At 72.0% G+C, this 55,131-nt stretch carries 58 protein-coding genes (1 of these 58 only partly in view); 34 read left to right on the top strand and 24 right to left on the bottom strand.

From position 1 onward, the window contains the following. The 8 genes from E7Z53_RS04350 to E7Z53_RS04315 all read left to right on the top strand — a co-directional run. Positions 1-1,293 carry the 3' portion of a sodium/glutamate symporter gene (locus E7Z53_RS04350; RefSeq protein ID WP_126350468.1) on the top strand. 150 nt of this gene lie to the left of the window's left edge, so only the last 1,293 of its 1,443 coding nucleotides appear in the window; the start codon falls outside the window, past its left edge; its stop codon occupies positions 1,291-1,293. A gap of 6 nt (positions 1,294-1,299) precedes the next feature. After that, positions 1,300-2,058, top strand: coding sequence for a dienelactone hydrolase family protein (locus E7Z53_RS04345; RefSeq protein ID WP_095649913.1), 759 nt, complete (start codon positions 1,300-1,302; stop codon positions 2,056-2,058). Between the two features lie 271 nt (positions 2,059-2,329). Further along, positions 2,330-2,551 carry a hypothetical protein gene (locus E7Z53_RS04340; RefSeq protein WP_035925329.1) on the top strand — a complete coding sequence of 74 codons (222 nt, stop codon included), beginning with the start codon at positions 2,330-2,332 and terminating at the stop codon, positions 2,549-2,551. A gap of 103 nt (positions 2,552-2,654) precedes the next feature. Then, the gene (locus E7Z53_RS04335) at positions 2,655-3,527 is read left to right on the top strand and encodes an N-acetylglucosamine kinase (RefSeq protein ID WP_095649914.1); all 873 of its coding nucleotides are present in this window, start codon (positions 2,655-2,657) and stop codon (positions 3,525-3,527) included. Between the two features lie 34 nt (positions 3,528-3,561). Further along, positions 3,562-4,476, top strand: coding sequence for an EamA family transporter (locus tag E7Z53_RS04330; protein WP_095649915.1), 915 nt, complete (start codon positions 3,562-3,564; stop codon positions 4,474-4,476). 45 nt (positions 4,477-4,521) lie between these two features. After that, complete coding sequence (locus tag E7Z53_RS04325; protein ID WP_017834015.1) at positions 4,522-4,728, top strand: hypothetical protein; 207 nt, start codon at positions 4,522-4,524, stop codon at positions 4,726-4,728. A 55-nt stretch (positions 4,729-4,783) separates the two neighbouring features. Then, on the top strand, positions 4,784-5,923 hold the full coding sequence (locus E7Z53_RS04320; RefSeq protein WP_126350470.1) for an NAD(P)/FAD-dependent oxidoreductase: 1,140 nt from the start codon (positions 4,784-4,786) through the stop codon (positions 5,921-5,923). Between the two features lie 137 nt (positions 5,924-6,060). Continuing rightward, a complete protein-coding gene (locus E7Z53_RS04315; protein ID WP_109221851.1) occupies positions 6,061-6,846 on the top strand; it encodes a VOC family protein in 786 nt (261 codons plus the stop codon). A gap of 18 nt (positions 6,847-6,864) precedes the next feature. Here E7Z53_RS04315 and E7Z53_RS04310 read toward each other — a convergent pair whose 3' ends face one another. After that, positions 6,865-7,698, bottom strand: a complete 834-nt coding sequence (locus tag E7Z53_RS04310; protein WP_176337274.1) for a hypothetical protein — start codon at positions 7,696-7,698, stop codon at positions 6,865-6,867. Beyond that, positions 7,695-8,489 (bottom strand): ferritin-like domain-containing protein, encoded by a 795-nt coding sequence (locus tag E7Z53_RS04305; RefSeq protein ID WP_115163143.1) that lies wholly within the window; start codon positions 8,487-8,489, stop codon positions 7,695-7,697. The genes E7Z53_RS04310 and E7Z53_RS04305 overlap by 4 nt, the downstream gene beginning before the upstream one ends. A gap of 65 nt (positions 8,490-8,554) precedes the next feature. Here E7Z53_RS04305 and E7Z53_RS04300 point away from each other — a divergent pair, with 65 nt between their 5' ends. Continuing rightward, positions 8,555-8,764, top strand: a complete 210-nt coding sequence (locus tag E7Z53_RS04300) for a hypothetical protein (RefSeq protein ID WP_176337273.1) — start codon at positions 8,555-8,557, stop codon at positions 8,762-8,764. 83 nt (positions 8,765-8,847) lie between these two features. Here the strand turns inward: E7Z53_RS04300 and E7Z53_RS04295 are convergent, their stop codons facing one another. The 4 genes from E7Z53_RS04295 to rhaI are packed head-to-tail and all read right to left on the bottom strand — an operon-like array spanning position 8,848 to position 16,155. Beyond that, positions 8,848-11,373: a glycoside hydrolase family 3 protein gene (locus E7Z53_RS04295; protein ID WP_176337272.1), complete on the bottom strand. Its 2,526-nt coding sequence runs from the start codon at positions 11,371-11,373 to the stop codon at positions 8,848-8,850. Between the two features lie 50 nt (positions 11,374-11,423). Then, positions 11,424-12,896: a rhamnulokinase gene (locus tag E7Z53_RS04290; protein WP_017834022.1), complete on the bottom strand. Its 1,473-nt coding sequence runs from the start codon at positions 12,894-12,896 to the stop codon at positions 11,424-11,426. 5 nt (positions 12,897-12,901) lie between these two features. After that, complete coding sequence (locus tag E7Z53_RS04285) at positions 12,902-14,947, bottom strand: bifunctional rhamnulose-1-phosphate aldolase/short-chain dehydrogenase (protein WP_017834023.1); 2,046 nt, start codon at positions 14,945-14,947, stop codon at positions 12,902-12,904. A gap of 41 nt (positions 14,948-14,988) precedes the next feature. Beyond that, positions 14,989-16,155 carry an L-rhamnose isomerase gene (gene rhaI, locus E7Z53_RS04280; protein WP_176337271.1) on the bottom strand — a complete coding sequence of 389 codons (1,167 nt, stop codon included), beginning with the start codon at positions 16,153-16,155 and terminating at the stop codon, positions 14,989-14,991. Positions 16,156-16,488: 333 nt separating this feature from the next. On the opposite strand from rhaI, the gene E7Z53_RS04275 reads away from it, so the two are divergent. The 3 genes from E7Z53_RS04275 (at position 16,489) to E7Z53_RS04265 (ending at position 19,445) form a co-directional block, all read left to right on the top strand. Next, complete coding sequence (locus E7Z53_RS04275; protein ID WP_176337270.1) at positions 16,489-16,857, top strand: L-rhamnose mutarotase; 369 nt, start codon at positions 16,489-16,491, stop codon at positions 16,855-16,857. Between the two features lie 95 nt (positions 16,858-16,952). Further along, positions 16,953-18,251, top strand: coding sequence for an MFS transporter (locus E7Z53_RS04270; protein WP_017834026.1), 1,299 nt, complete (start codon positions 16,953-16,955; stop codon positions 18,249-18,251). Between the two features lie 168 nt (positions 18,252-18,419). Beyond that, a complete protein-coding gene (locus E7Z53_RS04265; protein ID WP_369597955.1) occupies positions 18,420-19,445 on the top strand; it encodes a LacI family DNA-binding transcriptional regulator in 1,026 nt (341 codons plus the stop codon). 49 nt (positions 19,446-19,494) lie between these two features. Here E7Z53_RS04265 and E7Z53_RS04260 read toward each other — a convergent pair whose 3' ends face one another. Continuing rightward, positions 19,495-20,178: a maleylpyruvate isomerase family mycothiol-dependent enzyme gene (locus tag E7Z53_RS04260; RefSeq protein ID WP_217905464.1), complete on the bottom strand. Its 684-nt coding sequence runs from the start codon at positions 20,176-20,178 to the stop codon at positions 19,495-19,497. Between the two features lie 102 nt (positions 20,179-20,280). Here E7Z53_RS04260 and E7Z53_RS04255 point away from each other — a divergent pair, with 102 nt between their 5' ends. Then, complete coding sequence (locus E7Z53_RS04255; protein ID WP_109221860.1) at positions 20,281-20,733, top strand: MarR family winged helix-turn-helix transcriptional regulator; 453 nt, start codon at positions 20,281-20,283, stop codon at positions 20,731-20,733. A 3-nt stretch (positions 20,734-20,736) separates the two neighbouring features. Here E7Z53_RS04255 and E7Z53_RS04250 read toward each other — a convergent pair whose 3' ends face one another. The 4 genes from E7Z53_RS04250 to E7Z53_RS04235 form a co-directional block, all read right to left on the bottom strand. Further along, positions 20,737-20,919 (bottom strand): PspC domain-containing protein, encoded by a 183-nt coding sequence (locus E7Z53_RS04250; protein ID WP_176337269.1) that lies wholly within the window; start codon positions 20,917-20,919, stop codon positions 20,737-20,739. A gap of 83 nt (positions 20,920-21,002) precedes the next feature. Then, on the bottom strand, positions 21,003-21,488 hold the full coding sequence (locus E7Z53_RS04245; RefSeq protein WP_017834031.1) for a pyridoxamine 5'-phosphate oxidase family protein: 486 nt from the start codon (positions 21,486-21,488) through the stop codon (positions 21,003-21,005). Positions 21,489-21,649: 161 nt separating this feature from the next. Further along, entirely contained in the window at positions 21,650-22,240 is a 591-nt protein-coding gene (locus tag E7Z53_RS04240; protein WP_176337268.1) for a hypothetical protein, read from the bottom strand. Beyond that, complete coding sequence (locus E7Z53_RS04235; RefSeq protein WP_176337267.1) at positions 22,237-23,256, bottom strand: arsenic resistance protein; 1,020 nt, start codon at positions 23,254-23,256, stop codon at positions 22,237-22,239. Before E7Z53_RS04235 ends, E7Z53_RS04240 begins: the two co-directional genes overlap by 4 nt. Before the next feature lie 77 nt (positions 23,257-23,333). Here E7Z53_RS04235 and E7Z53_RS04230 point away from each other — a divergent pair, with 77 nt between their 5' ends. Continuing rightward, on the top strand, positions 23,334-24,509 hold the full coding sequence (locus E7Z53_RS04230) for a PP2C family protein-serine/threonine phosphatase (RefSeq protein WP_176337266.1): 1,176 nt from the start codon (positions 23,334-23,336) through the stop codon (positions 24,507-24,509). Between the two features lie 33 nt (positions 24,510-24,542). On the opposite strand, the gene E7Z53_RS04225 is transcribed toward E7Z53_RS04230, so the two are convergent. Together E7Z53_RS04225 and E7Z53_RS04220 are read right to left on the bottom strand one after the other, a co-directional pair. After that, positions 24,543-24,854: a hypothetical protein gene (locus tag E7Z53_RS04225; RefSeq protein ID WP_035925281.1), complete on the bottom strand. Its 312-nt coding sequence runs from the start codon at positions 24,852-24,854 to the stop codon at positions 24,543-24,545. Positions 24,855-25,193: 339 nt separating this feature from the next. Continuing rightward, on the bottom strand, positions 25,194-25,679 hold the full coding sequence (locus E7Z53_RS04220; RefSeq protein WP_035925279.1) for an Lrp/AsnC family transcriptional regulator: 486 nt from the start codon (positions 25,677-25,679) through the stop codon (positions 25,194-25,196). A gap of 164 nt (positions 25,680-25,843) precedes the next feature. On the opposite strand from E7Z53_RS04220, the gene E7Z53_RS04215 reads away from it, so the two are divergent. The 7 genes from E7Z53_RS04215 (at position 25,844) to E7Z53_RS19955 (ending at position 33,229) form a co-directional block, all read left to right on the top strand. Next, complete coding sequence (locus tag E7Z53_RS04215) at positions 25,844-27,103, top strand: MFS transporter (protein ID WP_109244241.1); 1,260 nt, start codon at positions 25,844-25,846, stop codon at positions 27,101-27,103. A 145-nt stretch (positions 27,104-27,248) separates the two neighbouring features. Beyond that, positions 27,249-27,881, top strand: a complete 633-nt coding sequence (locus E7Z53_RS04210) for a dihydrofolate reductase family protein (protein ID WP_035925273.1) — start codon at positions 27,249-27,251, stop codon at positions 27,879-27,881. 391 nt (positions 27,882-28,272) lie between these two features. After that, positions 28,273-29,181: an SPFH domain-containing protein gene (locus E7Z53_RS04205; RefSeq protein WP_035925270.1), complete on the top strand. Its 909-nt coding sequence runs from the start codon at positions 28,273-28,275 to the stop codon at positions 29,179-29,181. Between the two features lie 79 nt (positions 29,182-29,260). After that, positions 29,261-30,382 (top strand): zinc-binding dehydrogenase, encoded by a 1,122-nt coding sequence (locus E7Z53_RS04200; RefSeq protein ID WP_255219437.1) that lies wholly within the window; start codon positions 29,261-29,263, stop codon positions 30,380-30,382. A 37-nt stretch (positions 30,383-30,419) separates the two neighbouring features. Then, positions 30,420-31,601, top strand: a complete 1,182-nt coding sequence (locus tag E7Z53_RS04195; protein ID WP_109221868.1) for an SGNH/GDSL hydrolase family protein — start codon at positions 30,420-30,422, stop codon at positions 31,599-31,601. A 690-nt stretch (positions 31,602-32,291) separates the two neighbouring features. Next, positions 32,292-32,846, top strand: coding sequence for a serine hydrolase domain-containing protein (locus E7Z53_RS19960; protein WP_369597954.1), 555 nt, complete (start codon positions 32,292-32,294; stop codon positions 32,844-32,846). Positions 32,847-32,854: 8 nt separating this feature from the next. Beyond that, positions 32,855-33,229, top strand: a complete 375-nt coding sequence (locus E7Z53_RS19955) for a serine hydrolase (protein ID WP_217905462.1) — start codon at positions 32,855-32,857, stop codon at positions 33,227-33,229. On the opposite strand, the gene E7Z53_RS20710 is transcribed toward E7Z53_RS19955, so the two are convergent. Beyond that, complete coding sequence (locus E7Z53_RS20710; RefSeq protein ID WP_176337265.1) at positions 33,230-33,796, bottom strand: LssY C-terminal domain-containing protein; 567 nt, start codon at positions 33,794-33,796, stop codon at positions 33,230-33,232. 97 nt (positions 33,797-33,893) lie between these two features. Next, positions 33,894-34,862, bottom strand: coding sequence for a GlxA family transcriptional regulator (locus E7Z53_RS04180; protein WP_109221871.1), 969 nt, complete (start codon positions 34,860-34,862; stop codon positions 33,894-33,896). Positions 34,863-35,021: 159 nt separating this feature from the next. On the opposite strand from E7Z53_RS04180, the gene E7Z53_RS04175 reads away from it, so the two are divergent. Continuing rightward, the gene (locus E7Z53_RS04175) at positions 35,022-35,663 is read left to right on the top strand and encodes an isochorismatase family protein (RefSeq protein ID WP_176337264.1); all 642 of its coding nucleotides are present in this window, start codon (positions 35,022-35,024) and stop codon (positions 35,661-35,663) included. Between the two features lie 75 nt (positions 35,664-35,738). On the opposite strand, the gene E7Z53_RS04170 is transcribed toward E7Z53_RS04175, so the two are convergent. The 6 genes from E7Z53_RS04170 to E7Z53_RS04145 all read right to left on the bottom strand — a co-directional run bounded on the left by E7Z53_RS04170 (position 35,739) and on the right by E7Z53_RS04145 (position 41,763). After that, positions 35,739-36,308: a DapH/DapD/GlmU-related protein gene (locus tag E7Z53_RS04170; protein ID WP_109269186.1), complete on the bottom strand. Its 570-nt coding sequence runs from the start codon at positions 36,306-36,308 to the stop codon at positions 35,739-35,741. A gap of 60 nt (positions 36,309-36,368) precedes the next feature. Beyond that, positions 36,369-37,412, bottom strand: a complete 1,044-nt coding sequence (locus tag E7Z53_RS04165) for an NAD(P)-dependent alcohol dehydrogenase (RefSeq protein WP_217905460.1) — start codon at positions 37,410-37,412, stop codon at positions 36,369-36,371. A 544-nt stretch (positions 37,413-37,956) separates the two neighbouring features. Beyond that, the gene (locus E7Z53_RS04160) at positions 37,957-38,892 is read right to left on the bottom strand and encodes an AI-2E family transporter (protein ID WP_369597953.1); all 936 of its coding nucleotides are present in this window, start codon (positions 38,890-38,892) and stop codon (positions 37,957-37,959) included. Then, entirely contained in the window at positions 38,852-39,121 is a 270-nt protein-coding gene (locus tag E7Z53_RS20705) for a hypothetical protein (protein WP_440941478.1), read from the bottom strand. Before E7Z53_RS20705 ends, E7Z53_RS04160 begins: the two co-directional genes overlap by 41 nt. Positions 39,122-39,177: 56 nt before the next feature. Then, positions 39,178-40,635, bottom strand: a complete 1,458-nt coding sequence (locus E7Z53_RS04150) for an L-lactate permease (protein ID WP_369597960.1) — start codon at positions 40,633-40,635, stop codon at positions 39,178-39,180. A 387-nt stretch (positions 40,636-41,022) separates the two neighbouring features. Next, on the bottom strand, positions 41,023-41,763 hold the full coding sequence (locus E7Z53_RS04145) for an IclR family transcriptional regulator (RefSeq protein ID WP_176337424.1): 741 nt from the start codon (positions 41,761-41,763) through the stop codon (positions 41,023-41,025). Between the two features lie 319 nt (positions 41,764-42,082). Between E7Z53_RS04145 and E7Z53_RS04140 the strand changes: the two genes are divergently transcribed. From E7Z53_RS04140 to E7Z53_RS04105, 8 genes are all read left to right on the top strand, one after another. Continuing rightward, the gene (locus tag E7Z53_RS04140) at positions 42,083-42,529 is read left to right on the top strand and encodes a tripartite tricarboxylate transporter TctB family protein (protein ID WP_369597952.1); all 447 of its coding nucleotides are present in this window, start codon (positions 42,083-42,085) and stop codon (positions 42,527-42,529) included. Positions 42,530-42,531: 2 nt separating this feature from the next. Then, on the top strand, positions 42,532-43,977 hold the full coding sequence (locus tag E7Z53_RS04135) for a tripartite tricarboxylate transporter permease (protein WP_176337260.1): 1,446 nt from the start codon (positions 42,532-42,534) through the stop codon (positions 43,975-43,977). 87 nt (positions 43,978-44,064) lie between these two features. Further along, positions 44,065-45,063 carry a tripartite tricarboxylate transporter substrate binding protein gene (locus E7Z53_RS04130; RefSeq protein ID WP_176337259.1) on the top strand — a complete coding sequence of 333 codons (999 nt, stop codon included), beginning with the start codon at positions 44,065-44,067 and terminating at the stop codon, positions 45,061-45,063. Between the two features lie 61 nt (positions 45,064-45,124). Beyond that, positions 45,125-45,766, top strand: a complete 642-nt coding sequence (locus E7Z53_RS04125; protein WP_176337258.1) for a methyltransferase — start codon at positions 45,125-45,127, stop codon at positions 45,764-45,766. Positions 45,767-45,797: 31 nt separating this feature from the next. After that, on the top strand, positions 45,798-46,592 hold the full coding sequence (locus E7Z53_RS04120; RefSeq protein WP_176337257.1) for an NAD(P)-dependent oxidoreductase: 795 nt from the start codon (positions 45,798-45,800) through the stop codon (positions 46,590-46,592). Positions 46,593-46,704: 112 nt separating this feature from the next. Further along, positions 46,705-48,045 (top strand): TRAP transporter large permease subunit, encoded by a 1,341-nt coding sequence (locus tag E7Z53_RS04115; protein ID WP_176337256.1) that lies wholly within the window; start codon positions 46,705-46,707, stop codon positions 48,043-48,045. Positions 48,046-48,064: 19 nt separating this feature from the next. Then, positions 48,065-48,313: a hypothetical protein gene (locus E7Z53_RS04110; RefSeq protein WP_176337255.1), complete on the top strand. Its 249-nt coding sequence runs from the start codon at positions 48,065-48,067 to the stop codon at positions 48,311-48,313. Beyond that, a complete protein-coding gene (locus E7Z53_RS04105; RefSeq protein ID WP_176337254.1) occupies positions 48,310-49,299 on the top strand; it encodes a cyclase family protein in 990 nt (329 codons plus the stop codon). The genes E7Z53_RS04110 and E7Z53_RS04105 overlap by 4 nt, the downstream gene beginning before the upstream one ends. 179 nt (positions 49,300-49,478) lie before the next feature. Here E7Z53_RS04105 and E7Z53_RS04100 read toward each other — a convergent pair whose 3' ends face one another. Both E7Z53_RS04100 and E7Z53_RS04095 read right to left on the bottom strand, forming a co-directional pair. Further along, a complete protein-coding gene (locus tag E7Z53_RS04100) occupies positions 49,479-49,649 on the bottom strand; it encodes a PLDc N-terminal domain-containing protein (RefSeq protein WP_176337253.1) in 171 nt (56 codons plus the stop codon). Between the two features lie 338 nt (positions 49,650-49,987). After that, entirely contained in the window at positions 49,988-50,398 is a 411-nt protein-coding gene (locus tag E7Z53_RS04095) for a hypothetical protein (protein ID WP_176337252.1), read from the bottom strand. A gap of 606 nt (positions 50,399-51,004) precedes the next feature. Here E7Z53_RS04095 and E7Z53_RS04090 point away from each other — a divergent pair. Further along, positions 51,005-51,460: a hypothetical protein gene (locus E7Z53_RS04090; RefSeq protein WP_176337251.1), complete on the top strand. Its 456-nt coding sequence runs from the start codon at positions 51,005-51,007 to the stop codon at positions 51,458-51,460. An 88-nt stretch (positions 51,461-51,548) separates the two neighbouring features. After that, positions 51,549-51,962 carry a hypothetical protein gene (locus E7Z53_RS04085; protein WP_176337250.1) on the top strand — a complete coding sequence of 138 codons (414 nt, stop codon included), beginning with the start codon at positions 51,549-51,551 and terminating at the stop codon, positions 51,960-51,962. Positions 51,963-52,792: 830 nt separating this feature from the next. Here E7Z53_RS04085 and E7Z53_RS04080 read toward each other — a convergent pair. After that, complete coding sequence (locus E7Z53_RS04080; protein WP_176337249.1) at positions 52,793-53,257, bottom strand: MarR family winged helix-turn-helix transcriptional regulator; 465 nt, start codon at positions 53,255-53,257, stop codon at positions 52,793-52,795. Between the two features lie 367 nt (positions 53,258-53,624). Between E7Z53_RS04080 and E7Z53_RS04075 the strand changes: the two genes are divergently transcribed. Both E7Z53_RS04075 and E7Z53_RS04070 read left to right on the top strand, forming a co-directional pair. Next, positions 53,625-54,257: an NAD(P)-dependent oxidoreductase gene (locus tag E7Z53_RS04075; RefSeq protein WP_176337248.1), complete on the top strand. Its 633-nt coding sequence runs from the start codon at positions 53,625-53,627 to the stop codon at positions 54,255-54,257. Between the two features lie 668 nt (positions 54,258-54,925). After that, the gene (locus E7Z53_RS04070; protein WP_176337247.1) at positions 54,926-55,087 is read left to right on the top strand and encodes a hypothetical protein; all 162 of its coding nucleotides are present in this window, start codon (positions 54,926-54,928) and stop codon (positions 55,085-55,087) included. The last annotated feature ends 44 nt before the right edge of the window (positions 55,088-55,131 follow it).

Below are 55,131 nucleotides of genomic sequence, written 5' to 3'. Positions count from 1 at the left end.
CAGGTCCTGGGCCGGGTCGGGGAGGCCGCCGGGGTCGGCTGGCTCGCGGACGGGGGCGTGTTCACCCCGGAGATCCTCGAGGTCTGGGCCGCCCTGCCCAGCCTGCTCATCAGCGTGGTCTTCGCGACGCTCTTCCTCGGGGCGTCCATCCCCGGTCCGCGGCGCGTCGCCCGGCTCGCCGGCCCGCAGCTGTCGGTGGGTCTCGCCTTCGGCTCCGGCCAGTACGTCGTCGGCCTGCTGCTGGTGATCGCGGTCCTCGGTCCCCTGTTCGGGATCTCCCCCATGGCCGGGGCCCTCATCGAGATCGGCTTCGAGGGCGGCCACGGCACCGCGGCCGGGATGCGCCCCGTGATGGAGGAGCTCGGCTTCGAGGAGGGCGCGGACCTGGCCCTGGGCATGGCCACGATCGGTCTGGTGGGCGGCATCGTCATCGGGATCGCCGTCATCAACTGGGGTGTGCGCACCGGCCGCACCAAGGTGCTCAAGGGCAACGTGGAGCAGTCCGTCGAGGAGCAGAAGGGCCTCTACCGCCGGGACGAGAACATCCCCGCGGCCATGATGACCTCCCGGCCGGCCTCGATCGAGCCGCTGACCCTGCACGTGGCCGTGGTGGGCATCGCGATCCTCATCGGCTACCTCATCCTCACGGCCCTGCAGTGGGTCGAGCAGGCCCTCTGGGCGGACACCGTGGAGCTGCTCGCGTTCGTGCCCCTGTTCCCGCTCGCCATGCTGGGCGGCGTGGTGGTGCAGCTGGTGATGGACTGGCGGGGCATCGGCCACCTGCTGGACCACCAGATGATGCTGCGCATCCAGGGGCTCGCCCTCGACTTCCTGATCCTCGCCGCGATCGCGACCCTGTCCCTCACCGCGATCGCCGCGAACTGGGAGGTCTTCCTGGTCCTGTCCGTCGCCGGCGTCGTCTTCTGCACCGGCTTCCTGCTCCTCTTCGTGCCCAAGGTCATCCCCGACTACTGGCTCGAGCGCGGCATCGCGGACTTCGGCCAGTCCATGGGCGTCACCGCCACCGGCCTCATCCTGATGCGCATCGCCGACCCGCACGACGAGAGCCCGGCGATGGAGGCCTTCGGCTACAAGCAGCTGTTCTTCGAGCCGTTCTTCGGCGGCGGGCTGATCACCGCCGCCTCGGTGCCGCTGATCTACCAGTTCGGCCCGTGGCCGCTGCTCGTCGTGATGTCGGTGCTGTTCGTGGTGGCGCTGGTCGGCGGCATGTCCTACCGCAAGCGGCTCGTGGCGGCCGGCTCCGCCGACGCCGTGCACGCCCGGCAGGCCTGACGGGCCATGAGCGACGTCCTCGTGGCCACCGGTCACGGGCAGATGCCCGTCCACGTGGCGGTGCCCGACGGCCCGGGGCCCTGGCCCGGGGTGGTGCTCGTGCACGACTTCACCGGGATGAGCCAGGACCTGCGCCACCAGGCGGACTGGCTGGCGGGCGAGGGGTTCCTCGCCGTGGCCCCGGACCTCTTCTACTGGGGCGGCCGGCTCCGCTGCCTGCGCACGATCATGAAGGACATCGGCGCCCGCCGGGGACGCACGTTCGACGACGTCGAGGCGGCGCGGTCCTGGCTCGCCGCGCGCCCCGACTGCACGGGCCGGATCGGGGTCGTCGGCTTCTGCATGGGCGGCGGCTACGCGCTCGCCCTCGCCGTGGAGCACGGGTTCTCGGCCGCGAGCACGAACTACGGCGGGTGCCCCGAGGGCGCCGAGCAGTGGCTCCCGGACGCCTGCCCCATCGTGGGCAGCTACGGCGGGGCGGACACCACTCCCCTGGGCGCCGACGCCGGCCGCCGCCTGGAGGGCATCCTCACCGAGACCGAGGTGGCGCACGACATCAGGATCTACCCCGGGGTGGGTCACGGCTTCATGAACGACCACGACCCCGAGGACCTCTCGCCGATGCTGCGGGTGCTCGGCCGGTTCAGCCGCACGGCCTACGACGACCCGGCCACCCAGGACGCCCGGCGCCGGATCGTCGCGTTCTTCGACCGGCATCTGCGGGAGCCGGCCGATCCGGACGGAGCGCAGGGCTCCGAGGGCTGAGCACCCGGCACGAGGGCGCGCACGACACGGATGACGGTGTGCGACGACGATTTCGTGACGTGTTGTTGTTCACGCGCCCGGCCGGGACGGCCGTCACAGAACGCCGCCCTCGGCACCCTCCGGGCAACCGTTGCAGGTTGCCGACCGGACGGGGGTGTGACGAAGCTCAAGACCCGCGGGCCGTTTGTCAAATCGGGGTCGCTGCGCAGGTCACCGCGGACAGTGCACCATGGAAGCACACACGAACGAAGACTTGATGGGAGGTGGCGGAATGACCGCTGCTGAGAAGTGGATGACCGACCTGAGCCAGATCCAGCCCGGCGACCGGCTCGAGATCTGGGACGAGTTCTACGAGAGCTGCGTCGGCACCGTGGGGCAGGTCTCGCACCCCCTGGGCGTCCTGTGGGTCCTGGAGGCCGGCACCGGCGTCCGCCGGCTGTTCTCCTTCGAGGACTGCCGCCTGCGCCCCGCGCCCCTGGCCCTCGCGGCCTGACCGGACACGGTCCACGACGCCCGATCGGGCCGGTTCGCACCGGCGCCCGGTCGGGCGTCGTCGTGCCCTGGGCCGGCCCGGCCGCGCACGGCAGGATGGACCCATGAGCATCCTCATCGGCCTGGACATCGGCGGCACCACGACCCACGGCCTGCGGGCCGAGGACGGCCGCCCGGTGCAGGAGGTCGTCGGCGGCAGCGCCAACGTGCAGAACGTCAGTCCCGCCCAGGCCTCCCGCGCCCTGGCCGGCGTCCTCGGTGAGCTGGGCGCCTCCGCCGCGGACGTGGTCGTGGCAGGGGCGGGCGGCGTCGACACGCCCGCGGACGCCGAGGCGCTGCGCGCGCTCATCGCCCCGCACACGGGGGCGGCGCGGATCGTCGTCGTGCACGACACCCGGCTGGTCCTGGCCGCCGGCGGGTGCAGCACCGGCATCGCGGTCATCGCCGGCACCGGCTCCGCCGCCTGGGGCGCCGCCCCGGACGGCCGGGAGGCGCGCGCCGGCGGCTGGGGGCACCTGCTGGGCGACGAGGGCAGCGGCTACTGGCTGGGCCGGGAGCTCGTGCGCCGCGCCCTCGCCCGGCTCGACGACGGGCTGCGGCCCGACGCCCTGGACCGGGCGGTGCTGGCGCAATGCGGGATTCCCGAGCCCGGTCAGCTCATCGAGCGCTTCCACAGCGGCGTGGACCGCGGGTTCTGGGCCGGGCTCTCCCGGGTCGCCTTCGAGGCCGCGGCGCACGACGACGACGCCCTGCAGCTGGTGGAGCGCGCGGCCGGGGCGCTGGCCGACCTCGCCGCCACCGTGTCCCGGCGGCTGGAGCTGACCGGCCCGGTGGTGGTGGGCGGTGGCCTGGCACGGCACCAGCCGCTGCTGCGGGACCGGCTGCAGCAGGCCGCCGCGGCCCGCGGTCTCGGGGAGCTGCGGGTGCTCGAGCGCGATCCCGTGCACGGCGCCCTGCGTCTCGGCGAGCGCCGGTGACGGCAGAGCCGCCGGGGAGCCCTACCCTGAACGGGTGACCACCCTCGCTCCCGCCCGCGGCCCCCGGCTGCGCCCGACCCTCTACGTGCTGGCCGCCGTCGTCTCCGTCCAGTTCGGCGGGGCCCTCGCCGCCGTCCTGGTGCCCCTGATCGGGGCGTCCGCCACGGTGACCATGCGGCTGCTCATCAGCGCCGCGATCATGCTGGCCGTCATCCGGCCGCGGCTGCGCGGCCGGAGCCGGGAGGCGTGGCGGTCCGGTCTGTTCTTCGGGGCGGCCCTGGCCGGCATGAACTTCGCGTTCTACCAGTCCCTGGCCACCCTCCCGCTGGGCGTGGCCGTGACCATCGAGTTCCTGGGCCCGCTCGCCCTGTCCGCCGTGCTCTCCCGCCGCGGCCGGGACGTCCTCGCCGTGGCGGCGGCCCTGGGCGGGATCGTGCTCATCTCCCAGGCCCTCACCGTGCCGTGGCCGGAGCTCGACCTCGCCGGCATCGCCTGGGCGGCGCTGGCCGGGGCGGGCTGGGCCGCCTACATCCTGGGCAGCCGGTCCGCGGGCCGGCACTTCGACCAGCTGGACGGTCTCGCCGTGGCCCTGGTCGTGGCGGCGGTCCTGGTCACCCCGGTGGGGGTCCTCACGGCGCACGTCCCCGCCCTGACGTGGGGCGTGCTGGGCGCGGGGGTGGGGATCGCGATGCTCTCCTCCGTGGTCCCCTACTCCCTTGAGCTGCTCGCGCTGCGGGCCATCCCGCCCAAGGTCTTCGGGATCCTGCTGAGCCTGGAGCCCGCGGTCGCGGCCCTCGCCGGGCTGCTGGTGCTCGGGCAGGCGCTCACGGGCCCGCAGCTCGTGGGCATGGGCCTGGTGGTGGCCGCGAGCGCCGTGGTCATGGTCGGCGGGAGCTCCCCCGAGCTCGCCGCGGACGCCGCAGCGGACCCGGCGGCCCGCGAAAACTGATCAGTCCCCTGTTCAATGTCGGACGGCCGTGATGGGATGGAGACCATGGAAGCCAACGAGATCATGGACCGCATCCGCTCCGCCCGGGACCACGCCCTGGAGCAGGAGCGCGAGGAGCGCAGCAACATCGAGAACGCCGACACCGCGGACAAGCAGGGCGCGGCGAGCGTGCGCCTGGCCACCCGGCAGGCCGTGCGGGAGGCCTTCGACGACATCCTCGGCGAGAGCACCGACCCCGGGCAGGACGGCTGAGCGCCCGGACGGCAGCGCGCCCGACCGGCGTGACGAGCGTCCCCGGAGTCCTCCGGTGACCCGCACGGCCGTGGTCGGCGCGGGCATCGTGGGCCTGGCCGCCGCCCACGCCCTGCGGGCGCGCGGCGCCGACGTGACCCTGTACGAGTCCGGGCCGCCCGGCAGCGGGCAGTCCGCCGGGCAGGGCCGGATCTTCCGGCACGCCCACGAGGACCCCCGGCTGGTGGCGCTGGTCGCCCGCAGCCGGGCCCTGTGGCGGGAGTGGGAGGAGGAGTTCGGCGTCGAGCTGGTCTCCCCCGACGGCGCCGTGGCGATCGGGGACGGAGTCGAGGACAAGCTCCGCGCCCTGGAGCCGTTCGAGGACGTCCCCGTGCGGCGTCTGCCGCCCGAGGAGCTGCACGAGCGGCTGCCGCTGCTGGCCGACTGGACCGGCCCGGCGATGCTCGACGTCCGCGGCGGTGCCATCCGCACCCTCGCCGCCGTCGCGGCGCTGTCGCGCCGGCTCGAGGGGTCGATGCTGCGCGAGCACGTGCTCGCGGTCCGGCGCACGGGCACGGGAGCGGTGGAGGTGCGCACCGGAACCACCTGCGAGACCTACGACCACGTGGTGCTGTGCGCCGGCCGGGGCACCGCCCCGCTGGCCCGCGGCGCCGGGCTCGACCTGCCCGTGGAGGTGGGCGCCCACGTCCGCCTCACGTTCGCCCTGGCCCCGGACGGACCGGCCCTTCACGGTTCGGTCCCGGACGGAGCGCCCTCTGGTGTCGCTCGAGGCCTGCCGACCTTCCAGGACGGCAGCGGGGCCTTCGGCGAGACCGGCGTGTACGCCGCGCCTTATCCGGACGGCCGCCACTTCTCGGTGGGCCTCAGCGCCGACACGCCCGCCCACCCGGACGGCGGCCTCGCCGATCCCGCGGCGCTCGCCGCCCTGGCCGACCGGACCGTCTCCTACGTGCGGCGCGCCCTGCCCGGCCTGGACCCGCGCCCGGTGGACCACGTGCACTGCTGGGTCACCCGGCTGCCCTGGGGCGACGACGGCGTGGGGATCTGGTCCGAGGACGGGCTCACCGCCCTCGCCGGGCACAACCTGTTCAAGCAGGCCCCCGCGCTCGGCGAGGCGCTCGCCGGGACCGTGCTGACCGGCACGGTCCCCGGCCACCTCCACCACGGGGAGCGGCTGGGCCGCTCGGCCGGCTGAGCGGACCCGGTAGCGCGTCCGAGCGGGCGCCTAGCCTGGAACGTGCCGGAGGTCACACCAAACCGTGTCCGGGTCCCGGACGCCGTGGCGGACCCCCGGCGGCACCGCTGCACCCGCTTCCCGGAAGGACCCTCGCCATGACCACGCACACCGAACCCTGGCCGGCCGGCACGCCCTGCTGGGTGGACCTGATGGCTTCTGACCTGGGCCGCACCCAGGCCTTCTACCGCGACGTGCTCGGCTGGACCTACTCCGAGTCCCAGCCCGAGTACGGCGGCTACTGCAACGCGCTGCTCGGCGGTCGGGCCGTCGCCGGGCTCTCCCCCACCATGGAGGGCATGGCCGACGCCCCGCACGTCTGGTCGGTCTACCTGGCCACCGAGGACATCTCCGCCCATGCCGCCCGGGCGGTCGAGGCCGGGGCCACCCCGGTGTTCGAGCCCATGGAGGTCGGGGCCTTCGGCTCCATGGGGATGTGGGTCGACCGCACCGGGGCGGGCTTCGGCATGTGGCAGGCCCACGAGCACACCGGCTTCGAGGCGTACGGGGAGCCCGGCGCGGTGGTCTGGTGCGATCTCATGACCGGTGATCCCGCCGCCGCCCAGGGCTTCTACGCCGCGGTCTTCGGCTACGCCTACCAGGACATCGGCGACGACCGGATGCCCTACGCCCTGTTCACCGTTCCCGGCGGGCAGATGCCCGCCGGCGGCATCGGCGGTCTCGACCCCGCGGCCGGTGACGCCCGGCCCGGCTGGTCGGTCGCGTTCCAGGTCGAGGACGTCGACGCCGCCGTGCGCCGCGTGCGCGAGGCCGGGGGGTCGGTCGTCCAGGAGCCCTCCGACTTCGAGTACGGGCGGATGGCAGCCGTCGCGGGACCCGACCAGGAGGTCTTCGTGCTGATGACCCCGAAGGAGGAGATGTAGCTCCCCTGCCGGGGCGCCTCAGCCCCGGTCGAGGCGTCCCAGCGCCGCGGCAACCGGGCGGGCGCCGGCCAGACCGGGCAGCGCGGCGAGGTCCTCGTCGACCGCCAGCAGGTCGGCACGGGCGGCCGGGTCCGCGAACAGCCGGCTGACCCACGCCCGGTGCGGACCGGGGTCGCCGTAGCGGGTGCCGGGCCACCGCCACCGGGCCACCCCGGAGCGGGCGAGCCGACGCGCGCTCGCGCTGCGGTCCAGTCGCGCTCCGGCCTCCTCGGCGAAGAACGCCAGGTGCCGCTCCTTCAGTCCCACGATCTTCCGGGCCGTACCGGCCAGCCGGGGCTCGACTGCCCCCAGCCGCCGGTAGACCGCGGCGAGCACGGCGGTGTCGAGTCCTCCGGTGACCATCTGGGCGCCGGTGGTCTCGGCGCCCAGCAGATTGCTGGAGACCGCGCCGAGCGCGGGCCGGGCCCGTTCGTCCCAGGTCCGCCGGGCCCGGCCGAGGGGCGTGTCGGCGGGCTCCCGGGCCGTGCGGCCGTTGGCAGCCAGGACAGCTCCCAGGGTCTCGGCGAGCCAGTGCTGCTCGTAGGCCCACGCGGTGAGGAAGGCCGTCACCCGGGCCTCGGCGTGGGTGGGGGTGACCAGCAGGTCCCGCAGCCGGTCCAGCAGGCCGCGCTCGACGCACCACAGGTGCGCCAGCACCTCCAGGGTCCCGGGGTCGAGGTCGTTCAGGGCCTGGAGGTCGAGGTCGGCCGGGCGCAGCGCGTGCGGGTCGCGCGCGTAGGCGCGCACGTCGAACCCGGGTGCGCGCACGTCGGACCGGGGGCCGCCCACCGCGGAGATGCTGCTCGCGCTCACGCGGCCACGCCCCGGGCGTCCAGGGCGTCGGCCACCACCGTCAGTCCCTCCATGCCGGGCAGCTTCGCGATCTGGCGGTCGATGGCCTCGACCTCCCGGCGGCCCTCGGCCCCGGCGAAGAGGTGGCCCATGACGTGGGTGACCTCCTCCTCGGGCGAGACCCCGGAGCCGACCGGCTGCCAGGCGGTGCGCAGGGCCAGGCGGGCGAGCTTCTGCGCCTTCGGGTTGTCCTGCAGCCGGGCCCGGGCCTGGGTGGTGTAGAACGCGATGTGCTTGGTCTCCTGCGCGGCGATGCGCCGTAGCAGCGGGGCGAGCACGGGGTGGTCCTCGAGCGCGGCCAGGCGCCGGTAGGCGGCGGCCGCGGAGCGTTCGTTCACCGCGCCCCAGAGCATGTGCACGGCGACGAAGTCGGTGCCCACGATGTTGGACAGCAGCGACTGCTTCACCGGGTTGATGCGGTCGCGCCAGCCGAGCTTGACCCGCTTGGCCTTGAGCTCGTCGAAGGCCACGGTGATCCCGTGCAGGGACAGCACGTGGGCGAGGGCTTCCCCGTGCCAGAACTCCTCCCGGTTCCACATGGTCATGAAGGTGCTGACCTCGGGGTCCTTGCGGGAGGGGCTGACGAGCATGTCCCGCAGGTAGCAGACGGTGTGGAACTCGACGTCGCACATGTACCGCAGCGTGCGCAGCGTCTCCGGGGGCAGGGGGTCCTCGCGCAGGGCCTCGAGCCCCAGGTCCTCCCAGTGCAGACTGGTGGACTCCTCGGCGAACCGGTCGATGTCGAAGGCCATGACGCCTCTTTCTCCTCCTCGATGGGGTGCTCTCGTGAGGATGTTCGGCGCCGGGGCGGCATCGGATGGGTGGGTCCCTCCACGGCGTGGACCTCGAGGTCCGGGTCGGGGAGGCGCCCTGGATGGAGCGGATCTCCCCCTTCCACTGGTACATCGGCGCCGAACCGCCGGCCGCCGGCGTCGACTGGTCCGGTCTGGGGCTGCTGGCCGCGCCGGCGGTCCTGGCGGCGGCAGGGGGCGCCGCTGCCTTCGAGCGGCGCGACCTCATGGTCTGATCCACGGGCCTGTCCTGGCACGTCACCGGGCGTCCGGACGGGCACGACGTCCCGCGGCCCCGCGCGCAGAGACGTTCCCACCGTCAGGCCAGGGGAACCCGTGCCCGGACGTCGCCCAGCCCGCGGGCGAGCACGAGCTCCCCGCCCCCGGCCAGGGGTGCCCAGGTGCCGGCGGCGTCGTCCCAGCGGCGGAGCAGCCTGTCGTCGCAGCGCACCCTGACGGCGGCCGTGGCCCTGCTGGGGACGTCCACCCCCTGGTAGCCGATCAAGCGGATCGGCTGGTCGTCCTCGGCCGGGTCCAGGTAGACCTGCACGGTCTCCCGCGACGCCCGGGACGAGGTGTTCGTGAGCTCGACGTCCACCACCGGTCCGCCCTCGCCCGCCCGGGCCCGCACGGTCCCGTACTCCCAGGTGCCGTAGCCCAGGCCGTGCCCGAACCAGAACAGCGGGGCGGGGGCGTGCCCGGCGTGGTAGCCGCGGTGGCCGATGAACGTGCCGTCGTCGTAGCTCAGTGCCCGGTCGCCGTCCGGGACCACGCCCCACGCCGGGGCCGCCCCGTCCGCGGCGGGCCAGGAGGTGACCAGTCGCCCGGTGGGCTCGAGTACGCCGGTCAGGGCGGCGGCCACGGCGTGTCCTCCCTCCTGACCCGGCAGCCCGGCCACCAGCACCGCGTCCACCTGGTCCAGCCAGGGCATGAGCACGGGGGTGGCGGCGTTGACGACGACCACGGTCCGCTCGGCGGCGGCGGCCACGCGTCGGACGAGCTCGTCCTGGCGCCCGGGCAGGACGAGGGTCGTCTTGTCGGCGGCCTCGGTCTCCTGCTCCTCGGTCAGGCCGACGACGACGACGGCGGTGCCGGCGGCGGCCGCCGCGGCCTCGGCGGCGGCGAGCAGGTCGTCGTCGGGGCGCGGGGCCGGGGCTGCCACCAGGGCCGTCTTGCCCGCCGTGGTCATCTGCAGCAGGTGGCTCTCCTCGGCCAGCCCCAGACCCGGATCGCCCAGGAGCACCTCCCGCCAGTCGACCGGGGCCGGCGCCACGGTGGCCGTGAGGGTGGCCGCAGCCGGCAGCTCCACGGTCTCGGCGAAGGCCGGTGGGCGCAGCATCGCCTCGCCCGGGTCCTGCCCCTCGAGGCGCAGCTCGGCCGACAGCTCCTGCCCCTCCGCCACCAGGTCCCAGCGCCCGGCGCCGACGGCGCCCAGCCGCACCGGTCCCGCGTCGTTGGCCAGGATGGTGGTGAGCACCGCGGTGGCCGGGACCTCGCCGAGGTCGTCGTGCCCGTCGAGCGAGATCGCCGGGGAGTCGGAGTGGTACCGGGTGAGCTCGGTGCCGTCGGCGCCGAGCAGCACCACCTGCATCCCCGGGGTTCCGGTGGCCGGATCCGTGAGGAAGGCGGGGTCCGCGGGGACCGGGCGGGTCCGCACGGCCGGTCCGTCGGCCACGCGCACGCGGTCCCCGAGCAGCGCGGCCAGCCCCTCGGCGATCGTGGACAGGTAGGGCGGGTTCACGACCGCCGAGCCCCCGCCCATGTCCACGGTGTCGATAGCGTGCCGTCCGATCAGCGCCACGTCCTGGCCGGCATCCCCTTCCACGGCCAGGGGCAGGACGCCGTCGTTCGCCACGACCGTCATGCCCCGGACGGCGATCCGGCGCAGCTGTTCCTTCCGCTGCGGGGAGTCCACCGCGGGCAGGTCCTGGGCCCACGGGCGGGACTGCCGCCCCGGCGGGGTGAGCCCGCCGACCCGCTCGGCCAGGTGCAGCAGCCGCAGCACGTGGTCGTCGATCGTCTCCTCGGCGACCTCACCGGTCCGGACCGCGGTCACGAGGCGCTCGCCCCAGGGCCCGCCGGGGCCGGGCATGACGAGGTCCAGGCCGCCGCTGGCGGAGGCCGCGGTGCGCTTGGTGGCGAACCAGTCGCTCATGATCAGCCCGTCCCAGGCCCACTCGCCCTTGACGATCCCGTTCTGGACGTGGTCGTGCTCCGTGGCCGCCACCCCGTTGACATCGTTGTAGGCGGCCATCATCGACCAGGCGCCCGCGTCCTGGACCGCCATCTCGAAGGGCAGCAGGTACAGCTCGCGCAGTGCGGTCTCCGGGACCCGGGAGTCCATGAAGTTGCGCAGCGTCTCGGACTCGTTGGCCACCAGGTGCTTCAGGCAGGCGGCGGTCCCGCGCTCCTGCATGCCGCGCACGTAGGCGGCCGCCGTGCGCCCGGTGAGGTACGGGTCCTCGGAGTAGGCCTCGAACAGCCGCCCGCCCAGCGGGGTCCGGTGCAGGTTGATCGTGGGACCGAGGACCACGTGGATGTGCTGGCGCTGGGCCTCCTCGGCCAGCATCCGCCCCACCTCCTCGGCGATCCCGTCATCGAAGGCCCCGGCGATCAGGGTCGCGCTGGGGAACAGGGCCACGGCGTCCCCACCGACGAAGGTCAGCCCTCGGACGCCGGTGGGACCGTCCGAGAAGGCCAGGGCCGCCAGGCCGATCCTCTCGTTGCCGGGCAGGGTGAAGGCGGTCTCGCCGGTGAGCAGGTGGACCTTCTCCGCCAGGGAGAGCCGGTCGACGAGCTCCGTGAGGCGGGCGGCCCGGCCGGAGGTCCGGGTGGCGTCGGTCATGGCGGTGTCGCTTTCTCCCGGGGCGTGCTCCTCACCGTGCCACAGATCACTCACGACCGGCGGGCGGGGCTGAGCACCCGCGGCTCGTAGCGGACGGGTTCGAACGTCCGGGTCACGAGCTCCCGCAGGGCCTCCAGGGTGCCGGAGAGGACGCCGGCGGCCCGCAGCTGGACCAGGACGTTGCCGATCGCGGTGGCCTCCACGGGGCCGGCGTGCACGGTGCGGCCGGTGCGGTCGGCGGTGAGCTGGCACAGCAGGGCGTTCTGCGAGCCGCCGCCCACCACGTGCACGGTGCGGATGCTCCGCCCGGACAGCCGCTCGGCCTGCTCGATCGTGGTGGCGTAGGCCGCGGCCAGGGACTCCAGGATCGAGCGCACCACCTCGGCGCGGCCGCGCGGGGGCTCGACGTCGTGCTCCCGGCACCAGGCGGTGATGCGTGCGGGCATGTCGCCGGGGGGCGTGAAGCGGTCGTCGGTGGCGTCGAAGACGGCCACGGGGCGGGTCACGGCGGCGGCCTCGGCGAGCAGGGCCGCGAGGTCGCTGCTGCGCTGGGCGTCGGTGGCGCCGGGCCCGTCCCAGGTGCGCATGGACTCGGTGAGCAGCCACAGCCCCGAGACGTTCTTCAGGTAGCGGACCCGCCCGTCCACCCCGCCCTCGTTGGTGAAGTTCGCCGCCCGGCTCTCCTCGCCGAGCACCGGGGCGTCCAGCTCGATGCCGACCAGCGACCAGGTCCCGGAGGAGATGAAGGCCGCGTCCTCGGCGGTGCTCGGCACGGCGGCCACGGCGGAGGCGGTGTCGTGGGAGCCGACGGCGGTGACCGGCAGACCCGGGCCGGCGCCGAGCTCGGCCGCCACCGCCGGCAGCAGCGCACCGATCGTGGTGCCGGGGGCGACGACGGGGGCGAGCAGCTCCCGGGCGAACCCGAGCTCGTCCAGCAGCCCGGTGTCCCACTGCCCGGTGCGGGCGTCGAGCAGACCGGTGGTGGAGGCGTTGGTGGCCTCGGCGACCTGTTCCCCTGTCAGCCAGTACCCGATCAGGTCGGGGATCAGCAGCGCCCGGTCGGCCACGGCCAGGTCCCCGGCGAGCCGGTCGGCGGCGAGCTGGAAGACCGTGTTGAACGGCAGGTGCTGCAGCCCGTTGCGCCGGTACAGCTCCTCCCGCCCCACCCGGGCGTGCACCGCCGCCACCCCGGCGGCGGTGCGCTCGTCCCGGTAGTGGTAGGGCACCCCGAGCATCCGTCCGTGGCGCAGCAGCGCGTAGTCCACCGCCCAGGAGTCGACGCCGACGGAGGCGACGTCGTCCTCCTGGCGGAGGGCCTGGGCCAGCCCGGCGGTCACGGACCGGTGGAGCTCGGTGATGTTCCAGTGCAGCCCGGCCCGGTCCCCCTCGTGCAGGCGCACGGGCTGGTTGGGGAAGCGGGCCACGTGGCGCATCCGGAGCCGCCCGTCCACGAGGCCGCCGAGGATCACGCGCCCGCTGGTGGCCCCGAGGTCGACGGCGGCGACCGCCGCGGTGGTGCGCACCGGGCTCACCGGAGGAAGGCGGCGGCCACGCCGGCGTCGACGGGCACGTGCAGGCCGGTGGTGTGGGAGAAGTCGGCGGTGCACAGGGCGAACACCGCGTTGGCGACGTTCTCGGGCAGGACTTCCCGCTTGAGCAGGGTGCGCTGGGCGTAGTACGCGCCCAGCTCCTCCTCCGGCACGCCGTAGACCGCGGCGCGCTTGGCGCCCCAGCCGCCGGCGAAGATCCCGGAGCCGCGCACCACGCCGTCCGGGTTGATGCCGTTGACCTTGATCCCGTGCTCGCCCAGCTCGGCGGCGAGCAGCCGGACCTGGTGGGCCTGGTCGGCCTTGGTGGCGGAGTAGGCGATGTTGTTGGGCCCGGCGAAGATCGAGTTCTTCGAGGAGATGTAGACGATGTCCCCGCCCAGCCCCTGGGCGATGAGCACGCGGGCGGCGTTCTTGGAGACCAGGAAGGAGCCCTTGGCCATCACGTCGTGCTGCAGGTCCCAGTCGGCCTCGGTGGTCTCCAGCAGCGGCTTGGACAGCGACAGGCCGGCGTTGTTGACCACCAGGTCCAGCCCGCCGAAGGCCAGCACGGCCGCCTCGATCGCGGCCTGCACGGCGGCCTCGTCCGAGACGTCGACGGCGACGCCGACGGCCACGTCGGTCCCGCCGAGCTCCGCGGCCGCGGCGCGGGCCTTCTCGGCGTCCAGGTCGGCGATGACCACGCAGGCGCCCTCGGCGGCCAGGCGGGTGGCGATGGCCCTGCCGATGCCCGAGGCCGCCCCGGTGACCAGGGCGATCCGGGTGGCCAGCGGCTGGGGCGCGGGCATGCGCCGGAGCTTGGCCTCCTCCAGGGCCCAGTACTCGATGCGGAACTTCTCGGCCTCGTCGATCGGGGCGTAGGCGGAGATGCCCTCGGCCCCGCGCATGACGTTGATCGCGTTGAGGTAGAACTCCCCGGCCACCCGGGCGGTCTGCTTGTCCTTGCCGAAGGAGAACATGCCCACCCCGGGGACGAGCACGATCGCCGGGTCCGCCCCGCGGATCGCGGGCGAGTCCGGGCCGGCGTGACGGTCGTAGTAGTCCTGGTAGTCCGCGCGGTAGGCCTCGTGCAGCTCCTTCAGCCGTACGACGCAGTCCTCGACCGGGGCGCCGGCGGGCAGGTCCAGGACCAGGGGCTTGACCTTGGTGCGCAGGAAGTGGTCCGGACAGGAGGTGCCCAGTGCGGCCAGGCGCGGGTGCTCGGCGGCAGCGAGGAACTCCAGCACCCGGGCGTCGTCGGTGAAGTGGCCCACCTGCGGACGGTCGTGCGAGGCCAGCCCGCGGATCACCGGGGCCAGGGCCGCCGCCTTGGCCCGACGCTCCGCCTCGGGCAGCGCCCCGTAGCCGTCCAGGACCGGGCCGAAGGGCTCGGGCCGGCCGTGCTGGTCGATGTACTGCTCGGCGGTGCGGATGATCCACAGCGAGTTCTGCTCGGACTCCTCGCTGGTGGCGCCCCAGGCGGTGATGCCGTGCCCGCCGAGGATGCACCCGATCGCCTCCGGGTTCGCGTCCTTGATCGCCGCGATGTCCAGGCCCAGCTGGAAGCCGGGGCGGCGCCAGGGCACCCACACGACCTTCCCGCCGAAGATCTCGGCGGTGAGCCGCTCCCCGTCGGCGGCGGTGGCGACCGCGATGCCGGAGTCGGGGTGCAGGTGGTCCACGTGCGGGGCGTCGACCAGCCCGTGCATGGCGGTGTCGATGGACGGCGCCGCCCCGCCCGCCCCGTGCAGGCAGTAGTCGAAGGCCGCGACCATCTCGTCCTCGTGCTCGACCCCGCGGTAGACGCCGGTCAGCGCGCGGACCCGGTCCAGCCGCAGCGCGGCGAGGCCCCTCTCGGTGAGGGTGCCGAGGTCACCGCCGGAGCCCTTGACCCACAGCAGCTCGACGCCCTCGCCCGTGACGGGATCGGTCGCGGTGCCCTTGGCGGAGGTGTTCCCGCCGGCGTAGTTGGTGTTCTTCGGGTCCGCGCCGAGCCGGTTGGAGCGGACGATCAGGTCGGCGACGACGGAGTGCGTGGTGGTCTGCATGATCAGGTGTCTCTCTGCGAGGTGGTGTGCAGGGGGTGAGGTCAGGAAGCCCAGGAGGCCTGGGTGCCGCCGACGCGCTCGGCGGCCAGGCGCTGCTGGTGCCCGGAGGCGGCGTAGGCGGCCATCGGGTCCGCCGGAAGGCCGCGGGCCTCGCGCCAGTCCGCCAGGGCCGGGCGGACGTCGGTGTAGAAGGCGTCCATCAGGACCTGGTGGGCGCCGAGCACGTCGCCGGCCTCCTGGGCGGCGGTCAGGGCCACCCGGTCCAGCAGGAGGGCGCGGGCGGTCATCTCCTGGACGTTGAGCACCGAGCGGATCTGGCCGGGGATCTTCTCCTCCACGTTGTGGCACTGGTCGAGCATGAAGGCCACGCCCGAGTCCGGGTCCAGGGCCCCGCCGCGGATGACCTCGACCATGATGCGGAAGAGCTGGAACGGGTCCGCCGCGCCCACGATGAGGTCGTCGTCGGCGTAGTTGCGGGAGTTGAAGTCGAAGGAGCCGAGCTTCCCGAGCCGCAGCAGCTGCATCACGATGAACTCGATGTTGGTCCCGGGGGCGTGGTGGCCGGTGTCCAGGCAGACGAGCGCCCGCTCCCCGAGGGCGGTGACCTGGGCGCAGGCCGTCCCCCAGTCCGGGACGTCGGTGTGGTAGAACGCCGGCTCGAAGAACTTGTACTCCAGCACCAGCCGCTGCTCCGCCCCGACCTGGGCGTAGATCTCGGCCAACGACTCCGCCAGCCGGTCCTGGCGTCCACGCAGGTCCTGCTGGCCGGCGTAGTTGGAGCCGTCGGCCAGCCAGATCTTCAGGTCCCGCGAGCCGGTCCCGGTCATGATCTCCAGGCACCGCAGGTGGTGGTCGACGGCCTTCCGGCGCACTGCGGGGTCCGAGTGGGTGAGGGAGCCGAACTTGTACGCCTCGTCCTGGAAGGTGTTGGAGTTGATCGTGCCCAGCGCCACCCCCTGGTCGGCCGCGTACCGGGCCAGGGCCCCATAGTCGTCCACCTGGTCCCACGGGATGTGCAGGGCGACGCTCGGGGCCAGTCCGGTGAACCGGTGCACCGTGGCGGCGTCGGCGATCTTCTCCTCGACCGTGCGCGGGGTGCCCGGGGTGGAGAAGACCTTGAACCGGGTCCCCGAGTTGCCGAACGCCCACGAGGGCAGCTCGATGGCCTGGGCGGCCAGCTGGGGCGCGATGTCGTCGAATGCAGTCATGGGTTTCACATCTTCCGTGCGGGGATCGGGGACGCGACCGGGACGGCGGCGCGATGGGTTATTGAATCGTTTCATGACGATAAGCGGTGACTCCAGTCACGTCAAGACCTTGCCCAGGCTCCCAGGACCAGGCTTTCCGGGCTCACCGAAGATCCCGCCGGAGGAAACTGTGGCAGGGGTATTGAAACGACTCAAAATGTGACTACGATGGCCCGGTACTGAGAGGCACCTCACATGCCGCGCTCGGCGGGACGCCCGGACCGCCCCGCTGAGCGTCACCGCCTCTCGTCCCCGGCCGGTCGTTCCGACGGCCCCACCACGAAGGAGTCCCGCATGGGCGCCCATCCGTCCGCCGCGACGCTGCAGGAGCTGATCGAGCTGCCCGAGGAGATCACCCGCACCCGCCGGTGCTTCCTCCTCCACGTCCGCCCCGAGAAGCTCGCCGAGTACGTCGAGGTGCACCAGCAGGTCTGGCCCACGATGCTCGCCACCCTCCGGGAGACCGGCTGGCGCAACTACTCCCTGTTCCTGCACCCGGAGGACGGCCTGGTCGTGGGCTGCTTCGAGGCCGACGACGTCGCGTCCGCCCAGGCGCTCATGGACGACCACCCGGTCAACGCGCGCTGGCAGGCCGAGATGGCCCAGTACTTCGTCGAGGGGTCGCACCCCGAACCGCTCCTCCCGTACTTCCACCTGGCCTGAGCCGGGACCACCACCCGCACGGCACCACCGTCACCGTCACCGTCACCGTCACCGTCACCGTCACCGTCACCGTCACCGTCACCGAAGGATCACCCATGACCACCACGAAGCTCGGGGGCTGGAAGGCCACCATCGCGGTCTCCATGTCCAACTACATCGAAGCCGGGTCCATCATCGCGCTGGCCACCAGCCTGAGCCTGTGGCAGGAGTACTTCGGCTTCACGAACCTCGCCGTCGGCCTCGTGGCCGCGCTCAGCGCCAACGCCTTCGGCGCGGCACTCGGCGCGCTGATCGGCGGGCCGCTCGGCGACCGGTACGGGCGCAAGTTCATCTACACCTACGACCTGATCCTGTACATGATCGGCACCGCCTTCGTGATCTTCGCCGTGGCGCCGTGGATGCTGGTGCTCGGCGTGGTCCTGACCGGCATCGCCGTGGGCGCCGGCGTTCCCGTGGCCTGGACCTACATCGCCGAGGAGGCGCCGTCCGAGGCCAGGGCGAAGCACGTGGGCACCGCCCAGTTCGCGTGGTCCCTGGCCCCGGCGCTGGTGTTCCTGTTCGCCACCTTCGTGGTGCCGCTGGGGCTTCTGGGCACCCGCATCGTCTTCGCCCACCTGTTCGTGGTCGCCTTCGTCACCTGGTGGGTCCGCCGGGGCCTCTCCGAGTCCCACACCTGGAAGAAGTCCGACGAGGAGCGGCGCGCCTCGGAGGCCACCGGGATCAAGCGGCGCAACTACCGCGAGCTGCTCACCAACCGCACCAACCTCAAGGCGCTGCTCTTCCTCGTGGGCGTGTACGCGCTGTGGAACCTCGTCGCGGGGCAGATGGGCATCTTCATGCCGCGGGTGTACGAGACCGCCGGTGTCGAGTCGGCCACCCAGCAGAACCTGCTCCAGGTGCTGCTGTGGAGCTTCACGGTGCTGGCCACCTGGTTCGGCTTCATGCGCTACGGCGACCGGGTCGACCGGCGCCTGCTCTACGGCATCGGGGCGCTCCTGGGGATCGCCGCCTGGGTGCTGCTGGTCTTCGCCCACGTCACCATGCCGGTGCTGATCCTCTTCGCCGTGCTCTGGGGCGTGTCCGCCGGCATCGGCGCCCAGGCGTTCTACGCCCTGTGGGCCGCGGAGATGTTCGCGACCCGCTACCGTGCCAGCGCGCAGGGCGTGCTGTTCTTCGTCGCCCGCATCGTCGTGGGCCTGCTCAGCTACTGGTTCCCCACCCTGCTCGCCGAGCACGGCGTGCCCTTCGTGGGCATGATCATGATCGGGGCCCTCCTGGTCGCGCTGCTCGTCGGCGTGATCGGCGCCCCGGACACCCGCGGCAAGAGCCTGGAGCAGATCGAGGAGGACCGCTACGGGACGCCCGCCTCCCGGCCGGCCCAGCCGGTGGGCTGAGCCCGGCGCACCGCAGCGACACCACCGGGCCGCGGCCCCTCGGCGTGCCGGCCGGGGAGCCGCGGCCCGGCGCGTCGAGGGGAATGCGGCCCGCCCGCGCGCCGGGCACGCCCGGCGGCCGGATCGTTAGAATCGAGGACCTGGACAGTTCCGAGGGAAAGTGACGACGTGACCCCTGCGCGACCGGCGGTGAGCATCAAGGAGGTGGCCCGGGAGGCCGGGGTGTCCATCGGCACCGTCTCCAACGTCCTCAACCGCCCCGAGGTGGTCTCCGAGGACCGCCGCCGCCGTGTGCTCCGGGTCATCGAGGACCTGGGCTACGTCCGCAACGACGTCGCGCGCCAGCTCAAGGCCGGCCGCTCGCGCACCGTGGGGCTCGTGGTGCAGGACTCGGCCAACCCGTTCTACAACGAGATCGCCCTGGGCGCGGAGACGGCCGCCGAGCGGCTGGGCCAGGCCGTGATCATCGGCAACGCGGGGCTCTCCCCCGAGCGGGAGAGCCTGTACCTGGACCTGTTCGAGGAGCAGCGGGTCCGGGGCGTGCTCGTCACCCCCCAGACCCCGGAGCGGGCCCGCGTCGACGTCCTGCGCTCCCGCGGCACCCCGGTGGTGCTGGTGGACGAGCACGCGGCTCCCAGCGAGTACTGCTCGCTGGCCGTGGACGACGTCGAGGGCGGCCGCGCGGCCGTGGCGCACCTCCTGGGCACGAGCCGCCGGCGGATCGCCTACGTGGGCGGCCCCGACTCCCTGCACCAGGTCCGCGACCGCCGGGCGGGGGCGCAGCGGGCGGTCGAGGCCGTGCCCGGTGCGTCCCTGGAGTCCTTCAGCACCACCGCCCTGACGGTGCTGGAGGGACGCCGGGTCGGCGAGCAGATCCTCGAGCTCCCCCCGGAGCGACGCCCCGAGGCCGTGTTCGCCGCCAACGACCTGCTGGCGCTCGGGCTGCTGCAGGCCTTCGCGTTCACCCACCGCGTCCGGGTGCCCGAGGACATCGCGCTCATCGGCTACGACGACATCGACTTCGCGACCTCGGCGATCGTCCCGCTCTCCTCGATCCGCCAGCCCGCGCGGCTGATCGGGCGCACGGCCGTGGAGCTGCTGGAGGACGAGATCACCGACCCCGGCCACCACCACCGTCACGTGAGCTTCCAGCCCGAGCTCGTCGTCCGGGACTCCACCCGCCCTACGGCCTGAGCCGTCGAGCGCCCCGCCCGGGGGCCATGGAGCCGCGTGGGCCCAGGAGTCACGCGGGCGCGAGCCGGCGCCGCAGCATCTCGGCTCCGTCTCCCGTCAGCCGGTCCAGCCCGGCGCGGCGGCCCGTGAGCAGGAGCAGCAGCGCGGCGGCCGGTCCCCGGATCTCGGGGCCCTCGCCCGCGGCCCAGGAGGCATCGGTGGCGACGAACCGGAAGCCCTCCAGCGGCAGGTGCCGGAACACCCGCGCCGTGCGCGTGCCCCCGGTGGACCGCACGCGCTCCGCGGCGACGGCCGCGGCCTCCGGGGGCATCTCGAGCTCGAGGCCCAGCGGCACGGCGATGTCCTGGCCGTGCACCAGGATGTCGGTCAGCGTCTCGAGGCTCGTCACACCCACGTTGTGCCGCCGGGAGCCCACCGTGGCGCGGATGCCCGCGACCAGGCGGTCCGCCGGACGGCGGGCGCGGTCACGGGCGGACTCGAGGATGACGTGGTTGAGGCCGCCCGGGTGCCGCAGCGCGGACAGCAGCGCGGCGCCGAGACCCAGCTGCTGCAGCGTCAGGTGGGCGGCGACGTCCCGCACCGTCCATCCCTCGCACAGCGACGGGTGGTCCCACTGCTCCCCGGAGAGCCCGGCGAGCAGGTCCGCCGTGCGCCGGCGCTGAAGGTCGATCACGGCCCAGACGTCGTCGTCGCCCATCGGGCCGGTCGTGCTGTGCTTCCGGACCGTGCTCATGGTCCTGCCTCCTCGCCCGCGGACGGGGCCGCCACCGGGCCCCTCGTGTCCTCCGGGTGACCCGATTATAGTTCGTTCATAAGACTATTTCGAGGGGCGGGCATGACAGGACAGCTCAACATCGGGGTGCTCATGTTCATCGCGCACCGCTCGGCGGAGAACCGCATCGTGGAGGCGGTGCGTCGGGCCGGCTACACGGACCTCACCGTGCCGCAGGCGCGCATCCTGGCGCGGATCGGCCCGGACGGGACCCGCCTGTCCGAGCTGGCCGAGCAGGCGCAGGTGGCCAAGCAGACGGCCACGGTGCTGGTGGACCGGCTCGAGCGCGCGGGCTACGTGGAGCGCACGGTCGACCCTCGCGACGCCCGGGCGCGGCTGGTGCGGATCGCGGGCCGGGGAATCGAGCTCGTGCCGATCGCCCGCGCGGAGGAGGCCCGGATCGAGGCGGAGTGGAGTGCGCACCTGGGCGGACGGAGGATGCGCCAGCTGCGCGAGGCGCTCACAGCACTGCGCGAGATCACCGACCCGCACGCGGGGCCGGAGGAGCAGGGGTGAGGCTCAGGCCTCCTTGGGGATGATGATCCACAGGGCGATGTAGACCAGCTCCCCCACGCCCACCAGGCCGAAGACGATGAAGCCCAGCCGCACGAGGAACTTCGGCAGTCCGAAGCGGGCCGCCAGGGCCGCGCAGACGCCGGCGATGAGCTTGCCGTTGCGGGGGCGGACCAGAGAAGTGTTCATGCCCGGATCCTACCAACGCACCCCGGGACACGCCCGGGGGCGGGACCGTCCGGTCCGGGCGGAGCGGACGGCCCCGGCCGGCGTCAGAGGTCGACGACGCCCTTGTCGCCCTTGATCGTGTCGCCGGTGACCTTGGACTTCACGAGGTTGGCCACCTGGGTGACCTTGCCGCCGCCGGGGGTGTCCCAGTACTCGGCGGAGCGGCCGGTGACCTCGATCAGGATGTTGTTCGGGTTCTCCGGCCCGCCCTCGAGCCAGGAGCCGGTGAAGCTGTCCCACAGCTCCTTGAGCTTGGCCTCGTCGTTGAGCACCAGCGCCGTCCCGGTCAGCGAGACCCAGGCGCCGTCCCCGGCGTAGGCGACGTTCACGGCCGGCCGCTGCTGCAGGTCCTGGACCTGGTCCGAGGTGCGCTCGGCGATGAAGTACACGGTGCCGTCGAAGTCCACGTCCTGCGTGGCCATCGGCTTGGAGATCAGATTCCCGTGCTCGTCCGCGTGGGTGAGCATGGCGATCCGGGTGTCCTTGATGAGCTGGCGCACCTTGGCGGTGCCGTTGTCCTGGTCGGTCATGGGGAGGTCCCTTCTTCGGTGGACTGCTGACGGTGTTCGACTGCTGAACTGCGGTCCGCGGCGCGGAGGGCCAGTCTATGAACCCGGAGCGCGTCGCACGAGGGGTGGGCCGGCGAACGGCCCCGGCCAGGCAGCGGGGAGGACCGCCGCTGCGTCCCTTCCTACCTGCCCTTCGGCGCCTCGGCGGCGGCCGGGACCACCGCGTTGCGCGCGGTGGAGACCGGCAGGTTCACGGGGCACGCCATCTGCCCGGCGAGGCGGTGCACCACGGCGAACGCGCTCAGGGCGAGCGCCAGCACCCCCAGCCACGGCTGGACGGGCGCGAACCACGTCAGGGCCCCGGTGGAGCCGAGTGCCAGCAGCGCGAGCTTGTTGCAGACCGGGCAGCCCACGGCGAACCAGGCGGCGAACGTGCCGACCGCGCCCAGCCGGGCGCTGCGGCGCTCGCCGGACTCGACGGCCCGGGCCACGGTGGCCGCGGCGACGTCGTCGTCCCCGGGAAGCGGGGTGCCGCCGGCCACGGGGGACACGTAGGAGGCCACGAGGACACCGGTGAGCGCCGAGGTGGCGATCCAGACGGGGTAGTTCCACCACACGGGCGGGATCTCGCGGCTGAAGACGCCGTTGGGGATGAGCACGGTGGCGAGCCCCAGGACCAGGGCGGTGGCGAGCCCCGCGAGCACCGCGACGCCCCACTGGCGCGGACCCCACAGTCGGAGGGCCTGGGTGGCGGGGCGGAGGCGCTGCGTCATGGGCGGGGTGCCTTTCGGTGGGACGAGGTGGTGCCCCCACTGTGTCGTGGATCGCGGTCCCGCACCAGCGCGGGGACCAGCCGCACCAGCACCACCATCCCCACCAGCTCGACCAGGGTCTGGGTGACGACGACGAACGGCGTCAGCGCGAGCCGCTCCGGCAGCGCCAGGGCCAGGGGGAGCACTACGAGGGAGTTGCGGGTGACCCCGCCGAAGACCAGGGCCCGGGAGACCGGCACGTCCAGGCGGGCCAGGCGGGCGGCCAGGATCCCGATCGGGACCATGAGCACCAGGAAGCCGGCGTAGAGCGGCACGACCGCCGCGAGGTGGGGCAGCTGCTCCCCCACCCCGCGCACCTGCGAGGCGATCACGGTGAACAGGGTCAGCGCCATGAGGGGCACCATCGCCGCGCCCGTCGCGGACTCCAGCCGCCGGGCCGCGGCGGAGCGGGACGCCGCCCGCTGCACGGCCGCCGCCGCGGCCAGGGGCAGCAGGATCAGGAGCACGAACGCCTCCGCGAAGGGGCCCAGCTCCACCAGGGCCACCGCCTCCGGGCCGGCGAGGAGCAGCAGGTAGGCGGGCAGGAGCAGCATCTGCGCGAGCATCAGCAGCGGGGCGGCCGCCAGCAGCCGGTCGGCGGCGCCCCCGGCGAGGCCGGTGAAGACGATGACGTAGTCCACGCAGGGGGCCAGCAGCACGAGCAGCACGCCCAGCAGCAGGGCCTCGTGCCCGGCGACCGGCCGGGACAGCCCGAGGACCACGACCGGGACGACCAGGAAGTTCACCACCAGCAGCGCCGCGAGGAAGCGGAGATCCGCGAAGGCCCGGCCCAGTGCGGCGAACGGGACGGCCAGGAACGTGGCGAACAGCAGCAGCCCCAGGACCGGGGTGATGGCCGGGGCGAGCGCCGGCGCGCCGGGCACCGTCCAGCCCACGAGGACCGCGGCCGCGATGGTCACCAGGTACACCGCCACCTGGTGGCGCTCGGCCCGTGCGACGGCTGTCGGTGCGTTCACCCGCCCAGCCTAGGGGCAGACCCTCCGGGGGGGGTGCCGGCGGTCGTCGCCGGTCCCCACCCCGATAGCCTGGTGGCATGCAAACGCACACGGCCCGCACGGAGGCCGCCCGGGTCGATGCCCTGCACGCCCTGAAGATCCTGGACACCCCCCGGGAGGAGCGCTACGACCGTGTGGTGCGCATCGCCCAGGACGTCTTCGGGGTGAAGGCCGCGGCCGTGAACCTCATCGACGCCGACCGGCAGTTCACCAAGGCCGAGGCAGGACTGGACGGACTCGTCCACGCCACCCGCGCCGACTCGCTGTGCGCGCGCACGGTCGACCGGGACGCCCCGCTGATCGTCGCCGACGCGATGACCGAGCAGCGCTTCACCGGCAGTTCGTTCGTCACCGGGGACGACCCGGTGCGCTTCTACGCCGGCCACCCGCTGCACGCCCCCGGCGGTGAGCCGGTCGGGTCCCTGTGCCTGGTCGACAGCGTCCCGCGCGAGCTGGACGAGCGGGAGCGGCGCATCCTCGCGGAGATGGCCGGGTGGGTGGAGCGCGAGCTCGCGGCCCAGATGGAGCTGGACCGGGCCGAACAGATCCAGCAGATGCTCATGCCCCGCACCGGGCTGGTCACCCCCGTGGTCGAGGCCGCCGGCCGGTGCCTGCCGGCGCGGTCCATCGGCGGGGACTTCTACGACTGGATGGTCCTGGGCGACGAGGTGCAGGCGATGGTCACCGACGTGATGGGCAAGGGCATCCCCGCCGCCCTGCTGTCCGCCTCCGCGCGCGCCGTGCTGCGCGGGACGTTCCAGTACAACCCCCCTGCGGAGGCCATGAAGCGCGCGGCCGGGGCGCTGACCCCGCTGCTGGAGGAGGCGGGGGCGTTCATCACCGCCTTCATCGCCCGGGTGCACACCGGGACCGGGGAGATGAGCTACATCGACGCCGGCCACGGCCTGGCGCTGATCCTGTCCCCGGACGGCGCCCACCGCCGGCTGATCTCCTCGGGCCCGCCCCTGGGGGTCGTGGTCGGGTGGATCTGGGACGTGCACACCACCACGCTGCTGCCCGGACAGACCCTGCTGGTGGTCTCCGACGGCTACCTGGACTTCTTCGACGACCTCGAGGCGGCCGTCGCGACCGCCGCAGCCCTCAACACGCTGGCCGGCACCGCCGAAGAGCTCGTGATGCTGTGCAGCGACTACGCCGGCACCTCCGGCGCCGATGACGACACGACGATCCTCGCGCTCCGGCGCACCGCCTGAGCACTCACCGGTCGCTGCGCCCGGTCCGAGGGCTCACCCCACGTGCCGGCAGGCGGGCTCGCTCGTGTAGGTGAGGACCACCTCGTCGTCCTCGGGGCGTTCCCGGGAGGAGCGGTGGCTGACGGCGGCCAGCACCGCGGTGATGACCTCCTCGTCGTCCTCGGGGCGTTCCCACTCGGAACTCCCGCGGCCGGGGGGTCGCCCGGCGCTTCCGGCCGGTGCGGCGCCGGGCCGGGTCTGCTCCCGGGGCAGGACCTGGAACCCTCGGACGCCGGTACCGATCGTCTGCGGTGCCGGCCGTGCGGGCGGTGTCGCCCCGGAGTGGATGCTGGTCGTGGTGGTCATCGCGCTTCCCTACTTCGTCGTAGTGGTGTGCTCGGTGGTGTCGTGCCGTGCCCGGTCGGTGTCCGCCCCCGCGGGGCGTGACGCTTCCGGTGGAGTGCCCCGCTTCCCGGACCCCCAGGACCGTCGCGGGGCCCGCGGATCCCGGCTGCCCGATGGAACCGGGCGCGCCGGTGGACGCCGAGGAGTCCGGGAGTCGCAGACGGCGCGCTGGTGGGGGATTCGCCTCTGCCCGCAGGTGGACCTGAGACTAGCGACCCGGACCACGGACCGGAACCGCCCGGCGAAACATGTCGACGCATCGGGGCGCGCGAAGCGCGAGAGCGCGCCGGGGAGCGGCCCTCACGCTGACGTGGAGTCGCCCTTCGTCAGCGTTCGCAGGAGGGGCTGGACGCGGTAGGGGATCTGCTCGCTGAGGGCCAGGGACGTCTCGGCGCGGAGGACTCCCCGGATCCGCAGGATCGAACGCAGGACGGCGTGCAGATCACGGGTCTCCCGCGCCGCCACCCGGCACCAGACGTCCCCGCGCCCCGAGATCTCGTGCACCTCCAGGACGTTGTCGATGCCGCGCAGGGCGGTGACGACGGCGTCGAGCTCCCGGTGGGTGACCTCGAGGGTGAGGAACGCCAGGACGTCGAAGCCCACGGAGGCCAGGTCGACGTCTCGACCGCCGGAGCGCAGCACCTCCCGGCGCTCGAGCCGGCGCATCCGCGAGACCACGGTGTTGCGGGCGACCCCGAGTGCGGCCGCCACCTCCCCGATCTGCGCCCGGGGGTACCGCAGGAGGTGCAGCAGCAGCCCGATGTCGACGGCGTCCAGTGTGGTCACGGTGGTCTCCCTGTCAGTGGTCCGCCTCCAACTTTTGATCAGCGTGATCAGTTCCGCAAGCATCTCAGTGGTGCCGGGCTCAGTCTCCGGCAGACTGCGTGAGCACACTGCGCCGGCCGCCCACGGCACAGCCCGCAATCGCCGATCCCACCGGAAGGCCCGCGATGACCGTGTTCAACGAGCTGACCATGCGCTCCGGCGCCGGCGACGCAGGCCGGGGATGGAACGCGGGATCGCGCTCCCGCCTGGTGCTGACCATGTCCACGACGGCACTGCTGCTGGTGGGCGCCAACCTGGCCACCCCGCTGTACCCCGCGCTGCAGGAGCGCCTGGGGCTCGGCCCCTTCGCGGTGACGGTGGCGTTCTCCTCCTACGTCCTGGCCCTCATCGCCGGGCTCGTCCTCTACGGGCACTGGTCGGACCACATCGGGCGGCGCACTGCCCTGGTGCTGTCGGTCCTCGTGGGACTGGCCGGTGAGATCGTCTTCGCGACCGCCGGGGGTCTCGCCGGTCTCGTAACCGGTCGGGTCCTGCAGGGCGCAGCCGTCGCGATGGTGACCGGCGCCAGCAGCGCGGCGCTCCGGGAGCTCCTGCCCCACCGCCCGGAGTGGGCCGGCCGCTTCACCCTCCTGGCGTCGGCGGGCGGAGTGGCGGCGGGCCCCCTCCTGGGCGGGGCCCTGGGGCAGCTGCCCCACCCGACGACGACTCCCTTCGCCGTCCACTGCACCATGCTGATCGCCGTCCTGGTGCCGCTGTGGACACTGCACGCCCGGCCGGCCATCGCCCCGGCCCCGGGATCGGCGGCCTTCAAGGCCCTGCGGCCGCGCCGTCTCTGCCTGCCGCCCGGGGTCCGCACGCGGTTCCAGCAGGCGGCCGCGGTCGGTTTCCTCAGCTTTGCGCTCTTCGGCTTCAGCCTCTCGCTGGCTCCGGGCTACTTCGCACGAACGCTCGGGGTGAGCTCCCCGGCCGGGATCGGGGCGCTGGCGGCCCTCGTGCTCATCGGGTCCGCCACGGCGCAGCTGGTGGGACGCCCCCGCGTCCGGGCCCTGCCCGGGGCGCTGGTGGGGATGGCCCTGGGCACGGCGCTGATCGGGGTGGCGGGCGCGCTGTCCAGCCTGCCGCTGCTGCTCCTCGGCGCCCTGTTCGCCGGGGCGGCCCAGGGTGTCGCGTTCCGCACGGCGTTCAACGAGCTGTCCGTGGCCGTTCCGGCCGCCGACAACGCCCGGGTGGTCAGCGCGGTCTACGTCGTGACCTATCTGGGCAGTGCCGTGCCGGTCCTGGGCCTCGGGGTCCTGGCCGGCGCGGTGGGCGTCCCCTCCTCCGTCCACTGGTTCGCGGGCACCCTGGCGGGCGCATGCCTGCTGCTGGCGGGAACCGTCCGGCTCCGGGCCCGTCGCGGGCCGCGGCGTGGACAGCAGGCCTGACCGGCCGGGGCACGAGGGACAGCACACGGGAATCGCCGTCAGGCGATGCTCACCGGCGGCGGCCACAGGCGACTCTTTCCCCGGGGGCGCCGAGCAGTCATCATCGGGGGACGACGGAGTCGCCGAGTGCGAAGGAGCACCAGCCATGTCACGGGCCCGCGTCCACAACTTCTCCATCTCCCTCGACGGCTTCGGCACCGGTGAGGGGCTGAGCCAGGACGCCCCCTTCGGGCACGCCGGACAGAGGTTGCACGAATGGATGATCGCCACCCGGTGGTGGGATCCCGGCGGCAGCGGTGGCGTGGACGACGCCTTCGCCCAGCTGCACGGTGTGGGGATCGGCGCCGAGATCATGGGAGCGGGGAAGTTCGGTCCGCCCGGGTGGCACGAGGACCCCGGGTGGGAGGGCTGGTGGGGTCCCAACCCGCCGTTCCACACGCCCGTCTTCGTTCTCACCCATTTCCCGCGCCCTTCGATCGAGATGGAGGGCGGCACCGTGTTCCACTTCATCGACGCCTCGCCCGCAGAGGCGCTCGAGACGGCGCGCACGGCCGCCGACGGCCAGGACGTGCGCATCGGCGGGGGCCCCACCACGGTCCGCGACTTCCTGGCGGCCGGGCTCGTCGACCACCTGCACGTGGTGGTGGTCCCGATCCTGCTGGGCCGCGGCGTGCGCCTGTGGGAGGGACTCGAGGGCCTGGAGGCGGACTACCGGGTCGAGGCCACCTCCTCGCCCCGTGGAGTCACCCACGTGACCTTCACCCGGTCGAGCACCTGAGCCGCCCCGGTCGCGAGTCCGGCGGCTGCCGCATCCGATGCCCCTGACCGGCGGAGGCGTCGCCCACGGCCACCTCGATGACGCACGCTCAGAGGAGGCGGCGCACCAACAGCCGACTCTGATCCGGGTTGCCCACTGACCGCTCTGGAACCAGGTCGCTGTGCCTGCTCCCAGTCCGTGACCGGACGCATCTCGCCCGTCAGCCCTGCACCGCGGCCTGCGCGGAGGCGGTGGCGCTCCGGCAGGCACCCCGGTCCCCCAAAGAGTGGGACGGCGACACCCGGGGTCTGCGGCCTCCACGATGTCGCGGCATGGCATTGTTCACACCAGTGAACTGCCGCGCCGAGGGCGGTGAGAGGCCAGAACTCCGAGGAGTGGAGAGCAGGAAGCCATGTTCTACATCGTCACGGCCATCGTCCTGGCCTTTGTCACCGTGATCTCGATCCTCGGCTGGATGATGTCCCCGAAGGAGACCGTCCGGAAGGACGCGGACGGCGAGCACGTCCACCCCAGCGCCACGAGGAAGGCGGCCGGCCTCACCGCCGTCAGTGCCCTGGTGCTCCTGCTGCTCGTCACGGCCGGGACGGCTCTCGCCCGAGTGGGCGCACGTGAAGTGGGGATCGAGACCAGCCTCGGCAAGTACTCCCGGACCCTGCAGGCGGGATGGCAGATCAAGGCGCCCTGGGCCGAGGTGGAGACCTTCTCCACCCAGTTGCAGCGCTCGGAGATGGACGCCCCGATCGCCTTCGCCGGCGGCGGCTCCGGCACCCAGCACATGACCGTACAGTGGACCATCACGGGAGAACAGGCCCAGGAGCTGTGGTCCCGGTACCGGCAGTTCGAGAACGTCGACGGCATGCTCGTCCAGCCCGCGGCCAGGGAGGCGGTCGCGACCGTCCTGGCGTCCTACACCCCCGCGGAGGCCCGCGCCGAGGGCAAGGTGGAAGAGGTGCGGGAGGCCGTGGAGAAGGCCCTGACCGAACGCCTGTCCCCCTACGGGGTGCAACTGGATTCCGTGGCGCTGCCGCCGGCGGCGCTCGACCAGACCGCCCAGGACGCACTGAACCGGGTCGTGGAGGCCGAGGCGAACGTGGACCGCGCCCAGTCCCGTCTCGAGCAGGCCAGGATCGATGCCGAAGCGGACCGGGAACGCAACAAGAACGTCACGGCGGAGAACCTGGTCCTCGAGTGCCTGACCATCACGAACAACTGGAACGTCGAGGAGAACGGCCCCCTGCCGGCCACCTGGAACTGCTTCGGTGGGGACGCCGCGGACGTCCTCGTGAACACGAACCGGTAGCGCGGTCTCGGCCCGCCCGCACGGACACCGCGACCGTCCGCTCGTTGGCATCAGCACCGACCGTGATCCAGGATGAGGGATGACCACGAACCCACCCCTCCCCCGGACACGCGTCGCCGGCGGGACCATGATGGCGGTCGTCACCACCGGTGTCGGCGGCTACGACCGTCTCGTGCTCTCCCGAGTGCCCATCCCTGAGCCGGGCGAGGGCGAGGTGCTGGTCCGCGTCCTGGCGGCCGGCATGAACAACACCGAGATCAACACCAGGCTCGGCTGGTACTCGTCGTCGGTGACGGCAGGAACGAACGATGTGTCCGAGGACGCCGTCGGAGACGCCTCGACGAGACCGGACGGGGGCTGGAACGCGGCAACCCCGTTCCCGCTGATCCAGGGCGCGGACTGCTGCGGGCGGATCGCGGCCGTCGGCCGTGGGGGCGACGAGTCCGCCCTCGGGGCGCGGGTGCTGGTCCGCGCCTGCATGCGCACCAAGGGTTTCTCCTCGTGGGACACGACCTGGCTGGGCTCCGATCTCGACGGAGCATTTGCGCAGTTCGTCGTCGTCCCGGCGCACGAGGTCTTCCCGGTGGACTGCGACTGGAGCGACGCGGAGCTGGCGACCATCCCGTGCGCCTACGGGACGGCGGAGAACATGGTCCGCCGCGCCGGCGTCACCACGGGGGCACGGGTCCTGGTGACCGGCGCCTCCGGCGGCGTCGGATCGGCCGTGGTGCAGCTGGCCAAGCGGCGCGGTGCCCACGTCGTCGGCATGGCCGGTGACGCCAAGCGGGACCAGGTCCGCGCCCTCGGCGCCGACGAGGTCGTCGGGCGGGACGACCCGCGGGACGTGCTGGGCGCGGACAGCGTCGACGTCGTGGTCGACAACGTCGCCGGCCCCGGCTTCCCGGCCGTGCTGGACCTCCTCAGGAGGGGCGGGACGTACGTCTCCTCCGGGGCCATCGGCGGCCCCCTGGTCGCACTCGACATGCGCACCCTCTACCTGAAGGACCTCACCCTGATCGGCTGCACGGCGTGGGACGAAGAGGTGTTCCCCGACCTCGTCTCCTACATCGAGCGCGGAGAGATCCGGCCGCTGCTGGCAAGGGTCTTCCCGCTCGAGCAGATCGCGGCCGCCCAACGGGAGTTCCTCGAGAAGACGCACGTGGGCAAGTTCGCCCTGATCCCGCCCGACCCCGCACCCTGAACCACCGCTGCCGGACCCGACACCCCCTGGGAGGACCATGCCGATCCCCGACCGACACTGCACCACGCCCGTCACCGACGAGCTCCTCCACGGCGTCGTGGAGCTGGAGCACACGGACGACGGAGTGATCCCGCACCGCCTCCCCGCGTGGGCCAGGAACCAGGCCCGCGACCCGCAGCTGGCCATGGCCGAGTCCCAGCCCTCGGGCGCGCGGCTGCTCTTCGCGACCGAGGCGAGCCGCGTCGAGCTCCGCGGGCGCGCCACACGCTTCCGGTACGAGGGCGCACCACCGCGCCCGGCGGGCATCTTCGACCTGCTGGTCGACGGCCGGCGCACCCGGCAGGCCGGCCTCGAGGCCGCGACCGTGGTGAGCATCGACATGACCACCGGCGACCGGCAGATCACGCAGGCCGGGCTCGGCGGCGTCGTCTTCGACGATCTGCCCCGGGGCCCCAAGACGGTCGAGCTCTGGATGCCGCACAACGAGACCGTGGAACTGGCCGAGCTCCGCTCCGACGCCCCCCTCCGACCGGTGCAGGACCCGCGCCCGAGGTGGGTGCACCACGGCAGTTCGATCAGCCACGGCTCGAACGCGGTGCATCCCACCGGCACCTGGCCGGCGGTCGCCGCGAGGCGGGCCGACCTCAATCTGCTCAACCTCGGCTTCGGGGGCAGCGCGCTGCTCGACCCGTTCACCGCACGCACCATCCGGGACACCCCAGCCGAGCTGATCAGCGTCAAGCTCGGCATCAACCTGGTCAACCTCGATCTGATGCGGCTGCGGGCCTTAGGCCCCGCAGTGCACGGCTTCCTCGACACGATCCGCGACGGCCATCCCCACACCCCGCTGCTGGTGATCTCCCCCCTCCTGTGCCCGATCCACGAGAACACCCCGGGACCCGGCGCCTTCGACCCGGACGCCCTCGCCCGGGGTGAGCTGCGGTTCCGGGCGACCGGCGACCCCGGCGAGGTCGCCGCCGGCAAGCTCACCCTGACGGTCATCCGTGCCGAACTGGCACGGATCGTGACGGAGCGGGCGCACGACGATCCGCACCTGTTCCACCTCGACGGACGCGAGCTCTACGGGGAGTCCGACGCCCGGGAGCTCCCCCTGCCCGACGCCCTCCACCCCGACGCGACCACGCACCTGCGGATCGGCGAGCGCTTCGCCGAGTTCGTGCTCGGCCACGGCTCGCTGCCGGCCGGCGAAGGGGCGTGACATCTTCGGCGGTTGGGTAACGATCCGGGGCAGGTCGGCCGGCCGACCCGGAGGACCGTCCTACGCTGGGGGCACCGCCTGTCCCACGCGTTCACCGGGGCCGGTGCGTGATCCGGGGCCGTGGACCGGCCCGTCATCTCATCGATTCCCCGGCCCGTGCGTGCTGTCGGGATGTGCCTTCGCGGTGGAGTGCGGCGCAGGGGTCGACATCGTCGCCCATGGCGACTGCGCCTGAAGCACTGTTCTCCGGGTGCAGGCCCTCCGGAAGCGGCCTGCGCCGATCGAGAAGGAAACGAAGATGTCCGCACCTGCACGATCCACGCGCCGCACGTTCGCCGCCGCCACGGCGGCGGCGCTCCTCCTCGGGACCACCGGCGGGGCAACCGCCGCGCCGCCCTCCCCGGCCGGGCCGGCGGCCACTCCGGTCGCCGCGGCGGCACCGTCGGCTCCGGCCACGGACTCCGAGGCCTGTGTCACCGATGTCGACGACGTCGTCACCCGAGAACCCTCCGCGCAGATGTCCGAGCCGCTGCCCGAGGAACTGGCGACGACGTTGGACGCCGCCGCCCGGGCCTCGTTCGCGCAGGCCTCCACCCCCGGTGCGGTGGTGGGGTCTCCTCCCCGGAGGGCACCTGGACGGCCGCCTACGGGGTGGCCGACCCGGCCACCGGGGAGCCCATGGAGGTGGGGGTGCACACCCGCGTCGGATCGGTCACCAAGCCCTTCACCGCCACCCTGGTCCTGCAGCTGGCCGAGGAGGGTGAGCTCTCCCTGGAGGACCCCATCGCCGACTACGTCGACGGCATCCCCAACGGAGAACAGATCACCCTGCGCCGGCTGGCGGACATGACCAGCGGGGTGGCCAGCTACACCCGCAGCACCCAGTTCACGGACCGCTTCTTCGCGGATCCGCAGCAGGTCTTCACCCCGGAGGAGCTGGTCGCCGTCGGCGTCTCGGAATCCCCCCAGTTCGCCCCCGGCGCGCAGTTCGACTACTCCAACACCAACTACATCCTGCTGGGCCTCGTCGTCGAACAGGTCACCGGCCAGCCGATCGGGGAGGTCCTGGAGGAGCAGATCTTCGACCCGCTGGAACTCGACGAGACCGTCTGGCCCGGTACCTCCACCGAGATGCCGGAACCCTACGCGCAGGGCTTCACGCTCCAGGGCGACACCGCGACGCCGGAGGCGCCGGCCGACGCCACGCACTGGAACCCCAGCTGGGGAGCCACCGCCGGGCCCTGATCTCGGACGTGGACGACCTGCTCACCTACGGCCGGGCCCTGGGCACCGGGCACGGACTGCTGGAACCGGAGGCCCAGCGAGAGCGCCTCACCTCGTTCCAGCCCCCCGAGTCCGGCTACGGGCTGGGCTTCGGGTGCATCGACGGCTGGGTCGGGCACACCGGGACGCAGCCCGGGTACAACACCACCGTCTACTACGACACCACCACCGACACCACCGTGGTCGTGCAGGCCACCAGCGACATCCCCTCCGGGGACTGCCCGGAGTCCCCGGTGCTGGCCGACGACCCCAGGACCCTGCCGTGCGCCACCCCGGCCACACGGATCTTCGCCGAGGTCTCCGCCGCCCTGGGCCACACCTTCACCCCCAACCCGGAACGCTGATCACCCGCTCCACCGAATCGGGCGGACATCGATGACGGGCAGGTCCCCGTCCGTCTCGATGGCGTCCCCGCCTCCGTTGCGGGCGTGATAGCCGGTGGAGTTCTGCTCGACGACGTGGACCGTGGCGCCGACGGCCTGCAGGGACGAGACGACGAGATCCCGCTCGCGGTCGGTGTCCGCGGCGGTCCAGCCGGCCCCGACCATCGCGGCGGACAGCTGCGCGGGGGTGCCGACCACCGCCAGGTTGACCGGGTCCCCCAGCAGGCCGTCGGAGGTGCGGGCCCGTCCGATGAAGTAGCTGGGGACGTAGATGCCGGTGAGCAGACGGTTCAGCCGCGGCAGGAGCACATAGGCCGACAGCACCCAGAGGGGCAGGAACAACCAGGGCAGACGCCCGTCGTCGTCGATCTCCTCGAGGACGAGGTGGTAGACGCCCCAGCCGGCCAGCACGCTGGTGACGAGGAAGCCGAACCGGTGCGCCCACAGCACCACGGTGGCCCGTCGGGCACCGCCTTTGGGCTGCGGGCTCCGCTCGTCGCTGTCGGGGCGTCCACGTCCTGCATCCATCTCGCGCTCCCCGCCCCGTGTCCCGCACCGGACGTCCGCGGCGCCGGTCGTGGTGCTCCCAGGCTAAGGGGTGCTCCGGATGTTCCGGAGCCTGCACCTAACGGGAATCCCCGCCAGCCTCTCGGAGGGCGAAGCTCCGCCGGTAGGCGGACGGCGTGGTCGCGTAGGCCGAGACGAAGTTCTGCCGGAGGGTGACAGCGCTGCCGAAGCCGCAGGCCAGCGCGATGCGGTCGACACCCCAGCGCGTGGTCTCGAGCAGGCTGCGGGCCTCGTCGAGGCGTCGCGCGAGGACCCAGCGAGCGGGGGTGGTGCCGGTGGTGTCGCGGAAGCGGCGCACCAGGGTCCGGCGGCTCATCCGGGCGTGGGCGGCGAGCTCGTCGATGGACAGGGGCTCGTGCAGCCGGGCCATCGCCCAGTCCAGTGTGGCGGCCAGGGGATCCCCGCTGTCGGGCCGGGCGACCGGGCGCTGGATGTACTGCGCCTGGCCGCCTTCCCGGTGCGGGGCCACGACCAGGCTGCGGGCGACCCGGTTGGCGGCCGCGGCACCCAGGTGCTTGCGGACCAGGTGCAGGCAGGCGTCCAGGGAGGAGGCCGTGCCGGCGGAGGTCATGACGTCGTCGTGGTCGATGTAGAGCACCGAGTCCTCGACCGCCAGCTCCGGGTGACGGGACGCGAGTTCGTCCATCCCCTCCCAGTGCGTGACGGCGGGCCGCCCGCCCAGCAGGCCGGCCTCGGCGACGGCGAAGGCCCCCATGCACAGACCCACCACACCGGACCCATGCGCATGGGCGCGGGTGAGCACGGCGCGCAGCGGCTCGTCGACGGCCACCGGCGGATAGGGCCAGGAGGGGATCACCACCAGGTCGGCGTCCTCGGCAGCTTCTGGCCCGGCGAGACGGCCCAGCGAGTAGCCCTCCGCCGTCGTGATCATGTCCGCGCCCGTGCTCCACAGCACCGTGTCCCAGCCCTCGGCCAGGCCCAGCCGGGTGACCTCGCCGAACACCAGCTGCGGCACGGCCAGGTGGAACATCGTCACACCCTCGAACGCATGGATCGCGATCCGCACCTGTCGTTCCTCTCCCACCGGGATCACCACGGAGCAGAAGTGGCCCGATCTCATCGTAATCGTGCACGCGGGCCGATCGCGGTGGCGACCGGCATGACAGGAGCATGGAGACGGGCCGAGCACCACAGCCCGCCCACCCCACGTTCCAGAGGAGACACCGTGACCATCCCCCGCCGCGCCCTGATCGTCGTCGACGCCCAGATGGAGTACTTCGACGGCCCCATGTCCATCCAGTACCCGCCCCGCGAGGAGTCGCTCGCCAACATCGGCCGTGTCCTCGAGGTCGCCGCCGAGCAGGACATGCCGGTCGTCATGGTCCAGCACGAGACGGACGAGGGCGCACCCATCTTCGCGCCCGGCTCGGCGGGATATCCGCTCCACCCCGATCTCGAGCAGCTCGACAACCGGCAGTGGAAGCAGGTCGTGAAGGGGTACGGCAGCGTCTTCGCCGGCACCGACGTGGCCGAGTGGCTGCGCGAGCGCGACGTCGACACGATCACGATCGTCGGCTACATGACCAACAACTGCGACCTGGCGACGGCGGTCGAGGCCGAGGGGCTCGGCTTCGCCGCCGAGATCCTCTCCGTCGCCACCGGCGCGATCCACCTCGCCAACGAAGCCGGTCAGGTCTCGGCCGAGGATCTGCACCGCACCCTGATGGTGCTGCTGCAGTCGAACTTCGCCGCGGTCACCACCACGGACGCCTGGATCGGAGCGGTCGCCGGCGGCGAGTCGCCGGTCCGCAGCAACCTCGTCGCCTCGGCCATGAACGGAGCAGAAGCGTTCACCAGCGGTTCCTAGAGGTATGTCGTGACCGCCCGGCCTTGCTGGGGGTTTCGGGCCGGCGTCCGCCGAGAGGCGCGCACCCGGCGCGGTTCAGTCGCTCACGGAGCGCACGACCCGTGCCGGGGAGCCCACCACCACGGACCTCTCCGGGACGTCCTTGGTCACCACCGACGCCGCCGCCACGACGGCGTCGTCGCCGATGGTCACGCCCGGCAGGACCGTGGCGTTGGACCCGATCCACACCTTGTGGCCGATCACGATGGGGGCCGGGTGCATGTCCGCGCGGCGGCTGGGGGCGAGGTCGTGGTTGAGGGTGGCCAGCACCGTGTTGTGCCCGATCAGGCAGTCGTCGCCGATGACCACCCCGCCCTGGTCCTGGAACGTGCACCCGGAGTTGATGAAGACCCGCTTGCCCAGGGTGATGTTCTTCCCGAAGTCGGAGCGGAAGGGCGGGAACACCGTCACCGATGCGTCCACCGGCCTGCCGGTGAGCTGGGCCAGCAGCTCCCGCACCCGGGCCGGTTCCCGGTATCCGCCGTTGAGCTCCCCGGTGATGCGCAGGGCCTCCTGGCTGACCCGGTGCATGACCTCGTGCAGGGGCGAGTCCCCCGTGATGGTGCGCCCGGCGTCGAGCGCCTCCAGAAGATCGGTCAGTTCCATGGTGTCCTTTCGGTAGTGTCCGGGCGGCGGGATCCGCCGGCCCAGCGCCTGGGCGCGGGCTCAGGCCAGGGTGGCGGCGTCGATGACGAAGCGGTAGCGCACGTCCGAGGCCAGCACCCGCTCGTAGGCCTCGTTGACCCGGTCGGCGGAGATCAGCTCGGTCTCCGGGACGATGCCGTGCTCGGCGCAGAAGTCGAGCATCTCCTGGGTCTCGGCGATGCCGCCGATCATCGACCCGGCGTAGGCGCGCCGGCCGCCGATGAGGGAGAAGATGTTGAGGCTCAGCGGCTCCGCCGGGGCCCCGACGTTGACCAGGGCCCCGTCGACGGTGAGCAGGGACAGGTAGGCGTCCACGTCGATCACCGCACTGACGGTGTTGAGGACCAGGTCGAAGGACCCGGCCAGCTGCTCGAAGGTGGCCGGGTCCGAAGTGGCGTAGTAGTGCTCGGCACCCAGCCGCAGCTCGTCCTCCTTCTTCTTCAGCGACTGCGAGAGCACGGTGACCTCCGCGCCCATCGCGGCGGCGATCTTCACGGCCAGGTGCCCCAGTCCGCCCAGGCCCACGACGGCGACCTTCCGGCCCGGGCCGGCGCCCCAGCGGCGCAGTGGGGAGTAGGTGGTGATCCCGGCGCACAGCAGCGGGGCGGCCGCGGCGAGGTCCAGGGAGGCGGGCACGGACAGCACGAAGCCGGCGTCGACGACCACGTGGGTGGAGTAGCCGCCCTGGGTGATGGTGCCGTCCCGGTCGGCCCCGCCGTAGGTGGGCACCATGCCCTCGGCGCAGTACTGCTCGTCCCCGTTGCGGCAGTTGGTGCACTGCCCGCAGGAGTTGACCATGCACCCCACCCCGACGCGGTCCCCGACGGCGTGACCGGTGACCTCGGGGCCGATCTCGGCGACGGTGCCCACGATCTCGTGGCCGGGCACCAAGGGGTAGGGCTGGGGTCCCCAGTCGCCGTTGACGGTGTGGATGTCGGAGTGGCAGATCCCGGCGTAGGCGATCTCGATCAGCACGTCGTGCGGGCCCACCTCGCGGCGGGTGATCGTGGTCGGCTCCAGCGGTGCGTCGGCGGAGGGGGCGGCGTAGGCGTTGACGGTCAGCAAGGGGTCTCCTGGTGCGGTGGGGGCGGCGGAACGGATCGGGCGGACGTGGCGGGAGACCCGTCCGCGCAGTCGCCCGAGCGTGCGGGAAGGACCCGACGGATCAGCGACTGCACCACCTCATCAGGAACGGCAGAGCTCAGGGAGTCCCTGGTGAAGGGCGTACCGGGAGAGCACCCCAGGGTCGGTGCTTCCCCGTTCACACTGTGGCTGGTGGCAGCCCGGGGGTGCTGCTGCGCTCGGGCTCACCGTCGCCGCGGTGATGAGAGTTCTCCCGCTGCGGGTCCTCGGTGATGGGAGGCGGTGTCGAGCTGACCTCCCCGAGGAGGTCTCGCCAACGTAGAACATCCGGATGTGCATCCGTCCGGCCCCCACCCGGATCACCGACTCATACCGGCAGGACGCCGTCATGAACCCAGTTGGCTGCCGCCCTGACCGCAGAAAGGCGCCGCCCGGCGGTGGATCGGTCCGCAAGGGAACACGTCGGCGGCGTCCATCCGCCCCCGTCCTCCGGTGACGCTGCCGGTCCTGCGGCGCCCCGAGGCCGTCACCCGTCGACGGGCGCGTCCGGGGCCGGTGGCTTCAGCCGGACGCCGGGACGCGCAGCCGGCCGGGACAGGACATCGGGGTTTCGGGGGTTCGGGAACCAGATCTGGATCAGAGCCCATCCCACCGCGGTCAGCGGGACGGCCAGCACGGCCCCGACGACGCCGGAGAGGATCCCGCCGGCGGCCAGGGCGAGCAGCACCACCAGCGGGTGCAGGCTCAGGGCCCGGCCCAGCACCATCGGCTGGAGCACCCTCCCGTCGAGCTGGTTGGTGGCCACCACCACCGCCACCACCACCAGCGCCACGACCGGGCCGTTGGCCACCAGGGCCACCAGGACTGCCACGCCGCCGATCAGGGCGGCTCCCACGATGGGGATGAAGCCGCCCAGGAAGATCAGCACCGACAGGGGCAGGGCCAGGGGCACCCGCAGCACCAGCAGGGTGACGCCGATGACCACCGCTTCCAGCAGCGCCACCACGGCGGTGCCGCGCACATAGCCGCCCAGCACGTGCAGGGTCGTGGTGCCCGAGGTCAGCAGCTTCTCCAGGGTCTCACCGTGGAAACGGCTCAGGACGAACGCCCAGATGCGGGCCCCGTCCTGGAGGAAGAAGTAGAGGATCACGGCCACCAGCACCGCGCCGGTGACCACCCCGCCCAGGACCACGATCGCGGCGACGAACACGATCCAGGTCGCCAGCGCCCCGGGCACACGGTGCCGGCGCAGAGAGGCGACCAGGGGGTTCAGCGCAGCGGCCAGGACCAGGGCGATCAGCAGCGGGATCACCACCAGCTTGAGCTGGATCAGCCCGTAGACCACCACCGCCGTCGCGCTCAGCAGCACCAGCCCCTGCAGGGCCCGGACGGTCGCCCGCCCCAGAGGGTCCGCCCACAGGTCACGAGGATGCGAGATCCTGCGATGCCGTGGACGCGTCACCAGAATCGCCCCTCCCCCGCTCCGCCGCTGGCCTGGGTTCAGGATGCGCCCCGGACTCATCGATGCCAAGACCCCGGACGGCACCCGACGACGCGCCCGGCCGATGCCGACCGCAGGACGGACGGCTCGACGACGCGGCACGAGGGGCGGTCTCCGTGTGCTCGCGGGCGATGGTGCGCGCGGTCTGCTCGTCCTGGTCCTCGATGGCGCGCACGAGCCGCTCGTGCACGTCCAGGGCGGCGTCCCTCCGGTCCTCGGTCGACAGCGTGGACTTCGGAGCGGGAGTCAGCCTGCCACCGGCATCCAGAGCATGTTCCCGATGCCCCACAGCACCAAGCACACCAGCACGAAGGGCAGGGTCCTCGCCACCAGGGCCCCGCGGGTGAGGACGGGCCCGGGGGTGTCCTTCTGCTGGAGTGGGCCGGCGATCCGGTAGGCGAGCTCGATGCGCGCCGGGCTGGCCAGGCAGGCCAGTCCGGCCGCCACGTTCTGGGAGGCCATCATCCACAGCGGGTCCATGCCGAGGGCATGCGCGGCTGCGTCCTGGGTGCCGCCGAACATGGCGTTGGCGCCCGTGCCCGAGGCCGTGATGTATCCCCCCAGACCACCGACCATGGGCACCAGGAACAGGTAGGCCTGACCCAGCCCGGTCAGCGCCGCGGCCAGCGCCTCGGCCAGCCCGCCCCCGGAGACCGCGCTGCCCAGCACCAGGTACAGGCCGGTCGGCGCCGCCACCTGGAGCCACATCCGGCGGATCTCCCGCGGCAGTCGCCGCCGGTGTTCCCTGTCCAAGGAGAGCACGACGACGCCGACCAGGGCGCCGGTGATGGACCACAGGGCCGGCGAGCCCAGCACCGCGCCGAACCCGCCGGGCGGCAGCAGGCCCTCGAGGAGCTGCCCGATGATGGTGCCCCCCAGCAGCACCAGGTACGGCACCAGAGCGCGGCCCGGGACGGGCCCCATCCGCCCGCGGCTGATCACGCCGGCCCAGCCGGCGGACATCACCAGGGTGGCCACCGCACCGGCCACGGCCGTGCCGAACGCCAGATTGGCGGCGAGGACCAGGACGGACAGCACCACGCCCGAGACCAGTCCCATGCCGATCCAGGCGCCGTAGTCAGCGGGTCGGGGCCGGCCGTCGGAAGTGGGCAGTCCCCGGCCGGCGATGACCGCGGCCACGGCACCGGATCCCAGGAAGGCGATGACGTTCAGGACGCCGGAGGCCACCCCGAGGTCCTGCAGGGTGACGCCGGCGATCTGGGAGCCCAGGAGCGTGCCGGGGCCCATGGAGCCCCACGGGCCCACCATGAGCGCCACCAGCGAGAGCGAGGCCGCTCGCAACGGCGTGAACCCCAGGGACAGCAGCAGCGGCAGCCCGATGATCACGGAGACGCCGAACCCGGTGACGGTCTCCATGAACGGCACCACCCCGTGCACCATGAGCAGCGCCGAGAGCACCGTGGGGCCGCCGCCGTCCGAGAGCCACCGGGCCAGCTTCTTCTGAGCGCCGGTCCGGTCCATGACGCGAGAGAGCAGGATCCCGCCGGCAATGATCGCCAGCACCTCGACCAGGATCCAGAAGCCCTCGCCGAAGGCCGAGGACATCTCCGCCACAGGGGTGCCGAACCAGGCCAGGCCGATCACCACGGCTGACACCAGTCCGACCGCGGGAGCCACCCACGGCGGCGCCGGCACGAGCAGCAGACCCAGGGTCAGCACCATGGGCAGGGCCGCCATGAGCACGTCCAACGGCGGCCCACCTCCACACTTCTCCTGTCAGATCTCTGTCACCGGCCGATGTTACGCGCCGACGGCGTCCGGATGAGCACTGATGCAGAGGACAGCTCCAACCGCGCCACCACCTCCTGAACCCGGCCGGCAGCCCGCCATATGTAGAGCCATCAGGGTGCATTTCGACTCATCGCGCTGACGCTACTCATGGTTCTGCCGACAGGCTCCAGATTGCTCGACACTCGGATTGAGGCCACCTCCGTACGCGTGAGTCGCGAGAACCCTGTCGCTGCGACTCGCACGAACCGGACGGAGTCATCCCAGGGCACAGTCGGTGCTCGAGGACGGCCTCGGAGGCCACACGGCCCGTCTCTGTAGGTCGCGTTGAGCATGCGGTCGTCAGTAGACGACGCCTTCCAGAAGCTCGGAGAGCCTGCGGGCCGCTCGTCGCAGTTCCGGTACTTGGGCGCGTAGGTCTTCCTGAGCGTATGCCTCGACCGGTGTGGTGAGGGCGATGGACTCGGTGACGCCCCCGGATGGATGCGGAACGGCCACGGCGGCGGACATCACACCGCTGGCGCGCTCGTCCACGGAGAAGGCGTAGCCCTCGTCTGGCGCCGGCAGACGGGACTTCAGTTCTGTCAGATCGAAGGGTTCTTCCTCCTGACGCCGGTTCGTGGCGGCCTCGGCAATCCGTTCGAGCTCCGTGTCGCCCAAGTTGGCGATGAGGATCTTCCCGGCGGCCCCGCGCGTGAGGGGCAAGCGCTTGCCCAGGGGCAGGTCATAGCGCAGGGGGTTAGTGCCGTCCACGCGGGCAATGAGGATGCGGTCGTATCCCAGCCGGGAGTAGAGGGAGGCGGTCAGCTGGGACTGGGTGGCCAGCTGCAGCAGGATCGGCCGGGCTGCCAGGACCAGAGGGTCGTTCTCGAGGAAGCTACGGGCAGCCGGCAGCACGGCGGGGCCGATCCGATAGTTCTTCTCCGTCTGACTGACCAGTCCGTAGTCCTGCAGCACCCGCAGGAGTCTGAGGGTGGTCGGCAGTGAGATCCCGCAGTCGCGAGCCAGCTCGCTCAGGCGCTGGGGGCGGTCCGAGCGCTGCAGCTGCTCGAACACGTCCAGAGCCCGGGACAGGGACCGCATCGTGGTGGCGGCCTTGCCAGTCACCGGTCCGGGCCGGGCAGAGGGGTCATCAACTGTCGACATTCTTTCATTGTATGGAAGTTCAGTCCTCATCGAAGGCCCCTCCGGTCGCCCGCACGTCTCGCTCCTGGCATGAGCACATCCTTTTCCTGTGGTTGACGTCACTGCGTGAGCCGTGTCACCATTCCTTCTACGCAATTGTCTTCCACACAATGAAACTACATTTCACCCACTGAAGGAGTGAGGGCATCCGATGACGACGGAATCACCGACGACGGAGATTGCGCCGACGCAGTCCCGACCACGGCCGGCGCGATCGGTGCTGATCGCCCAGGCCGCCTTCCTGCTGCTGGGCCTCTACGTGCTGCACGGCTCCCTGGAGCTGGGGCTGTGGACCACCCTGGGCCCGGGCGCGGGACTGTTCCCGTTCGCGATGGGCGCGGTGCTGACCCTGATGTCGCTGATCTGGGTCGTCCAGGAGCAGCGCGCTCCCTCCACTCCGCGGGAGGAGGTGGAGCTGTCGCAGGTCGCCGCGGTGATCGGCAGCCTCCTGGTGCTGGCCGCGGTGCTGCCCTTCCTGGGGTTCCAGATCGCGCTGCTGCTGTTCCTGATGTACCACCTGCGGATCCGCGCCCGGCTGGGCTGGGTGAAGTCCCTGATCATCTCGGTGGCCGGCAGCGTCGGGGTCTTCTACCTCTTCACCCTGGGCCTCAAGGTCTCCCTGCCCGTGGCCTCCGTCCCGCCCTTCAGCCTGATCGGACTGTGACCATGGATGTTCTCAACGACCTGATGGGTGGCTTCGCCACCGCCCTGACCTGGCAGAACCTGCTCTTCGCGTTCATCGGGTGCCTGCTGGGCACCATGATCGGGGTGCTGCCCGGCATCGGTCCGGTGGCCGGAGTGGCCCTGCTGATCCCGCTGACGCTGAACATGGACGCCACCGGCTCGATCATCATGCTGTGCGCGATCTTCTACGGCACCACCTACGGCGGGACGATCACCAGTGTCCTGCTCAACACCCCCGGTGAGGCCGCCTCGGCGGTGACCACCTTCGATGGCTACGCCATGACCAAACTCGGCCGTGCCGGTGCCGCACTGACCATCGCCGCGGTGGGCTCCTTCGTCGGCGGCACCATCGCCACCGTCGGGCTGGTCGCCGCCGCCAAACCCTTGGGCGAACTGGGCCTGCTCATCGGTCCGCCGGAATTCTTCGCCCTGGTCACCGTGGGCATCACGCTGCTGGTCGCCCTGGCGGGCCGCTCCATCGTCCGCGCCCTGATCTCCGGGTCGCTGGGTCTGCTGATCGCGATGGTCGGCATCGACCCCGTCGCCGGCGCCCCGCGCTTCACCTTCGGCTCGGAGCGGCTGCTGGACGGGGTGAGCTTCGTGGCCGTGATCGTCGGGGTGTTCGGCCTGTCCGAGATCCTGGCCTACCGGACCGAATGGCGCCGCAGCGCCCCAGCCATGGCACGGGGCACCGGCATCGGCTTCGGCCTGGGCCTGATCCCGGGCATGACCGGATCGGTGTCTTCCCTGCTGTCCTACGGGGCGGAGCGGAAGTTCTCCCGCTACCGCAGCGAACTCGGCCACGGCGCCGTGGAAGGCGTGGCCGGACCCGAGACCGCCAACAACGCCCACGCCAACGGCGCCCTGATCCCGCTGTTCACCCTGGGCATCCCCGCCTCCCCGACCATCGCGGTGCTCATGGGGGCGTTCCTGCAGCAGGGCCTGACTCCGGGCCCGACCCTGTTCGCGGAGAACTCCGAGATCGCCTGGGCCATCATCGCCAGCCTGTTCATCGGCAACGTGCTGCTGATCATCCTCAACGTCCCGCTGGTGGGGCTGTGGACCTCGATCCTGAAGGTGCCCTACCCGATCCTGGCCGCCCTGATCCTGCTGTTCATGGTCATCGGGGCCTACACCATCCACTTCACCGTCTTCGACGTGTTCGTGATGATCGCCTTCGGTGTGCTCGGCCTGGCCATGCGCCACCTGGACATCCCGCTGGCGCCCATGGTCCTGACCCTGGTGCTGGGCCCGCTGATGGAACGGTCCCTGCGCGAGTCCCTGGAGATCTCCCAGGGCAGCTTCGAGGTCTTCTACACCCGGCCGATCACCGCGACCCTGCTGGTGATCGCCCTGGTCATCGTCTGCAGCCCGCTGCTGAAACTGCGCAAGCCCAAGGTCCTCGCCGACGACGACCCCGAGTCCTAGCCCCTCCTACTTTCCTTGCCGCCCCGGCCGCATCACCGCACTTTCCCGACCGTCATCACTGATCACCACTGTTCACAGGAGAAAGCCATGAACCGTCGCACCCTCACTGCCAGCCTCACCGTCCTGGGCCTGCTCGCCGCCACCGGCTGCTCCGCCTCCAACGGGAGCACCGCCGAAGGGGAGGACTACCCGGCCAACGGCAAGCCCGTGGAGATGATCGTCGCCTTCGCCCCCGGCGGAGCGGTCGACACCGCCGCCCGCCTCGTCCAGCCGGTGCTGGAGGAAGAGCTGGGCACCAACGTCGAGGTCATCAACGCCCCCGGGGCCAGCGGGCAGATCGGCTACACCCAGATCGCCAACGCCGCCCCCGACGGCTACACCATCGGGGCCACCGGCTCCCCCTCGGTGGTCGTCTCCCCGCTGGATCCCAGCCGGGGGGCCTCCTACACCCGTGCGGAGTTCCAGCCCCTGGCCCGGCAGGTGGTCGACCCGGCCGTCATCGCCGTCCAGCCCGACAGCCCCTACCAGTCCCTGGAGGAGCTACTGGAAGCGGCCAAGGAGAACCCCGAGTCCATGACCGCCACCACCACCGGCCAGCAGGGCGGGGAGCACTTCGCCCTGGCCCAGATCGCCGAGACCGCCGACGCCTCCTTCGCCCCGGTGCACTTCTCCGAAGGCGCCTCCCAGGCCACCACCGCGTTCCTGGGCAAGCACGTCGACGTGCTGGTCGCCAACGTCAGCGACGTCACCGACCTGGTGGCTCAGGACAAGGCCCGGGTGCTGGGCGTGATGGGTGAGGAGCGCGCCGAGGCCCTGCCCGAGGTCCCGACCTTCACCGAGGAGGGCTACGAGATCGTCTCCGCCACCGCCCGCGGGTACTCCGCCCCGGCCGGGCTGCCCGAGCCGGTGGCCGAGAAGCTCGAGGCCGCCCTCCAAGCCGCCATCGAGGACCCGGAGGTGGTCCAGAAGATGGAGGACCTCGGCCTGGAGACCAGCTACCTGGGTGCTGAGGAGTACGAGCAGTTCTGGGCCCAGCAGGAGACCGACTACAAGGAGGTCCTGCCGATGGTCCAGGCCGGTGAGTGACCGTCCCCCGACCCCTGCCCACCGCATTCCCTGACCTTCTCGCAGAAACGGAGCCCCTCCGATGACGACCATCACCGACGACCCCACGATCGCCCACTTCACCCGCCCCGACCCCGCCCTGGTGGCCCGCCTGGCCGCCCTCCCCGCGGCCAACATCGGCGACGCCATGGACCGGCTCGGAGTCGCCGACTCCGCCATCCAGGCCATCTGGCCCGGGGCCCACCTGGCCGGGCCGGCCTTCACCGTGTGGGTGCGCGCCGGGGACAACCAGGGCATCCACCGTGCGCTGACCCTGGCCCAGCCCGGCGACGTCATCGTCGTCGCCGGCCAGGGCGACACCACCCGCGCTCTGCTCGGGGAACTCATCGGCGAACGGGCGATCTCCGCCGGGATCGCCGGCTTCGCCCTGGACGGGGCCGCCCGCGATGCCCAGGTGCTCCAGGAGATCGGAATGCCGGTCTTCGCGAAGGCCACCACCCCGGCCGGGCCCTACAAGCACGGGCCCTCCCGCGTCGTGGTGCCGGTGGCCTTCGGCGGGGTGCCGGTGCTGCCCGGTGACATCGTCATCGGTGACTCCGACGGGCTCGTCGTCGTTCCCCAGGCCCAGGCCGAGCGGATCGCCCAGGCCGCCGAGGCCGTCTTCGCCGATGAGGAGCAGCGCCGCACCAGCATCGTCGCCTCCCGCACCCACATCCCCGCCTGATCCCCTTCCATCCCGTCCCCAAGGAGTCATCATGAGCGCATGCACCGTCATCGGCCTCGGCGAGGCCGGCGCCGTCTACGCCACCGCCCTGGTCGAGGCCGGGCACACCGTCACCGGCTACGATCCGGTGGCCCCCACCACCCCCACCGGGGTCACCCGGGCCGACACCGCCGCCGAGGCCTGCGCTGAGGCCGACGTGGTCCTGGTCCTCACCGGGGCCGGTGCCGCCCGGGCCGTGGCCGCCGAGTGCCTGCCGGTGATGCAGGAGGACACCTGCTACGCCGATCTGACCTCCTCCTCCCCGCAGACCATGGAGGAACTCGGCCGCACCCCGACCCGTGCCCTGTTCGCCGATGTGGCCATCCTCGGCCCCGTCCCGGTGCACGGGGCGCGCACCCCACTGATGGTCAGCGGCCCCGGCGCACAGATGCTCGCCGAGCTGCTGGGCGGAATCGGTGCCCCCGTAGAGGTCGTCGATGGCGCCCCCGGGGCGGCGATGGCGCACAAACTGCTGCGCAGCGTGGTGATGAAGGGCATGGCCTCGGTCGTGGTCGAGGCCGTCACCGCCGCCCGAGCCGCCGGGCTGGAGGACTGGATCCGGACCCAGATCGCCGACCAGCTGGCCGGTGACGGCCAGGCCGTGATCGACCGGTGGCTCACCGGCACCCCGAAGCACGCCGCCCGCCGCGCCCACGAGATGCGCTCCACCGCCCAGTACCTCACCGACCTCGGAGCGCCGGCGGAGATGACCGAGGCCTCGGCCACCGCCATGGAACGGATGGCCGCGCACACCAGCGACCACCGCATCGAAGCCACCGCGTCCTGAACCACCACCCACCGTGGGCCCGGCCCTCCCGTCGGCGCCGGGCTCACGGCCACAATGACAACCAGCGCCCCCGCGAACAGCAGGAGCGCCCCTTGGAGGAAGTGAGCACGTCGTGATCGGAGTGTGGGCCCTGCTGGCCTATCTGGCCGTCATCATCGGGTGGACCACCCTGGCCAAACGCAGTGTCGGGGAAGGAATGATCCTGGGGTTCTTCACCGCCCTGATCTTCACCGGCACCCAGGCACTGAGCGTGGGCTGGGCGTCCCTCTACGACGCGCTCACGGACGAGATCGTCTACGCCACCATGGTCTTCGTCTTCATGGGCTACCTCCTGGACCGTGGCGGGGTGCTGGACCGGTTGATCAACCTGCTCAACTCCCTGCTCGGACGTTACCGGGGCGGACCGGCCTACGTCTCCACCCTGTCCTCGGCCGGGCTGGGCAGCATCGTGCACAACCAGGCCGCCATCGCCGCCACCGTCGGCTCCGTGACCATCCCCTGGATGGAACGCACCAAGATGGACCGCTCGACCGCGGCCACCCTCGTGGCCGGCAACGCCGGGATGGGCATCACCTTCCCCTTCAGCGCCTCCATGTTCGTCCTCGTCGGCTCCGCTACGGTCGGGCCGCTGCTGGACATCCAGGAACTGGTGGTCCCCCTGTTCATCGGCGGGCTCTGGTGCGTGCTGCACCGGCTGATCGTCACCGTGATCCTCGTGCGCAAGTCCGGCATGTCCGCCGTCGCCCCGGAGAACCGGCTCGCGGTGGCCACCGCCTTCCGCCAGGGCGGGGTCACCCTGCTGCTCTTCGTCGCCGTGGCAATCCCCCTGATCCTCACCTCCGGTGCCGCCGCCGAGGCCGCCGCCGCCTGGACCGGGCTCGAGGACATCACCGACGCCGTGAGCATTATCTTCTGGATCCCGATCGTCCTCACGATCGCCGGCATCCTGCTGGGCCTGTCGAAGCTGCCCCGCACCACCTCAGGCTGGTGGGCTCTGCTGGAAAGCTCCGCCCCCCGCTTCGGGATCGTGGGCATCACCGTGCTCTTCGCCTTCGCCGGCGCCAACGTCCTGGCCACCACCGGACTGCCCGAACAGCTCACCGGCCTGCTGGGCGATCTCAATCTGCCCCTGTGGGCGCTGGCCATCCTGGTCGGGTTGATCGTCATCGCCGTGGCCGCCCCGCTGTCCTCCACCGCCACCATGGCCGCCGTGGGCACCGTCGGGGTCGCCGCCCTGGTCGCCGCCGGGGTCCCGCCCACCACCGCCGCCGTGGCCGTGCTCGTGTTCTCCTCCTGCGAAGCCGCCGTTCCACCGGGTGGGGCCCCCCTGTACGTGGCCTGCGGCATCGCCGACGTCGACCCGTTCAAGACCTTCGCCCGCCTCTTCCTCTACTACGCCCTTCCCCTGCTGGCCATCGGGGTGCTCATCGCCCTCGGCATCCTGCCCGTCTGAGACCCGAAAGGCACCCCACATGCTGCATCGCATCGTCCTCGGCATCTTCACCCTCACTCTCGGCATCTCCCTGCTCGGCGGGATCCTGCTGGTCCTGGCCCAGACCGTGGCACTGGTGATCGGCCAGGGCCCCTGGCTGGTGTTCCTCAACGACACCGCCAAGATCCCCGTCGTCATCGCCGCCTCGGTGTGCGCGGTGGCCGGGTTCCTGCTCAGCTACCGCACCCACGCCCCGGCCCCCACCGCCCCGGAGGCCGCACACCGATGACCACCCCCGACCACGACTCCGGATACCCCACCTATGCGCAGCTGAGCGCCCGCACCGGCCAGACGGCCGGCACCTCCTGGGGCCTGTTTCCCGACCCCGACCGGGGCACGCCCACCTTCGCCGGCCCCGAAGAGGTCCTGGCTGCCCGCTCCTGCATCCGCACCGGCACCGTGTTCGGCCTGGACTACCCCGTCGACGCCTTCGACCCCGGCATGTCCGCCCGACGCACCGCCCCGGTGCACACCATCTACTCCGGCCACCACGCCCACCGCGACGACTACCTCGACGGGTTCTACCTCCAGGGCTCCACCCAGATCGACGGACTGCGCCACCGCCGCTCCGACGAGATCGGCTTCTACGGCGGCACCGACGACGAGCTCATCCGCCCCGGCACCCGCCCGATCGGCATCCAAGCCTGGGCCGAGACCCCGATCGTCTCCCGCGGGCTCCTGCTCGACGTCGCCGGACACCGCCACACCCAAGGCGATCCCATCGACCACGCCGGCGGCGAACCCCTGCACCTGGACCTGCTCGAGGACACCATCCGCGCCCAGAGCACCGCGCCGGCGCCCGGGGACATCCTGATGATCCGCACCGGCTGGTGCGAGTGGTTCCTCGACCTGGACCACCAGACCAAGCTGAAGACCAAAGAAGCCCGCCGCTCCACCGGCATCGCTCAGTCCCGGGAGTTCATCGAATGGGTCTGGGACCACCGACTGGCCCTGGTCGCCGCCGACAACTTCGCCGTCGAATGCCTCCCCCCGATCCCTGGTACACCGTTCCTGGAATCGGCTCCTCACGACAAGGGCATGATGCACCAGGAACTGCTGGCCAAACTCGGCATGCCCCTCGGGGAACTGTGGCGCCTGGACCACCTCGCCGCCCACATGCGCGACACCAGCCACTGGGACGCCATGATCATCGTGAAACCCCTCAACATCACCGGTGCCACCGGCTCCCCCGCCAACGCCACCGCCATCTGCTGAACAGCTCCTGGGCGTCAACGGGCACTTCTGTTCAACACCAATCCTGTGTACTGACGGCCGCTAACCGGGCCATATGTAAAGCGGCAGGTCTTCTGGTGGGTGAAGACGAGATGGAGGGCGGGATGGCCCCAGTCGTTCCGCCCTGTCTGGTCCTCCGCGGACTGGACCTCCTGCACCCTTTAGCGGACGGGCCCGTTGTGGGGCTCGAGCGCGTGGCGTCGACCAAGGGTCAGCCACAGGATCGGCCCCAGTACCGGGGCGGCCAGCAGCACGAGCAGCCACAGCAGGCGCTGGGTCCCGGTGTAGTGCTCGTCGCGGGCCAGGAAGAGCACCGCGACGACGAACAACACGATCACCGCGGCGCCGGCCAGCAGCGCGGCAATTTCTCAGCTGGTGGGAATCAGCGGGTTCAACTCCGCCCGACTCAGGCTGGTGATCATCGGGAACCCTGCGGTCACCTCATGGTCCCTGCGTGTCATCGGGCCGGACCTGCCATGCGCGCCGGCGGTCCCACCAGCGCATCAGGGCGGCTCCGAGGCTCGCCACCGCCAGAGCGGCCAGGGCGGAAGCGACGAAGCCCTCGGCCCACCAGCCGGCCGCACCGGCGAGGACACCGAGGACGATGCCGATCAGCGCTACCGGGGTGGGTGATGACCCGGTCGGAGTCGGCAGGTTTGGTGTGCACCGCTCAGCCCTCGGAGACCTGCAGCTGCGGGGTAAGCCGGGTCCATCCCTGCGGTGCGTCCTCCTCCGGCAGCCCATCGGGGTCGTAGTCAGCCTGGATCCCGATCAGGCCACCGGTGCCCACCCGGCCACCGGAGCCGCACCCGGCGACCCACCTCTCCGGGGCGTCGGGGGCGAAGCTGAGCAGGCAGTCGCCCTGGCTCGCTGAGGACACGGCGAAGAACTGGTACCCGTCGTGGGTGGCCAGCAACCGGGAGCTGTCCGGATCGAAGTCGTACTGCCCGGCGGGAACCTGGGCCGGAAGCATGTCGGCCTCGCTCTGCTCACCGTCGTAGACGCCGGTCCCGGCATCGGCGCATCCGGCGAGGCTCAGGGCAGCGGTCGTGAGGATCATGGTCATCAGTGCTCTGCGCATGGCGCTCTTCGCTCTCGCTCGGGGCCCACGATGCTGTCTTGCCTTCCACTGTAGGGGCCGAGGACCCTAGCGGTGCGGAGCATCGACACGGCCCCGACAGGTCCGCTCGGGCCCAAACATGCACGGGCGAGTTGACCGCAGAAGGGGTCGACACCCCTGCGCGGCAGCTCCGACCAATGGGTGCAAGGTTCGGGACGGTATGCCCTCAATCGGCGGCGGCGCGGCGAAGGCGAATGGGAGCTGTGCCGGCGGGATCCGGGGCACCGGTTCGCATCGTTGAAGAGTGGTCGGGGCGGCCGATTGCGAGGTCGTGTGCTGGGGCGTCCTGTCTGCGCAGGTCACAGGGGTGTCACGATCCCGGGCATGGGGTCTGTGAATCCGTCTCGGGCGGTGGTGGTCGCTGGTGGTCCATGTCTATGGTCGCGGGCAGGTGATATTCGGTATTAGTTTCGGCGGTCCTCAGACCACCGGGGATCCAAGAGGAGGATTGTGGGACGCACCCGCCCCAGGCATCTCACCGTGATTGTGGCGGCCACCATCGGGGCAGCCCTCACCGGGTGCGCCGCTCCAGGGCCCGGGGCCGGCCCCCAGGAGGTGGCCCCGCTCATGAGCGAGACAGCCTCGCCGGCCGCGGAGTTGTTCGAGGACGGAACGGCCCAGCCCTACACCGGGCCCTATGACGCTGACTTCGCCGCCCAGATCGGCACGTACCCGCAGACCGGGCGGATCAGCGACTACGAAGGGGTGGAGGTGAGGCTGACTGGTGTGGTTCAGGACGTGATCAACCCGGTGGCCGTGGCGATCACCGATCCGCAGGACGACTCGCTCCCCCCGCTGCTGGTGGTTCTCGACGACGCCGAGGAGACTCTGGCGGTGGGCGAGCCGGTGGAGGTGAGCGGCACTGTGCACGCGGCCTACAACGTGCCCATGGTGGAGGAGAACCTCGGTGAGGCTCCCGAAGAGGACGCGCTGGCCCACTACGACGGTGAGCCCTTCGTGTTGGCGACGGCGGTGAATAGCCCGGTACCTACCACTGCGTCGACAACGACCACGAGCGGTTGAGGCAGCCGGACGGGGCGGATCCCCGATGACGGGACCGACCGGCCCCCTGGGCCGTGTTCGGTTCGACAGCGATGATCAGGAGAACACCATGCAGACCCGCATTCATAGAATTTCTGCCGTCCTGGCAGGGTTGGCGCTGTTGGGCGCCGCCACCGGTTGCACCGATGAGACCCGGCTGACCCAGTTGGACCAGTCCGAGGTTTCGGCTGAGGAACTGGTGGGCGAGACCATGACCTTGACCAATGAGGTGCAGGAGGTCTTGGTGCCCGGGGTCATTGCCATCGGTGCGGAGGACACCATCGTCATGGCCCAGCAGTTCCCCGAAGACCTCACCGTCGGTGACGAGGTCGAAGTCACCGGCACCGTGGAGAGCCGAGACGTTTTCACCGTCGATGACCTCGAGGCCCTGCTGGCGGTCACTGATGAGGAGACCGCTACTCACTACATCGACCGTGAGGAGGAGCTCATCCTCACCGAGGCCACCGTCACCAAGACTGGTTGACCACCGCCCTCGGGCGGTGGTGCGCCCGACACGCTCCCAGCTGAGCCGGCAGATAGCGAACACTTTTCCGCAGCGGACCGGTCCTCGATCACGATCACCCGCCCAGGCTGCAGGGCGTGGGGCAGGGAGCGTCTTCTGCGGACGGTGATCGGTGATCGGCCGCTGCCGTCCTCCGCGGGTGGAGAGCGACCGGGCCCGGCCGGATGGGGACCACGGTGCGATTTGGCGGCCTCAGGTCTGCCCCGGAGAAATGGTGAACCCTGCATTTCCCCCGGGGGGACGAAGCGCCCCGGCCCGGGAGAGGGCAGGGGCGCTTCGCTGCGCCGGAGCGCAGAAGACAACCCCTGGCTACCAGGGAGCAGTCACGGGGGTTGTCGGATCGGCGGGCACGCCGATCCAACCGGAAAAGTACCAAAGGGTAGCCATAGGTGTCGATGGCGCATTCATTGGCATGTAGTGCCTGGTCAGGGCAGAGACGCCCCATGCTGTCCTAACCTGGGGCGTCTCTGCTGCGCCGTAGCGCGGGGTGGGCCGTGGTCGGACTGGACGTCGGGCGCTTCCCCCCGGAGGCGCCCTCCGACTCTGTGTCGAGCCCCCCGGCTCGACCGGCCACACCACAACCAACCCAACCGCCCCGTAACCGGCGGCTGCGAACCGGCGTCTCATCTTTTGGACGACATCGCGCTGACCAGGTAAAACGTCCGGAGCTCCTGTGGAACCCCGTGCGTGTTGCTCTTATCCGCACCTGGCGGGGTACAGGTTGGGAGGGACACCCGGGTGCTGCCCGCCGGGCCCGGTGAGGGTGCGCGAGTCCACGAGGTGCGGGCCGCTCAGTGCCCCTGGGGGCTGGGTGGGCTGACCAGGCCGTCGGCGAAGCGGGACAGCAACGTTCCGAGGTGTTCCACCTCGGTCGGGTCCCAGTCGCGGAGCTGGTTGGCGAGCCAGGTGGTGCGGGCGGTGACGGCGCGTTCGCGCAGGGCGGTTCCGGCCGGGGTCAGGTGCAGTGCGGTGCGCCGGGCGCTGAGGGTGGACGGGGTGCGGGTAAGCAGTCCGGCGCTCTCGGCCCGGTCCACGAGCCGGCTGGCGGTGGAGGCGGTGACATCGGCCAGGTGGGCGACGTCGCCGATACTGACTTCCCGGTGCTCGGCCGCGCCCCGGGCGCAGGCCTCGACTACGAGCAGGCTGGACATCTCCACCGCGGTGGCCCCGTCTTCGACGAAGCGGGTGCGTGAGGCGCTCCAGAGCCGGCGCATCCGGATCAGGGCGTCGTCGAGCACAGACAGATCAACATCCACGTGTGTACTGTACACACATGGATTTGCCGATTGCGATCACCGGTGCCACCGGCATTGTCGGAGCGCCCCTGAGGGAGGCTGTGCGCCCGACCGTGGCGCAGGTCCGCCCGGCGTTTTGGGGCAAACAGGTTCAGGACGGGGTGTCTTTGGATGCCATCGATTCGGTGACCTGGGGCCCGGGGCCGGCGGTGACGACCACGGTCATCCACGACACTGCGCGACTGGGTGTGGCGGGCCACCTCACCGACGACGTGCGCCCCGTCGCCGGGTGTGCACCTACCGCTGTGGCGGAGTTCGCCGACCAGGAACGCGCCGTCCGGGCGCCTCGGAGTCCTCGGGGTGCGGGCCGGCAGGAGGGTAGGCTCTCATGATCGTCACTGTGCTCGGGGCGACCGGGCGGACCGGGCGGCTGCTGGTGGCCGAGCTGGTGGGCCGCGGCCACGAGGTCACGGCCCTGGTCCGCGATCCCTACGGGGCCCCGGAGGAAACGCATCTGGTCGTCGGCGACAGCCGGGACCCTCAGGCTCTGGCTGCGGCGTTGGCCGGGGCTCAGGCGGTGGTCTCCGCCCTGGGCCCGGTGGGCCAGGACCAGCACCTGCACCGGGACAGCGCCACCGGCTTGGTGTCGGCGATGGCGGCGGCCAGGATCCGGCGTTACATCGGGATCAGCGGTGCCGGGGTCAACGCGCCCGGGGACCGCAAGCGGACCCGGGACCGGGTGATCTCCGCAGGCATGGGCCTCGTGGCCCGCGGCATGGTCGCCGACAAGACCGCGGAGCTGTCCCTGTGGCAGCACACGCAGATGGACTGGACCCTGGTGCGCCCACCTCGGCTGGTGGACGGCCCGGCCACCGGGAAGGTGGAACACCACCCCCAGATCTCCACCCGCTCCACGCGCATGCACCGGGCCGATCTGGCCGTCTTCCTCACCGATGTCCTGGAACAAGACCTCTACCTGCGCCAGGCACCGTTCGCGGCCACGACCACCCCGGCGCCATGATTGGGCACAATGCGGTGGCGCGAGGATCGCGCAGCAGTGACCGAGGCACCGACCCAGCCCGCTCCCCACCGCTGCACGGGCAACGATCACCCGGCCAGCACCTGAGCGTGCCGCCTGCTGGAGGACAGGGCCTTGAAATGGTGCTGGGACGAGGGAATCTCGGCGCGAAAGGCAACGCCGAACGGTCCATCACTATAGTGACAAGCATGCTTACTATTAGGTAGAATGGGCCCTGCCGTTGATCCTTTTGAGGTTGGCGGAAGGGGTGGCTGTAGCTGCTGTGAGCGGTGGTGGCGCCATCCCGGGGGGGGGTCATGCCGTAGCTCACCGGTGTGGTCGTCGCCTCCGCGCGGTCTTTGATGACGGCACGGGGGCGCCCCCTACCCCGACGGCTCCGGCAGTATGCGGGCTGCGGTGAGGTGTCGTCGCTGGTCGTGGTGGTTGGTGCTGGTGAGTTCTCCTGTTTGTCGGCTGAAGGATGCCCTGTCATGTCTGTCCCTCCTGCATCGTCCGGCCCGTTGGGCAGTGGTCCTGTTGAGCCTGTGGTGCCCAAAGAGCTCGGCGGCCGATCTCGGCGCACCCGGGCCCCAGCCGCTGACGCCGTTGTGGCCTCCCCGGGCGGTGGACGGGGCGTGCGGTGGCAGGCTGGGGATGCGGTGGAGGCCTGGATGGGCGATATGGTCCGTCACCGCGGTGTGGTGGAAGAGCCCGCACTGCAACTCGGAGTGGTGTGGATCCGGGAGCAGGGCACCGGGATGCGGATCCTGATCGACCTCAACGAGGCCGGCACCGAACTGCGGCACCCCGACCCCCCGCCGGTCCGACGGTGACCACCACGAGTGCCCACCGTGCCCTGTTGACCCGCGGCCCGCTC

Source organism: Kocuria salina (assembly GCF_013368965.1).
Lineage (GTDB): Bacteria > Actinomycetota > Actinomycetes > Actinomycetales > Micrococcaceae > Kocuria > Kocuria rosea.
Note: the sequence above shows the minus strand (reverse complement) of the source record. Positions and strands in the feature narration are given on the sequence as shown.

What these genes read in the sequence shown, in the direction of transcription:
- E7Z53_RS04195 (WP_109221868.1), top strand. Translation starts at nt 30,420, where the DNA reads ATGCCGATCCCCGACCGACACTGCACCACGCCCGTCACCGACGAGCTC.
- E7Z53_RS04250 (WP_176337269.1), bottom strand. Translation starts at nt 20,919, where the DNA reads ATGAACACTTCTCTGGTCCGCCCCCGCAACGGCAAGCTCATCGCCGGC.
- E7Z53_RS04090 (WP_176337251.1), top strand. Translation starts at nt 51,005, where the DNA reads ATGAGCGAGACAGCCTCGCCGGCCGCGGAGTTGTTCGAGGACGGAACG.
- E7Z53_RS04345 (WP_095649913.1), top strand. Translation starts at nt 1,300, where the DNA reads ATGAGCGACGTCCTCGTGGCCACCGGTCACGGGCAGATGCCCGTCCAC.
- E7Z53_RS04110 (WP_176337255.1), top strand. Translation starts at nt 48,065, where the DNA reads ATGCTGCATCGCATCGTCCTCGGCATCTTCACCCTCACTCTCGGCATC.
- E7Z53_RS04085 (WP_176337250.1), top strand. Translation starts at nt 51,549, where the DNA reads ATGCAGACCCGCATTCATAGAATTTCTGCCGTCCTGGCAGGGTTGGCG.
- E7Z53_RS04170 (WP_109269186.1), bottom strand. Translation starts at nt 36,308, where the DNA reads ATGGAACTGACCGATCTTCTGGAGGCGCTCGACGCCGGGCGCACCATC.
- E7Z53_RS04210 (WP_035925273.1), top strand. Translation starts at nt 27,249, where the DNA reads ATGTCACGGGCCCGCGTCCACAACTTCTCCATCTCCCTCGACGGCTTC.
- rhaI (WP_176337271.1), bottom strand. Translation starts at nt 16,155, where the DNA reads ATGACTGCATTCGACGACATCGCGCCCCAGCTGGCCGCCCAGGCCATC.
- E7Z53_RS04120 (WP_176337257.1), top strand. Translation starts at nt 45,798, where the DNA reads ATGAGCGCATGCACCGTCATCGGCCTCGGCGAGGCCGGCGCCGTCTAC.
- E7Z53_RS04225 (WP_035925281.1), bottom strand. Translation starts at nt 24,854, where the DNA reads ATGACCACCACGACCAGCATCCACTCCGGGGCGACACCGCCCGCACGG.
- E7Z53_RS04255 (WP_109221860.1), top strand. Translation starts at nt 20,281, where the DNA reads ATGACAGGACAGCTCAACATCGGGGTGCTCATGTTCATCGCGCACCGC.
- E7Z53_RS04275 (WP_176337270.1), top strand. Translation starts at nt 16,489, where the DNA reads ATGGGCGCCCATCCGTCCGCCGCGACGCTGCAGGAGCTGATCGAGCTG.
- E7Z53_RS04075 (WP_176337248.1), top strand. Translation starts at nt 53,625, where the DNA reads ATGATCGTCACTGTGCTCGGGGCGACCGGGCGGACCGGGCGGCTGCTG.
- E7Z53_RS04295 (WP_176337272.1), bottom strand. Translation starts at nt 11,373, where the DNA reads ATGACCGACGCCACCCGGACCTCCGGCCGGGCCGCCCGCCTCACGGAG.
- E7Z53_RS04300 (WP_176337273.1), top strand. Translation starts at nt 8,555, where the DNA reads ATGGGTGGGTCCCTCCACGGCGTGGACCTCGAGGTCCGGGTCGGGGAG.
- E7Z53_RS04135 (WP_176337260.1), top strand. Translation starts at nt 42,532, where the DNA reads ATGGATGTTCTCAACGACCTGATGGGTGGCTTCGCCACCGCCCTGACC.
- E7Z53_RS04130 (WP_176337259.1), top strand. Translation starts at nt 44,065, where the DNA reads ATGAACCGTCGCACCCTCACTGCCAGCCTCACCGTCCTGGGCCTGCTC.
- E7Z53_RS04200 (WP_255219437.1), top strand. Translation starts at nt 29,261, where the DNA reads ATGACCACGAACCCACCCCTCCCCCGGACACGCGTCGCCGGCGGGACC.
- E7Z53_RS04270 (WP_017834026.1), top strand. Translation starts at nt 16,953, where the DNA reads ATGACCACCACGAAGCTCGGGGGCTGGAAGGCCACCATCGCGGTCTCC.
- E7Z53_RS04335 (WP_095649914.1), top strand. Translation starts at nt 2,655, where the DNA reads ATGAGCATCCTCATCGGCCTGGACATCGGCGGCACCACGACCCACGGC.
- E7Z53_RS04095 (WP_176337252.1), bottom strand. Translation starts at nt 50,398, where the DNA reads ATGCGCAGAGCACTGATGACCATGATCCTCACGACCGCTGCCCTGAGC.
- E7Z53_RS04215 (WP_109244241.1), top strand. Translation starts at nt 25,844, where the DNA reads ATGACCGTGTTCAACGAGCTGACCATGCGCTCCGGCGCCGGCGACGCA.
- E7Z53_RS04070 (WP_176337247.1), top strand. Translation starts at nt 54,926, where the DNA reads ATGGGCGATATGGTCCGTCACCGCGGTGTGGTGGAAGAGCCCGCACTG.
- E7Z53_RS04145 (WP_176337424.1), bottom strand. Translation starts at nt 41,763, where the DNA reads ATGCGGTCCCTGTCCCGGGCTCTGGACGTGTTCGAGCAGCTGCAGCGC.
- E7Z53_RS04205 (WP_035925270.1), top strand. Translation starts at nt 28,273, where the DNA reads ATGTTCTACATCGTCACGGCCATCGTCCTGGCCTTTGTCACCGTGATC.
- E7Z53_RS04240 (WP_176337268.1), bottom strand. Translation starts at nt 22,240, where the DNA reads ATGACGCAGCGCCTCCGCCCCGCCACCCAGGCCCTCCGACTGTGGGGT.
- E7Z53_RS04125 (WP_176337258.1), top strand. Translation starts at nt 45,125, where the DNA reads ATGACGACCATCACCGACGACCCCACGATCGCCCACTTCACCCGCCCC.
- E7Z53_RS04105 (WP_176337254.1), top strand. Translation starts at nt 48,310, where the DNA reads ATGACCACCCCCGACCACGACTCCGGATACCCCACCTATGCGCAGCTG.
- E7Z53_RS04245 (WP_017834031.1), bottom strand. Translation starts at nt 21,488, where the DNA reads ATGACCGACCAGGACAACGGCACCGCCAAGGTGCGCCAGCTCATCAAG.
- E7Z53_RS04260 (WP_217905464.1), bottom strand. Translation starts at nt 20,178, where the DNA reads ATGAGCACGGTCCGGAAGCACAGCACGACCGGCCCGATGGGCGACGAC.
- E7Z53_RS04230 (WP_176337266.1), top strand. Translation starts at nt 23,334, where the DNA reads ATGCAAACGCACACGGCCCGCACGGAGGCCGCCCGGGTCGATGCCCTG.
- E7Z53_RS04285 (WP_017834023.1), bottom strand. Translation starts at nt 14,947, where the DNA reads ATGCAGACCACCACGCACTCCGTCGTCGCCGACCTGATCGTCCGCTCC.
- E7Z53_RS20710 (WP_176337265.1), bottom strand. Translation starts at nt 33,796, where the DNA reads ATGGATGCAGGACGTGGACGCCCCGACAGCGACGAGCGGAGCCCGCAG.
- E7Z53_RS04305 (WP_115163143.1), bottom strand. Translation starts at nt 8,489, where the DNA reads ATGGCCTTCGACATCGACCGGTTCGCCGAGGAGTCCACCAGTCTGCAC.
- E7Z53_RS04315 (WP_109221851.1), top strand. Translation starts at nt 6,061, where the DNA reads ATGACCACGCACACCGAACCCTGGCCGGCCGGCACGCCCTGCTGGGTG.
- E7Z53_RS04340 (WP_035925329.1), top strand. Translation starts at nt 2,330, where the DNA reads ATGACCGCTGCTGAGAAGTGGATGACCGACCTGAGCCAGATCCAGCCC.
- E7Z53_RS04325 (WP_017834015.1), top strand. Translation starts at nt 4,522, where the DNA reads ATGGAAGCCAACGAGATCATGGACCGCATCCGCTCCGCCCGGGACCAC.